This window comes from Erythrobacter sp. JB2-19, from assembly GCF_057365005.1.
On the sequence record NZ_CP200290.1, the window covers coordinates 2,213,208 to 2,265,900 of the forward strand.

The window sequence follows — 52,693 nt, forward strand, 5'->3', positions numbered from 1 at the left end:
CAGGAAAAACTTCGGCGAGCCTGAGGTAGCGGCTTTGCGCAGAGCCAGGCGATGCGCCTCGCGCTTTGCCACCGGCAGGCAATAATTGTGCGGCTGCATCCCGCCAACAAGCATCGCGTTGCGATTGATATGGAGGTGCTGCGGCGTGATGGTCGCGGCGACCTGATCGCCCTCGCCCAGCACGAAATCCACCGCATCGGACGTGGTGATATGCTCAAACACAACGCGTAGTTTGGGAAAGTCGCGCACGATGCTGCGCATGTGGCGTTCGATGAATTCCGCCTCGCGGTCGAACACGTCGATATGGCTTTCGGTCACCTCGCCATGGACACACAGGACAACATCCGATGCCTCCATCGCCTCCAGCACGGGATAGATCTTCGCCACATCGCTGACCCCGTGGGCGGAATTGGTCGTGGCATTGGCGGGATAGAGCTTCGCGGCGGTGAACACGCCCTCTGCCGCCCCGCGTGCTAGGTCTGCCGGATCAGTCCCATCGGTTAGATAACAGGTCATCAGCGGCGTGAAGTTGACGCCCTGTGGCACTGCCGCCAAAATCCGATCCCGGTATGCCGCACCGCTCGCCGTATCAGTAACTGGCGGCGAGAGATTAGGCATCACAATCGCGCGGCCAAACTGGCGCGCGGTATAAGGCACAACCTGCTCCATTATCTCGCCATCGCGAAAATGCAGGTGCCAGTCATCCGGGCGGCGAATTGTGATTGTCTGTTTGGTCATATTGGGTTTGTGACCTAGCGCCGCATTCAGGCTCTTTCCACCCCGCTTTCGCTCAACTAGGGGCACGGTATGACTGGTTCCGCACCCACAATTGCATTCCTTGCGTGCAAGACCACTATGTCAGGTAGGGGAGAGCGCCGGGGTGACGCCTACGAATCCGATCTGATGACCGATGCGATCTCACAGGCGCTTGCTGATCATGGGCTTGAAATGCGCATTGTGGATTGGGAAGCGGGCCTAGCTGAATTCGACGGCGTATCGCTCGCGCTACTCGGCTCCAGTTGGAATTATCAGGACAAGCCAAGGGAGTTCATTGCCAAGCTCGACGCGCTCGAAGCGCGCGGCGTCCAGCTGTGCAACTCGGCTGAGATCGTGCGCTGGAATGCGCGCAAGACCTATTTGCGCGAGCTCGCAGACAAGGGCGCGGCGACCATTCCCACCATCTGGCTGGACGATGTGAGCGGCGATGACGTCATGGCGGCAATGGAGGCCTTCGGCTGCGAGAGGCTCGTCGTGAAACGGCAGATCGGCGCCGGGGCAGAAGGCCAGGAGATGTTCGTCCGCGATCAAATGCCCGATGCGAGCTGGTGTTTCGGCCACAAAGCGATGTTGCAGCCATTCCTGCCCACAATTCAAAGCGAGGGCGAGTTTTCCTTCATCTTCATCCAGGGCGAATTGAGCCACGCTCTGTGCAAGAAAGCGGCCGAGGGCGAATACCGGATCCAGTCGCTCTATGGCGGGACGGAAAGCCACCACAGCCCAAGCGATGACGAGGCAGCTCAGGCGCAGAAGATCATCGCCGCCCTGCCCTTTTCACCCCCGCTCTATGCCCGCATTGATATGGTGCGCGGCGAACGCGGCCAACTCTTGCTTATGGAAGCGGAGATGATCGAACCCTATCTCTATCCTGTGCAAGGGCCTGAGCTGGGTCCGCGCATCGCTTCTGCTATTGCCAATCGGCTCGCCGAGAAAGTCCCTGCATCATGACCGCAACCCGCCTTAACTACCGCGCGATTGTTCGTCTCGCCGCAACCGAGGCTGGAGAGGACGTCGCCGAGTTTCTGCAAGGCTTGGTGACGAACGATGTAAGCGGCGATCTGCCCACCTATGCCGCTTTGCTGTCGGCGCAGGGCAAGACCATGTTCGACTTTTTCGTCTGGCCAGGTGAAGACGGCGCGCTGCTACTCGATTGCGAGGCGGATGCCGCCGATGAACTCACCAAACGCCTCAGCCTCTACCGCCTGCGTCGCAAGATCGACATTGCGCGCGATGAAAACCTGTCGGTGCACTGGAGCGCTACGGGCAATCAGGGCGTGCCTGACCCGCGCCTTCCGGAGCTTGGCCAGCGTTGGCTCGCGCCAGCAGGAGACAGCGACGAGCCCGCTGACGCCGCCTATCTCGCCCACCGCCTGTCCTGCGGCGTGCCGGAGGGCCATGCAGAAATGGGCGATATTCTGTGGCTAGAGGCGAACGCCGTCGAGCTAAACGGGGTGAGTTTTGAGAAGGGTTGCTACATCGGGCAGGAAAACACCGCCCGTATGAATTGGCGGCAAAAGGTTAACAGGCGGCTGGTTGTTGTGCCGCTTGATCAGTCACAGGAAAAGCGCCGCCGGACAGCGCATGCTGAGCTTGGTTTCGCCATCGATCACCTGCGCGTGGCGGATTTGGATGCAAATGCCCTGCCCGATTGGCAACGCGGCGCGCTCAGCGAATAACCCTACTGATATTCGGCCAGCGAGGCCTCAAGCATGTCCTGCGCCCGTGCCCGCGCGGCATCACGCGGCAGGCTGAGCGATTTCGCCAATGCCCCGCCGATCAGCGCATCGCCAAGCGCCAGCAAAACCAGGCTAAGCGTATCGCGGTGCACCCGCATATCATTGCTCTGATGATCGGCCTCTTCAGGCGCGATTTCATCAACAAGCTCATGAATTGTCTCAATAATGGGATGAAGCGCGTCCTCATTGCCTGTCAGCAGCATCCAGCTCGTGAGCGCGCCCGCGCCTTCGCGGTCAAACGCATCAAAGGCCAGATCCACCACCTCACGTGCGGAGCCGAGTCCAGCGCGACTCGCACGCACTGCCTCGATAATTGTCTCACAAACAGTGCGCGCAAGATGCTCTGCCAACGCCTTTTGTAGACCAGAAGCTGACCCAAAATGGTGCAGTAGATTTGCGTGGGTGCGGCCAATACGTGCAGCAACCGCCTTCAAAGTGACGGATTGCGGCCCTGTTTCAATAAGTAAGCCGCGTGCCGCTTCTAAGGCGGAACTTCGCGACTCTTCAGGCGTTAAGCGCTTGCGACTTGTCATTAAGGGAAAGCCCTAATAGTTTCTTAAATTATGACCGAACATTCAAAAATTGACCTAGAGCGCGCGGAGCCGATCGACAAGCCCGCTAAGGACGTTGGCATTGCCCGCGCCAGCGCCACGCCAGCAGAGCATGAGCTGATCATTCGCAATGAGCGGTTTGATCGCAAGGCAATGGTTCCGCGTCATTGGCATTCCGGCGATCCGGTTGCAACGGCTTGGTACAATTCGGTTTCGGCCAGTCTGCCGCGCGGTGAGGCCTTCTTTATCGACACCCTGCGCCTATTCCGTGACGAAATCCCAGAGAAGCTGGCGCGCGAGGTGAAGGCCTTTTCAACGCAGGAAATCAATCACACGCGTGAACACGTTGCCTTCAATCGGCTGGTTTCCGACCACGGCTATAACGTCGAAAGCATCGATCAGGGCATTCAGGCCATGCTCGAGCTGACCGCTGGACGACCAAAGGAGTTCAACCTCGCGATCACCATCGCGCTGGAGCATTTTGCCGCGATCATCAGCCGCCATTTGCTGCAACATCCAGAATACCTTGAAGGTGCCGATCCGGTCGCCGCAGAGGTTTGGCGCTGGCATGCGACCGAAGAGATTGAGCACAAGGGCCTCGTCTACGATGTCTGGGAACATGTAACGAAGGACTGGAGCGCCTGGAAACGGTATAAGACCCGCGCTCTGATCGCTGCTCTGATCACCAAAAAGTATTTCGGAAACCGAATTCGCGACGCGATCGGTCTGCTTGAACAAGACGGATACACCAGGCGGCAAGCGAAATGGAAACTCTATGCATTCCTGTGGTGGAAGCCCGGCATGATGCGGCGGATGTTCACCGAATGGGCGGCAATTTTGAAACCCAGCTTCCACCCGTGGGATCACGATGACCGCGAGCTGATCCAGAAATGGGAAAGCCCGTACGCTGATGCGGTTATGCCCGCCGAATAGGATTGCTCAGCGAATAGCTAGAGCTCTTCAGCGTCAAGCCTATCGGATACAAAAACCCCGACACCTGTAATGGGTGCCGGGGTTTTGTTTGCTCAGTACGGCCAACAGCGCTCGATTGCAGGGCCTCGAACGTGCGGCTTATGACCTAAGCCGCCTCGCTAATCATCGACGGCTCTTCGTCCAACTCCAGCGCATATTCCGCCACCTTTGCTGCTTCTCCGCGTCCGCACGAATGCCGGGTCGATACTTGGCCAGTGGGCTGAAAGCCTATCTTGCGCAAAACAGCGCCAGAGGCTGGATTGTCGAGAAAGTGTGAGGCAACCAGCGACTTATGCCCCAAAGAGGCTGCGACCTCGAGCATGGCGCGTCCTGCTTCGGTGGCGATGCCTTGCCCCCAAAACGGCCGTGCAATCCAATAGCCAAGCTCAACATGTTCACCTGACTTGCCAGCATCCATCACGTCAATCCCGATGCACCCGACAACCACTGCATCGCGAGCCCTAGTAATCAGGAAACGCGGATAAAGCGGACTGATCGGAAGCTTCGCAAATTCGCGCGCGTCCTTTTCCTCATAGGGCCAGGGAGCGCGCGCCAAATTGCGAACAACCCCCTCGTCGGCAATGCCGGCAAAGACACCTTGCCAATCCTCTGGCCAGATCGGTCTCAACAGCAATCTTTGGCTGCGATGGAACATGAGGTCTCTCCTCTCAATCCGTCCTGCCCTGCGCCGCCCCATTATGGACCGGACATGACAGTTTCGTGGCCGCGGAATTCATCTTCCGCGTGTTTGTGAGGGAGAAACGAGAAGAGGGAGATGGCTCCCCCAAACTGGGGTGGTCCTTCTCCCTCTACATCGCCGATTGTGTCATCGGCTGGGACCGCCCCGTGGGACGATCCTGTTTTTGAACCGTCCGGTTATTCAGCTGCTTCCGCTAGCATGTCGACAGACACGTATTTGCGGCCGAGTTTACCCTTGTGGAATCGCACCACACCATTTTCTGTCGCGAACAGGGTGTGATCCTTGCCCATGCCGACATTGGTGCCCGGATAGAACTTCGTACCGCGCTGACGCACAATAATGTTGCCGCCAACCACGTCCTGGCCGCCGTACTTTTTCACGCCAAGGCGGCGACCCGCTGAGTCGCGACCGTTACGGGATGAACCACCTGCTTTTTTATGTGCCATGGTGTGTGTTCCTTACTTCTTGTCAGCTTTAGGCGCGGCTTTCTTAGCCGGTGCCTTCTTCGCAGGAGCTTTTTTCGCGGCTGGCTTCTTAGCAGCTGCGGCCTTCTTTGGCGCGGCTGCTTTCTTGGCCGGAGCCTTCTTCTCAGCTGCTGGCTTCTTTGCAGGAGCCGCTTTCTTTTCAGCCGCTGGCTTAGCGTCTGCCTTTGCAGCAGCAGCCTTCTTAGCCGGTGCCTTCTTCGCAGCGCCCGCGCCCACATCCGTGATGCGCAGCAGCGTCATTTGCTGACGATGGCCAGCCTTGCGGCGATAGTTGTGACGGCGACGCTTTTTGAAAACGACGACCTTCTCACTCTTGGCTTGTGCGATGATCTCCGCTGAAACGGTGACCTTCGACGCGTCAGCGATTGTCTCGCCTTCACCCGCCAGCAGGACGTCGCCCAGCGTAACGGTGTCGCCGGCTTCACCAGCGAGCTTCTCAACGGCAATCTTGTCTCCGGCGGCAACCCGATATTGCTTGCCGCCCGTGCGCACTACTGCGAACATGGCTTGTTACTCTCGATCTAAAGCTGTGCCTTAACCCATGCGAATACACACACAGACAAGACGCAAAATACCGCGCCGCAATTTTGCAGCGCTGGAAAGAGGCACGCCGTTAAGGGATCGATGCCACCAAGTCAACGCAAGAACCGGCAATGAGAGAGTTGTTTTTTGCCAGACTGGCGCTGGCGCAAACCCAAATGCATGGTAAAACCCGCGCAATGCCGGGACATGACGTAAAATTGACGAGAGTTGCCAAGGTGAAAGAACGCGCTCAACTATTTGGGATCGCCGCAGTGTTTGCTGCGTCTTTGTCCGCTTGCGCAGGCGGCGGAGACAAATATCCATCGCTGGCGGTGCGCGATGCAGAGCGATTCGCTGGTAGTTTTCAACCGGCCCCCACTACAGACCCGGCGCCAGTTGCGGACCCCGCCATTATGGCTGGTTTGCCTGCAATCAAAGCACGCGCGGACGCAGCCTATGCAGCGTTTCAATCTGCGCTACCATCCGCTGAGACCTCCTTGAGGTCAGCAAGAGGCGCTTCGCAATCGAGCAACCAATGGTCGGCGGCTCAGGTCGCTTTGGCTGACCTAACCTCCAAACGCAGCGCGTCGGCCATTGCGCTGGCGGACATTGATTTGATCTATGCCCAGACCTCCAGCGAATTTACCGTGAACCAGGAAATCGCCGAGCTGCGTGGGCGCATAGCGGCGCAGGTGGATGCTCAGGACAGAATTCTGGGCGAGCTCAGCACGCTTATCCCGCAATGAAACTGGCCTGCGCATCCTGCCCGGTCAGGGATAGCGCAGCCTGCTCTGTCTTAAGCGAAGAGGAACGTGATGCTCTGGCCGCCGCGGGGCGCACACGGGTGCTCAAACGTGGAGAAATGCTGTTCGCTGCCGGCGATGAGGATGTTGCCTGCGCAACGCTCGTCTCTGGCGCACTCAAGGTGTCCGCCGTTGATATGGACGGCAATGAGCAAATCCTCGCGCTGGTCCATCCATCGGGCTTTGTCGGAGAACTGTTTTCCCCCTTTGCCCATCACGATGTGGTTGCCTTGACCGAGAGCAAGCTGTGCACCTTTGCAAAGCTCGATATCAATCGCGCAATTGATGAATATCCGGCTCTGACCAAAGCTTTGCTGCGCAGATCACAGGAAGACCTACATTCTACCCGCAGCCTGCTTGAGCTAACCGCTCATGCCAGCGCAGAGGCAAGACTTGCCTGTCTGCTGCATGATTTTGCGCAGGCGGCCAGCCAATCCCCTTGCCATCCGGCGGACCATTTCGATCTGCCGCTAACTCGCGGGGAAATCGCCAATATGCTAGGCCTGACCATTGAAACCGTCAGCCGCAAATTCAGCGAGTTGGAAAAGGCCGGAGCGATCCGGCGCACAGGCAAACGCGGGATCGAACTGGTCGACCCCGCGCACCTGCAGGCCCTCTCCGCAAGGAAGGTTGGTTAAAATACCAGCGCAGCTATGGTCACCGCCGCGAGGCCCCAAAGCACGATGAGAACCGGCAGAATTAGAACTTGAATGGCGGCGTCGCGCGGGGCGAGACGGCCTGTATTGGTCATGATCCCTTCGCGGGCAAACTTGCCCATATCCATTGGTTTGGAGGGGTTATCCGGCGAGAGCCGCGTCCAAATCGCAGGCACGCCGAACATACCGAAGATAAAGACGGTGAAGATGGCCATCGGGATGACCAGTCCCGGTGTGCTGAATGCAGCGAAAGTGATTGCGATAAAGGCCAAGTAACAGGCGACGGTCGCAATATGCAGACTGACGGGCAGCTCGAAGCTGCGATCAACCTCAACTTGGTGGCGGACTTGCGCCCGCTCCTGCTCGGGTCCCTCAACAATGGCCGCGTTGCCAGCCTCGATTTGTTCTTGAATATGTTTGCTCATGGGTATTCTCCTTCCTTGAGAAGGGAATTATCCCGATAGCCTCCTCGCGACTTTGATCTGGATCAAACCGCGAAATTTTTTACGAAGAAATCAGTCGGACCAGCGCGCGAGATCTGCGTAATCATCCGCGCGCGGCTCAATCCAATGCCATTCGCCGTTTCGCTTCTCGCGCTTCCAAAACCAGGCCGCGCTCTTCAGATGGTCCATCGCAAAATCGACCGCATCAATTGCCCCGCGCCGGTGCTTTGCCGCGGCGGAGACACATACGATCGGTTCACCCGGATGCATCTGGCCGACCCGGTGCACCATCAGCATGCCCATCAGATCGAAGCGCGCGATGGCCTGTTCGGCCAATTCTTCCATGCTTGGTAATGTCAGCGGCTCGTAATGCGACAGCTCCAGCAGTTCGACATCAGCCTCGCTGCGCACTTCACCGACAAAGGTACAAACACCGCCGAGACCTGGGTGGGCATTGGTGAATGGTCCGATCAGAACACCGGGAATGAACGGTGAGTTGAGGAGACGAATGTCTTTCACCGCGCCCTACCCGCCAGAAACAGGCGGCAGCAGCGCAACCTCATCGCCGTCTTGTGCATTCAACGCGGTTTTGTCGCCCAGCACCTTTCCCGCGCAGGCAACATTGACGCGCTGCTCATTCAATTGCTCGGCGACCTCTGGCCCGACCGCGTCAAGCAGACCCGCCCAACCGAGCGGCGCTGGCACTTCGCGGCTGTCTGCGCCTGCGAGATCGCGCAAAGGCCCCAGGAACACAATTCGCACCGTCATGCTCAACCTCCGGTCATCGACATGTGGCGGGCCAGATGCGGCTCTGCCCCGCGCCTATCAATCCGAAAGTGATGCTTTTCCGGTTTGATCGCCATCGCCTCGCCCAGCGCACGCTCCAGATTTGATGCCGGGTCATCTGACCGCAGCGCCGCGCGCAAATCGATCCGTTCGCCGCCACCAAGGCAGGGGTAAAGCTGGCCCGTGGCGGTCACACGCAAGCGGTTGCATCCAGCGCAGAAATTGTTGGTTAGCGGGGTGATCAGACCCAGCCTGCCGCCCGTTTCCGCTATATCGACATAGCGCGCCGGACCGCCTGTGGAATGGCTGTTATCGGCCAATGTCCAGCGCCGCTCCAGCTCCGCTCGGACCTCAGTTAGCGGCAGATAATGATCGATCCGGTCTTCTTCGACATCGCCAAGCGGCATCACCTCGATCAGCGTCACATCATGGCCCTCACCATGCGCCCAGGCGATGAGATCAGGCAGCTCGCCCTCATTGATGCCTTTCAGCGCCACCGCGTTCAGCTTAACCTTCAGCCCCGCTTCTTTGGCAGCAGCAATTCCCTCCAGCACCTCCGGCAAAGCATCGCGCCGGGTCAGCTCAGCAAACCGAGCTCGGTCCAATGTGTCGAGCGAGACATTGACCCTTTTGACCCCGGCTTTCGCCAGTCCTTCTGCATGACGCCCAAGCTGCGTCGCGTTGGTCGTCAGGGTCAGTTCTTCGAGCCCACTGCCGATCCGCTTTCCAAGCGCGCTGAACAGGTCAATGATATCGCGGCGCACCAATGGCTCACCGCCGGTAATCCTCAGCTTCGTCACGCCGCGTTCGATAAAGCCTGTGCTTAGCTGATAGAGCTCTTCTAACGTCAGCACTTCGCGGCGCGGCAGGAATTTCATCTGCTCTGGCATGCAATAGGAACAGCGCAAATCGCAGCGATCCGTCACAGACAGGCGTAGATAGGTGATCCGCCGTTGGAATGCATCGACCAGTGGCGCAGACGAACCCAGCGCCAATACATCGCGAGCCCGCGCGCGATTCGAAGCGGAAATCTCAGTCATGGGCCTGAAGATAGTGCCCCGTTACACCAGGTGCACCCTCTAAATAGACGAGCAAGGCCTGCGTCGCCGCCTCGTGGCCGCGCGCAACCACGTTCACTCGCTGTGGTGCAAATTCGCGGGCCAAGTCCCGCGCAAATGCCAACCGCCAGTCGGAATGCTCGGGGCCTGCACCGGGCAAGACAATTGCCAGCGCACTGATGCCATCTTCGCTCAGAACTGCGCGCACAGCATCCAACTGCTCATTCAGGACATAAGCGCTCGCATCCAAAGCGCTATCAGGCAGTTCTGCGATGTGCTGAACCGCCTGAATGCCCGCATCGCTCATGCCTTGCGGCTTTCCCAAGCGGCGCGTTCGCGGTGCAAGGTGATACCGATTTTCTCATTCGCCTCTGCAATGGCGAGCTTCACGATCTTCACCGTGACGGCCTGCACACGCACGTCCTGCACAAACAAGGTCTCGCAGATATGATCGGCAACCGCTTCAATCAGTTTGAAATGCACGCCAGCGGGCAGGCCTTCCCCTGCCGCATGCTTCAAATCCATATAGTTCTTGCTCGCCTCAAGCGGCGTGTCGGCATCGTAATGATCGGCGACATCATAGCGTGCATTGATAGTAATGCGCAGCGGCTGCGGCTTGCCGGTCTCTTCGGAATAGATTCCGGTGAGGACATCTGTCTCCAGATCGGCGACTTCCAGGATCAGCGAATCGTTCATATCACCGCGCGACTTAGCCATCATTCCGCCACCGGGCAAAAATCGCGGTGGGAAGAAGGCGCGGATTGTCGCCTTCTTCACGTACGGCCAGATCACCATATTCGATAGTGCCGGGCAGATCGCGTGTCGCCTCTTCGAGCAGGCCTGCAATCGCCAGACTGCTCATCCGTACAGCATAGACGGTCAGAAACAGAAAGCGGCTGTTGTTATCGAGCAACTTCGCGCAATCGCTGATCAGACCGGGGAGGTTCTCTTCCAGACGCCAGGTTTCACTTTTTGGGCCGCGTCCGAACTTGGGTGGGTCGAGAATGATCCCGTCATAGCGCTTCTCACGTCGAACCTCACGTGCGGCAAATTTCGCCGCATCATCAACCAGCCAGCGGATTGGACGCTCTTCCATGCCAGAAAGCGCAGCGTTCTCGCGCGCCTGAGCGACCGATTTCTTCGAGGCATCAACATGCGTCACCCGGCCGTGCTGGCTCAGAGCGAGGCTGCCCACGCCGGTGTAGCCAAACAGATTGAGCGTCTCCGCCTCTGTCTGTTCACCGAGCATTCCGCGCATCCATTCCCACACTGGGGCCATGTCGGGGAAGAACTGCAAATGGCGAAACGGGGTCGGGCGAGCGGTAAAGCGCGCTTCATTCCAACCAAGCTCCCAGCCATCCTCGGGCACTTCGCGGGCGAAACTCCAGCGGCCGCCGCCATCCTCGTCCGAGCCAGGCACAAATTCGCCGTCGGCATCCCATTCACTCATCCGCGGGCGCCACATGGCCTGCGGTTCTGGGCGAATGAACGAATGCGGGCCGAATGCCTCAAACTTGCGCCCATCCCCGCTGTCGAGCAGGCGGTAAGCGTCCCACCCGGCGCATTCCATCACCAGCGGATCACGGGCCAGCTGCGCCATCAGTCGGTCGCAGCAGTCTCTGAAACGAAATCGCGCACCGCCTCATAATCACCGGGCAGCTCTGTATAATGTTCCTCGCGGGAGAACAGGTCGCCGACGCGCGCGGGCAGCGCAGGACGCATTCCCGTGGCGCGCTCCACCGCATCGCTGAATTTCGCCGGATGGGCTGTCGCCAGGGTGACGATCGGAACCGACGGATCAAGATCGCTTATGCGCGCAGCATGCAGTCCAATCGCTGTATGCGGATCCAGCACTTGCCCAGCGCGCTCATGCGCCCAGCGCAGAGCCTGCGCCATCTCATCGCTATCGGCGCGTGCGCTCACGAACAGCCCGCTTGCGCCCTCTCGCTGAGCATTGGTTAGTTGCATCGAACGCGCGCCTTCAAACCCGCGCATTTGCTCCGCCAAGGCCTCGCCATCGCGTCCTCCGCAATCAAACAGCAGCCGTTCAAAGTTCGAACTGACCTGAATATCCATCGACGGGGTGGCGGTCGGCGTGACGGTGCCTGCTGAATAATCCCCGCTGGTCAGGGCCCGGTGAAGAATATCATTCACATTGGTCGCCACGATCAGCTGCTTGATCGGCAGACCCATCTTGTGCGCCACATAGCCTGCAAACACATCGCCGAAATTGCCGGTCGGCACACTGTAGGCGGCGGCCCGCCGCGGCGCGCCTAGCTGAAGTCCGGCGGCGAAATAGTACACCACCTGAGCCATCAGCCGCGCCCAGTTGATCGAATTGACCGCGCCGATCTGCATCCGGCTGGTCAGCGCCTCGTCCACGAACATGCGCTTCACCATCGCCTGAGCATCATCAAAGCTGCCCTCAATCGCGATATTGTGAACATTGGGAGCGCGCACTGTCGTCATCTGGCGGCGCTGCACTTCGCTGACCCGGCCCTTTGGGTGGAGCATGAAAATCTCCACGCCCTCGCGCCCAGCAACCGCATCAATCGCGGCCGATCCTGTATCGCCGCTGGTCGCGCCAACGATGGTCAAGCGTTTACCCGAGCGGCCCAGGAAGGTCTCAAACAGCAGGCCCAGCAATTGCAGCGCAACATCTTTGAATGCCAGCGTGGGTCCGTGGAACAATTCGAGCAGCCATTGCCTCTGATTCAGCTGGACCAGCGGCGTCACCGCGTCATGGGCAAACCTACCATAGGCCTGCTCGCACAAGCTGCGCAGCTCCTCTTCATTCAGGCTGTCACCGACGAACGGCATCATCACGCGAGTTGCGAGCTCTGGATAGGACAGCCCAGCCATTTCGGCAATTTCGGCTTCGCTGAAACGCGGCCATTCGGTGGGCAGATACAGTCCGCCGTCCTTGGCGAGCCCCGCCAAAGTGACACCTTCGAAATCGAGCGCGGGTGCGCTGCCTCTGGTCGATACATATTGCATGGTGCTGACGCGGTTAGCGGCGTCAGCTAGCAGAGGCAAGAAAGCTTCCCTTACTTCACGCCTCGACTTCCTTTGAATGCTCAAGCTCCGTTTTCATCGCCGATAACATCGAAGCAGCGCGAGCTGCGTGCGGACCGATCCATCGTTCGTGAATAGATTGGATTGGCATCGCATCGAGATAGTTGAAGCGTTCTCTCCCCTTGCGGACAGATACGAGCAGTCCCGCGCCTTCAAGAACCCGCAAATGCTGCATCACTGTGCAGCGATTGAGCGCAGGGAAGCACTCGCAAAGCTGCTTGGTAGTAAGTGGCCGCAACTTTAGCTCATCACAAATCTCTCTTCGGATTGGATTGGCGAGCGCTTTGAAGACTGGGTTCATATCTATTGACATGTTATACTTTTATAACATAATGTATGTTCATTCAAGGAGAGATTCGTGATGGAGATCAACTTTCGGGTCGCTGGCCGAATTGCCAAACCCATCGACGAGGTGTTCGAGGCAATAGTTGATCCAGCCAGCTTGACCGAATTCTTCACCACGGGCGGTGCAAAGGGTAGGCTGGAGGAAGGCGCGACAGTTCTTTGGAGTTTTGCCGAAGAGCCGGGCGAATTCCCAGTTAAAGTCGTAGAACTGATACCCAACGAAAAGATCGTCTTCGAATGGAACGGCTATGAGGGGAAGGACGGCAAGATCGGGACCGAAATGATCGTTGCCGACTATACGACCACCGTCACCATGCTGTTTAAGGCGACCGACGACGGCCGAACCTTGTTAGAAATCATAGAAGAGGGCTGGCCCGAAACGCACTGGCGGTCTGCGCGGCTCATACACCAATTGCGAAGGGTGGACGATCATGCTGCTATCGATGAAATCGTGGCTCGAACATCGTATCGACATCAGCAGCAATCTCTATCGCTAGTCGCGCCTTCTAACGCGGCTCTTAAGCGCAAACCAATAGATCACCAGAGCGGTCAAAGCGAAGAAGAACCACTGCCCCGCATAGGCGAGATGATTGTTGGGCAAGTCCTTTGGATCAGGCTTGGCGAGCGGCTCTAAGCCAGCAACCGGCTCATCCAATTGCAGCCTAGCGCCAAACTGGCCACCGGGCGCAATCCGCCCGGTGACTGCGCCGCCGCCCCATTCCGGCGTGTTGGGATTGCGCGAATATCCAAGCTTCACCTCCGTCGGGCCAAAACCTGTTTGGCATGTCGCGATATGAGCATAGCCACTTTGCCCGCGCTCGCTTTTACCCGAAATCGACGTGGCCTCGGTCACTTCCGCACAGTCGAAGGCCGCAACACGGAACAATGTGTCTGGATCATAGGCGCCGTCTTCCACGCCCTCAGGATTCCGGGAAACGCAACCGGATCACTCGTCGTAAGCGCAGCTTCGTAACGCGCGATCAGATCAGCCTTCTCGTCCATCCGGTCCAATTGCCAGAAGCCCAGCGCAACCATCGTCGCCGCGGCAGCAAGCACCAGCACCGTGGGAATGATGGGGAGGTCACGAAGTGTCATTCTGCCCCATCCCGTCGCTTACCGTCTGCGCTATAGCGCTCTTCATAGACTTCCAATGCGGGAAGCACCTTAAGCACTCGCAATGTGCCGATCACAACAATCACGGTGAGCGGCGCCCACACGGCGAACTGCAGCAGCAGCGGCGGGCGAAAGGCGCTTTCAATCCCAACCGCAATCATGATCAGGACCACCGCGATCACCATGGTAATGAACCCGGCTATACGTCCGCCGCGCTCTAGCTCAGCGAAAGGCAAATCGCATGATGTGCATCGCATCGCGAATTGCGCAGGCGTTTCGAACAGTGTCCGCTCGCCGCACCTTGGGCACAAACCGAAAAGGGCAGCCCGGCGCCAAGTAACTGGTGTGCCGTGCTGCCCCTTTTCATTCGGCAGTTTTTTGCCTGATTGCATCAGTGGACCGGTGCGCCCCAACCGCCCCAGATGTAAACGGCGATGAACAGGAACAGCCACACGACATCGACAAAATGCCAATACCAAGCCGCCGCTTCAAAACCGAAGTGCTGGCGCGAGGTGAAGTGGCCGATGTATGTCCGATAGAGGCATACCCCGAGGAAAATCGTACCAATCAGAACGTGGAACCCGTGAAAGCCGGTCGCCATGTAAAAGGCGGAGCTATACGTGTTCTGGCCGAAGTTGAACGGAGCGATGCTGTACTCATAAGCCTGAATTCCGCTGAACAGCACGCCGAGCGCGATGGTCGCCCAAAGGCCATGTTTCAGACCTTCGCGATCGCCGTGGATCAGCGAGTGATGCGCCCAGGTAACCGTGGTGCCTGAGCACAACAGGATCAGCGTATTCAGCAGCGGCAGCGAGAACGCATCGAGCACTTCCATGCCCTCTGGCACGAGCGCGCTACCTGTCGCTGTATTATCAGTGAGGAAGAGGTTTTCGGTAATTTGCTCCGCAGTGCCTGCCGCGGTGACAACGAGCGGCTCTGGGAACAGCGCAAAGTCAAAGAAGCTCCAGAACCAACCGACAAAGAACATCACCTCAGAGGCGATGAACAGGATCATTCCGTAGCGCATGTGCAGTTGAACCACGGGTGTGTGATCGCCGCGCTCGGCCTCGCCTACGACATTCTTGAACCACATGAAGAACGTGGCGAGCAGGCCAGCAAGACCGAGGCCCATAACGACCCAGCCTGAATTTCCGAACACATCAGGGTTGAGCCACAGGATCATTCCCGAGGTGAATGCGAGCGCCGACATAGAGCCAATCAGTGGCCAAATATCCGGTTCCAGAATGTGATAGTCGTGGTTGACGTTGCCAGCCATGGAAAAAATCCCGTCTTAAAATGCTAGGTTTGTACGTTTACGAGTCTTCGCTCGCTTGGTCTAGTGAACCGCTCGCTGCTGTTTTTACAGGCTCGCTTGCGCGGTGGAAAGTGTAGCTCAAGGTGATCTGCTCAACATCGGCCATAAACTCGTCTTCGAGCATCGCTGGATCGACGTAATAGAGCACAGGCATGTGCACTTCCTCACCCGGCTGCAAAGTTTGCTGGGTGAAGCAGAAGCACTGAATCTTATGAAAGTACTTGCCCGCCTGCGAAGGCTCCACGTTGAATGTCGCCATGCCCGTGATCGGCACGCGGCTGGTGTTCTTGGCCACATAGGTCGCCATGTCGCGCACGCCGATTTGAACCTCATCGGTCGCCTGTGACGGGCGGAATTCCCATGGGACGTCGCGCGCTGTCGAGCCATCAAAGCGGATCGACATGGTCCGAGTGCTGGCCAGCGCTGCGGCTTTGTCAGCCTCAGCGAAGGTGGCAACTTGCGTTGTGCCGCCAAAACCAGTGACCCGGCAAAACAGATCATACAGTGGGACCGCCGCATAGCCGAGACCGAGCATGGCCAGCGCGCCTGCGAAGGCAAAGATACCAACGCGAATATTCTCGCGTTCAACCGATGGGTTTGCGGCTGCACTCATCCAGCCTGTCCTCCAATACGAGCGATCGTAATCGCGTAAAACAGAACAACGAAAAACAGCAGAGTGCCGCCGACAACCCAATTGCGGGCCTTCTGGCGGCGTTTGGTTTCGGCTTCTTCATCAGGGGTCATGCGAACCACCCCAAACCGGCAAAGCCTTGCGCGGCCGCAACACGGTCGGCCACCAACGCGCCGAACAGCACGAAGAGATAGAGGATGCTGAACTTAAACAGGCGCTTTTCTGGCACCATGTCATCATTGTCGCTCTTGGTGCGCGTACCCACCTTCCAGGCATAGGCGAAGAAGATCGCGGAAAGCACAACCGAGGTAACACCGTAAATCGCGTCCGTCCCGCCGATCAGCCAAGGCGCAATCACGATTGGGGTCAGCACGATGGTGTAGATCAGGATCTGACGACGAGTAGCCTGCTCGCCAGCAACCACGGGCAACATCGGAATGCCAACCTTGGCATAGTCCGACTTCATGAACAGCGCGAGCGCCCAGAAGTGCGGCGGCGTCCAAAAGAAGATGATCGCGAACAGCAGCACCGGCATCATGGTGATCTCACCGGTTACCGCAACCCAGCCAATCATAGGTGGGAACGCGCCGGCACCGCCGCCAATAACGATATTTTGCGGAGTGCGCGGCTTCAGCCACATGGTGTAAATCACCGCGTAATAGACGACCGCCACGGTAAGGATTGCCGCCGCCAGCCAGCCAATGGCAACGCCCATTAAGCCAATCGCGACAAGTGACAGGAAAATGCCAAAATCGCGCGCATCATCACGCCGCATCCGCCCGCTGGGCAGAGGACGATTGGCCGTACGCTTCATCCCGGCATCAATGTCCGCTTCCCACCAGTGGTTGATCGCAGCAGAACCGCCAGCCCCCATCGCAATCGCGAGGATAGCAGTGAAGCCAAGAACAGGGTGGATCGTTCCCGGCGCGGCAAGAAGCCCGCAGATACCCGTGAAGATAACCAGAGTGAGCACGCGCGGTTTGGTAAGCGCAAAGAAGTCGCGCCAATCAGTCGGCATAGGGCGCGCAGCAGCGGGCATGACCGCAGCCTCGTCGACACCTGTACCCACAGAGCTGTTTGCGCTTGCACTCATATCAAAAACAGATCGCTGTTCGCGGCTCTCTTAATTTTGAAAGAAGCGCACCGTCATGGCGCGCCCCTTCCCGTTTCCCTTGTCTTTCCAGCGGCGCGCCCCGAAGAACTGCGCGCCGTCAAATAGCCAGCCTTAAGCTGTTGCTGGCTTGTCTTCGCGCGGCATGTGATCGTGATAATCGTGATGATCCTCAATCACTGGCAACGTTTCAAACTGGTGGAACGGCGGCGGGCTGGACAACGTCCATTCGAGCGTTGTCGCACCCTCGCCCCATGGGTTGTTGCCGACCTTCTTGCCTGCCGTGAAAGCATAGACGAGGTTCGCGAAGAACAGCAGCATCGACGCCGCCATGATGGCGTAACCCAAGGTCGAGACTTCGTTCCAGTAGGTGTAGGCTTCCACATAGTCAGGATAGCGGCGCGGCATGCCCTGCATCCCCAGGAAGTGCTGCGGGAAGAAGATCACGTTCACACCAATGAAGAAGCCCCAGAAGTGCAGGTGTGAAAGCAGCTCCGAATGCATCCGGCCGCTCATCTTCGGGAACCAATAGTAGAAGCCCGCGAATAGCGAGAACACTGCGCCCATCGACAGAACGTAGTGAAAGTGAGCAACCACATAGTAAGTGTCATGTAGGTTATCATCGATGCCGCCATTGGCCAGCACAACGCCCGTCACACCGCCAACGGTGAACAGGAAGATAAAGCCCATTGCCCAGACCATTGGTGATTTGAACTCCAGGCTGCCGCCCCACATTGTGGCAATCCAGCTGAAGATCTTCACGCCGGTCGGCACTGCGATCACCATGGTGGCCGCGGTAAAGTACATCTTCGTGTTTACGTCGAGGCCGACTGTGTACATGTGGTGCGCCCACACGATGAAGCCGACGACACCAATTGCGACCATGGCATAGGCCATGCCGAGGTAGCCGAACACAGGCTTGCGGCTGAAGGTTGCAACGATCTGAGAGATCATGCCGAAGCCCGGCAGGATCATGATGTAAACCTCTGGGTGACCGAAGAACCAGAACAGGTGCTGATAGAGAACAGGGTCCCCGCCGCCCGCTGGATCAAAGAATGTCGTGCCAAAGTTACGATCAGTCAGCAGCATGGTGATCGCCGCAGCCAGCACTGGAAGCGCGAGCAGCAACAGGAATGCCGTGACCAGCACAGACCATACGAACAGCGGCATTTTGTGCAGAGTCATACCCGGCGCGCGCATATTGAAAATGGTGGTGATGAAGTTTGTCGCACCAAGGATCGAGCCTGCGCCCGCCAAGTGCAAAGAGAAGATCGCGAAATCGACCGCTGGCCCTTGAGAGCCGGTCGTCGAGAGCGGCGCATAGACTGTCCAGCCGACGCCTGCGCCCTGCCCGGTTCCGCCCGGAACAAACAGCGAGAAGACGAGGCTCAGGAAACCAGCAACCGTCAGCCAGAACGAGATGTTATTCATCCGCGGAAACGCCATATCCGGCGCACCGATCATCAGCGGCACGAACCAGTTACCGAAACCACCGATCATCGCTGGCATGACCATGAAGAAGACCATGATCAGACCGTGGGCGGTTATGAACACATTCCACATATGAAGGTTCGCATTCTCGGACGGCTCACCGCCCATGAATGCCACGGCATCGCCAAGATACTGGATGCCTGGCGCAGCCAGCTCCATCCGCATAACGCCAGAAATGGCGCCGCCCACGATCCCTGCGATAATCGCAAAGATCAAATAGAGCGTGCCAATATCCTTGTGGTTGGTCGACATAAACCAACGCTTGAAAAAGCCTGGCTTATGATCCGCATCATGTGCGTGATCATCGGTGTGAATGTCGAAACCTTCAGCGGTGGTTGCCATGGTTCAAATTCTCTCGGACTGTTTAATTCGTTAACTTCGTATTCTTAGGACGCAGCGTCTTCAGCAGCGGCTTCTTCGGCCGGTGCCTCAGCAACAACATCACCAGGCACCTCGCCGCCTTTGCTGCGGACCCACGCCTCAAACTGCTCCATCGGCAGCGCCTCTACCGTGATCGGCATGTAAGCATGACGCGCACCGCACAGCTCTGAGCACTGGCCATAATACACGCCAGGCTCCTCAATCGTCAGCAATTTTTCATTGAGGCGACCAGGGACCGCATCCATTTTGAACCACAACGACGGCACGGCAAATGCGTGGATCACGTCAGCAGCGGTTGTTTGCACTCGCAACGGAACGCCGGCTGGCACAACCATGCGGTTATCAACGGCCAGTTGAAAGGGTTCGCCGCTTTCTTCAGCTTGCTCTTCGGTTAGCATGTTTGAGATGACCTCAAACTCGCCGTAATCAGGATAGTTATAACCCCAATACCACTGATATCCGGTCGCCTTGATCGTCACGGCATTTTCTGGCGGTGTTTCATATTGCCGCGCCAGCAGCGAAATCGATGGCACCGCGATCACCACCAAAATGATGACCGGCACAATCGTCCAGATCACTTCGATGGCGGTGTTATGAGTCGTTTTTGAGGGGACCGGGTTGGCTGCCTTGCGGTAGCGGATCACAACCCAAAGAAGCAGCGCAAGCACAAACAGGCTGATGATGGTGATGACAGGCATCAAAATCACATCATGCATCCACAGTGCATATTTGCCGTCGGCAGAATACTGATCCTGGAAGGTCAGGCTCTTCCACGCGTCGTCTTCATACGACGTCGGCATACCCTTGCCTTCGGTTGGCGCCATCGGCGTGTAAGCTGAATTGACATCCACTGCCGGGACGCCTGCCTCAGCAACTTCGCCGGCATCGGCTTCTTGTGCAACCGTCGTTTGAGGCATTAGTGCAATCGAAAGGGCTGCAAACAAAGCAACCATCGCAAGCGACGCACGGTCGAAAATATGACCCAGTTTCATGTGTCTAATCTATCCGCTACTATTCCCATGCTGCCTTGACACGCAGCGCCCTTTAACAGGCACTGCCGACAGCTTGTGCGCTGACACTCCTGCCAACGTTGGGTGCCTCTTAGCTGCGCTTGCTCACTGCCTCAAGCGCTTCTAGGGAGAAAATTATGCAAGCCACCATGTTTGGGGCGCAAGTTTGTAAAAAAGGTAGTGTTTTTACGCATGACTGAAGAAGAAGTTCTGGCCGAGTTTCGTGGTTCTGGCGCTTTGTTGGAGGGGCATTTCAAGCTATCCTCGGGCCGTCACAGCGCGCATTATCTGCAATGCGCCCGAGTCCTTATGAATCCAGAGCGCGCCGGACGCTTGGCCCGCGCGGTGTGCACCAACATCCCTAGAGAGGTCCGCGCGGCTGTGGATACTGTCGTTTCACCAGCCATGGGCGGCATTATTATCGGCCATGAAGTTGGGCGGTACATGGAAAAAGACGCGCTTTTTCTTGAGCGTCCCGATGGCGAGTTTCATTTCCGCCGGGGATTCGCACTAGAACCGGGCGCCAAAGTGCTGATGGTTGAAGATGTGGTGACCACCGGTCTTTCCAGCCGCGAAGCGATTGCTGCGGTTACGCGTGAGGGTGGTGAGGTTATCGCAGAATGCTCTCTGGTTGATCGCTCTGGCGGAGAGGTCGATCTGGGTGTGCCCTTCTACCCATTGATTGCAATCAATTTCCCCACATATTCGGATGATGAAGTTCCCGCAGAACTTGCCGCTATCGCGGTGACAAAGCCGGGCAGCCGCAAGGAATAGGCACCCACTTATGACCGCGAAGCTCAGACTGGGCGTTAATATCGATCACGTCGCCACCATCCGCAATGCGCGCGGCGGCGACCACCCTGATCCCGTGCGCGCGGCCGAAATTGTCGCCAGAGTCGGCGGCGATGGGATCACCGCTCATTTGCGCGAAGACCGCCGTCATATCCGCGATGAAGACTTGGCCCGGATCCAAACCGCGACTGAGCTACCGCTCAATCTTGAAATGGCTGCGACCCCGGAAATGCTTGAAATTGCGCTGCGCCATAAACCGCATGCGGCCTGCATCGTCCCGGAAAAGCGCGAGGAACGCACAACAGAGGGCGGCCTGGACGCTGCCGGATTGCACAATACTCTGGCACCGATTGTTGAGGAATTGAGAGCGGCGGGGATTCGCGTGTCGCTGTTCATTGAAGCAACGGATCGCCAGCTCGATGCGTCTTTGCGCCTCGGCGTGCCTGTCGTTGAGTTTCACACTGGCGAATATGCACATGCCTTCCTAGACGGCGACAACGCAAAGGTCGAAGCCGAGCTGAAACGCATTTCAGACATGGCCGCATTGGCCGCGAAGAACGGGATTGAGCCGCATGCGGGCCACGGGCTGACCTTTGAAAATGTCCAACCAATCGCCGCCATTCCTCAGATCGCAGAGCTCAACATTGGGCATTATCTAATTGGCGAAGCAGTCTTCACAGGCCTAGAGCCAGCGATCCGCAGGATGCGCGAACTGATGGACGAGGCACGTTAATGTGGCCGATACCGACCGCCCGGAGCTCCCCGACCTAACCGCTGAGCAAAAACGCTGGGCCTTTGGCGCAGCAGGCCTGTTCATCCTCAGCATCGGCTTTCTGGGATATGCTCTGTCGAATGGCGTGCTGATCGCTTTTGCGATTGGCTGGGTAGCCTTACAAATTTTTGGCTATGTTGGGTCGCTAAAACGTGGGGATGGCGACTTTGCCCACCCCTTGTTCAAGACTCAGGTGATGCTGCACGCGGCAGCTTTGGGCCTGTTGGTGATGGTTATGACTCGGGCTTTGGGCGGATGAGAACGAAATATGGACGATAGCACTGAGCAGAAAAAGCCGGGTTGGATGCTTGCCATCATGGTCTGCTGGTATGCGCTGTGCTTGCTTGGAACGGGCTTAATCGCGCTGGTCGGTATGGCCTTCGGTTCAGAGACTCACCGCGGCGATCCAATCCCATTGCTCGATATGTTAGTGGTACTTGGCCCGTTCCTGATCACTCTTGCGTTTCTCGTTGCGACCGTTGTGCTGTGGACCAAGAACAAGGTCCGTGAGGCGACTCTGCTTTGGGGCGCGAGTTTCCTAGTCGCGCTGTTGGCAATGGCGTTCTTCAGCGGAGTTGCAATATGATCATCGGCACAGGATCGGACCTCTGTAACATTGAGCGGATACAGAATTCGCTCGACCGTTTCGGCGAACGTTTTGAAAACCGCGTCTTCACTGAAAAAGAGCGGGCCAAAGCTCAGCGCCGTCCCTTCACCATCGCAGGCACCTATGCAAAACGATTCGCCGCGAAAGAAGCCTTCAGCAAGGCGGTCGGCACCGGATTTCGGCGCGGCGTTTTTATGAAAGACATCGGCGTAGTCAACGCCCCCTCTGGCGCGCCGACACTGGCACTAACCGGCGGCGCGGCGAAGCGTCTTGCGGAAATGGTCCCGGAAGGCCATGAGGCGCATGTTCATTTAACCCTAACCGACGATCATCCATGGGCGCAGGCCTTCGTTATTATCGAAGCGCTGCCCCTTCCCCAGACCTAAACGAGCATTATGACCGAAGCCACGACAGTGACAGACACCAGCATCAAAACTGACGAAACGGCCGAAGAAAAGGTCAATTGGTTCGCGGAGCTGCGCGGACTTCTGCTGATGCTGCTCGCAGTGCTGGCGTTTCATAGTCTGGTCGCAAAGCCGTTCTATATTCCATCGACCTCTATGATGCCGACGCTACATGTTGGCGACCGGTTGGTGGTGAGCAAATATCCCTATGGCTGGTCATGGGCGTCGGCGAGTTTTCACCTGCTACCGCGCGGCGAATGGCGCGTCTTCGGCGGCACGCCAGAATATGGCGATATCGTCATCCCAGTGCATCCGGTGCGCGACGAGGACTACATCAAGCGCGTGGTTGCCCTGCCTGGTGATACAATTGAAGTGCGCGAGGGGGTGATCATTCTCAATGGCGAGGCAATCAAACGTGAAGTTGTACCAGCGGTGCGCATCCCGTTTGAGGAAGAGCTGATCTGCGATGATCGCCCTTGCCTAACCGCCTTCGAGCCTTACCGGGCTCGCGAAGCCAGCGGCGTTCAGTTCTACGAACCGCCGACCTACCGCGAGACGCTGCCCAATGGCGCGACGTACCTTACGATTGACCACATAGAAGGCCAGCCGCACGATAATTTCGGGCCTCTGATGATCCCAGAAGGTGCGGTGTTCGTGATGGGCGATAACCGCGATCACTCCGCAGACAGCCGCGCCACAATCCCGCAACGCGGCCTTGGCGGCGCGATCCCGCTTGAAAACATCGGCGGGCGCGCAGAATTCATCACCTTCTCGCTGGACGGCTCAACCACTTGGAACCCGGGTAGCTGGTGGAGCTCGCTGCGCGGTGACCGCGCCTGGACCACATTGCGCCCTGCCATTGCCGAACGCAGCGCAGCAGACAGCGACTAGGCGAGCCAGCACATGGCTAAGAAATTCCTCTATTTCATCGCGTTTTGCATTGTTGCAGCTTTGGTGGGCCGCATCGGCTGGGAAATGTTCAAGGGCGAATTGGCAGCCTTTGCCCTGGTGCCCGACACGGAATTCATCGAACAAGAGGCCTTGGCTGACAATGCCTATGAAGACCCGTCGCTGTGGTATTCGCGCCCGGGTATCGGCGTTAGCGATCCTGCACGCTGGCAACCGGCCTATGCGCCAGCATCAAGCGAGGGTGAAACCACCGCAGAGCGCGCGCCCGCGCAGCGCCCCAGTGACGTCACGACGTCAGATCTGCCTGATTTCGCGGTCTTCTTCATCCACCCAACCAGCTATCTCGAGCGTGCAAACTGGAACGCACCGATTGGCTCTGAAGAGGCTGAGCGCATTGCAAGCCTCTATGTGCGCGGTATGGCCAGCCCCTTTAGCGCAGCGTCAGAGATCTGGGCGCCGCGTTATCGCCAAGCGACCATGGGTGCATTCCTGACCGATGCACCCGAAGGGCAACAGGCCATCGATGCCGCCTATGCCGACGTGCTAGAGGCCTATCGCTATTTCCTCAGCTCACTCGATGACGATACGCCCATCGCCCTTGTCGGACACAGCCAAGGCTCGTTGCATTTGCTGCGTCTGCTGCGCGAGGAAGTGAGCGGATCAGAGATCGCGCCGCGCATCATCGCTGTTTACGCAGTCGGCTGGCCGATCTCGATCAAGCATGATTTGCTCTCCCTTGGTATGCCCGCGTGTACCAAGGCTGATCAGGCCGGCTGCGTTTTATCATGGTCTAGCTTTGCCGAACCGGCCGACCCGTCGGACGTGATGGAAACCTATGCCAAATCAACCGGCTTCGACGGGACCCTGCGCGGGGATAGTAAAATTCTGTGCACCAACCCACTGACCGGGACGATTGGCGCAGAGGCAGCGATGGAGGCCAACCTCGGCACTCTGGTGCCCAACAATGATATCAGCGACGGTGAGCTGGTGCCCGGCGCAGTTCCTGCGCGCTGTGATGAGCGCGGTCTACTGCTGATCGGTGATCCGCCAGAAATGGGGTCGTACGTGCTGCCCGGCAACAATTACCACGTCTATGATATCCCCTTGTTCTGGGCCAACACGCAGGCAGACATCGCCCGCCGAGTTCTGGCATGGCAAACAGCACGCTGATCACCGAAGACGCTGGCGAATTTCGCAGCGCACTACCTGACGGCGGAGCATTACTGGGCCTTGACCTTGGCACCAAAACCATCGGTACCGCAACCTGCGATGGCGGATGGCGGTTTGCGACCAATCACACTACCTTGCCGCGCGGCAAATTTGGCCGTGACCGCGAGGAACTGCGCAAAGTCATCAAGGATCGCAGCAGCGCCGGGATCGTTATTGGCTTGCCGCGCAATATGGATGGCAGCGAGGGACCGCGTGCGCAAAGCAGCCGTGCCTATGCCCGCAACCTTGCCGAGAGTTTTGAGTTGCCGATCCTGCTGTGGGACGAGCGCTGGTCCACACAAAGCGCAGAGGCGGCGATGATCGGCCAGGATATGAGCCGCGCAAAACGCGCCGAGGCAATTGATAGCCACGCCGCCGCCGTGATCTTGCAAGGCGCGATCGACCGGCTCGCAGGCGGGGTGCTCTAGCACGCGCGCGCGGCCAACTCCTCCCGTTTGCCGCGTGCGATTGCTGTCAGCATCCGGCTACCCGCCCCTTCCGCTTCTCGCCACAAAGCATCGCGATCGTGCTGTTGGGGCAACCGCACACAACGTGCCTCAAAACTGGCCTGGCGCAGGCGTTCGCTCGGGTGATGGCGTCCCACCCACTCGGCATAATCCTGCGCCTTGTCGCTGCCAGTAGCCACCGCGATCCGCAAGAACGCCTCGGTCGAATTCGGGCTGAGCACGCGCTCGATCCGTTCTTCTTCAAGGTCAAAGCCATATTGATCATACCAATGCTGAGCCGGGTCGACATGCATAACATTGAGCGAGACCGAGAGGCTTTCCGGCGGTAGCTGGCTATGGATGTCGTGATGCGCCCGGTGCAGCATCAGCTTCTTTTCAGACAAAGCGCTGCGCTCAACAAATGTCAGCTTCGCGCGCTCACCGGGATAGCCCGCGTGATCTGCATAATCATATTCGTAATAGTCGCTGCGATAGCCCGGCCCTAGGTAGCCGCTTGTGAGAAACGAGAAATTGTGATCGTGCGGAATGCCATAGACGAAGCTCTTGGCCCCGCTCGCCTTGAAACACAGATCATCCTCTGCCGGCCAGATATTAGCGCGCAGCAGGGCATTGCCCGTCAGCGGGCTCAGCACAATCGACTGCGGTCCATAACCGCTCTCTTGGCCGACTTCGCGGTGACGGTGCTTGATCTGATCAAGCAGCATATCGCCCAGAAATGTACGATTGTTGGTCAGCGCGCGCAGGCACTTGGCCGCCTGCTGCGTCCGTTCATCGCAGGTGGGGTCAAAGTCAATTCCGGCAAGCGTTTCGATTGTCTCCTCAAGGGTAGCGGAGGTGTCCGTGGAGACTTCTATGATACGGGGCATGGTTCGGCCTCTTTCACCAGATCGGCAAGCCGCGCATTCGCGGCGATCAAGGTTTGCATTAGCGAAGCGGCAGGCTGAGCAATCGGATCATCCAGCCGAGCTGAGAGCGTGCCAAGCAAGGCCATTCCCTGCGCCGCATCCAGCGCCAAGGTCTGGCGTACCGCTTCCCAGCGCAAGTCCGCATCATCGCCGAGGGACAAGGCCAGTTCGCGCATCACTGGCACCGCATCACCGCGCTCCATAGCGCCCAATACATCGACCGCCATGAAGTGCTGGCTGGCGCGTTTGTTCGCACTAACTTGATGGATCAACGTACCATCAGACAGCAGATACTCGCGCGAAGGTTCAGGCTTTGCTGGGACACGGGTCAGCTGCAGCAACAGCATCGACCCTTCAACCTTGAGGAATTCCCGCGTTTGCACACCTGCTGACTGCGACACGCAATTGCCCGCCTCATAGGTTCTAGAGCTAGAAACGATACGCGAGCGGCCCGAATGGAACTCGGTAAGCTGATGCTGAACCCCGTGCGCCCTGCCCGCCAAGACGATCTCATGGGCCTCACGGTCAGCAAAAACCGCACTTTGCGGCTCGGCGGCAGAGCCAAGCTCGCTGTAGACAAACAGAGAGAGCGCCGTGCCACCTGTATGCATCAATTGCAGCGTCGCTAGGCCTGGCGCGACATTATGTCGCAGCGGCACTTGGCCAAGGGGCTGAGCCATCATTGGGGTCAGCAATGCATCGCACCAATCGGCGATGAAGCGCGACGCAACTTCGTGACTGCCGATCAGTCCGGACAAAGTGTGGCACGAGCAGAGGTGATCTCCTGCGTCATAAGCCGCGAGCTCCTGTGCTAGAGTGATTACATCACTCCTCGACTGCCATTCTGCCACCGCCTGCGTCATTGGCGTTTGTGCATGGCGCTGCAGAGTGGGGTCACTCCGCAGCGCCGCGATATCAGGATGAATCTGCATCGCTTACACTACCTGCTTAGACGATCGCAGCAGGTGGGATGGTGTCATAGAGATAGACCATGATGACAACGATCCGGTCGTCATATGTCGCGCCTGATTGCATCGCCGAACCGAACAAGCCGTTCGCGGTTTCCAGTCCTGGCAGTGAAGCGAGATCAATTTTAGCAAGGTCCATTTTTGCCCTCCAAGGTTGCACCGAAACGGAATTGCCGCGGTGCAAGATCAAGAATGACCGGGCAGGAGGATTCGCTGAAATTAAAACATTGTAATGTTGCAGCAGCCGCGACACAGGTCTGTCTATGAGCTCGTCCAAAGCCCGATTTGACCCTGCGCAGGCATCCAAATTTTTCACCAAGCACGGCCATTCAGGCTGGCTGGGGCTACGTTATCGCGCCCACGGTGAGAATTGGGTGGAGCTGGAATTGCCCTGGCGAGAGGACTTGTTGGGCGAAGAGGATCGCGCCGTTCTGGCCTCCGGCCCGATCGTCAGCCTGATGGACATGGCCAGCGGGATGAGCATCTGGACGACGAAGGGTGACTTCACCCCGATTGCGACGCTTGATCTGAGGGTCGATTATCAGCGCCCAGCGAAGGAATGCGCTGCCGTCATCGGCCGGGTTGAATGCTATCGCACGACCAAATCGGCAGCATTCGTGCGGGGGATTGCACATGATGGTGATCCAGATGATCCGGTCGCACATGTCGCCGGTGTGTTCATGACCATTGACCGCGATCCTCGCCAAGGCAAAGTTCCAATGGGCAAAGATGCAGCCAGCTCTGCGGGGACCGGCGATGAGTGACACACAATCCGATCCGGCGGTTGATCTGACACTGCCACCCTATGCCCGTGCTTTGGGTATTTCGCTCCATGGGTTGGAAGGCGATATGCCGGTTCTAACGGTTGGGTTTAGCTCCGTTATCGAGGGCCGACCGGGTGCCTTTCATGGCGGCGCAACCGCCGGATTGCTCGAGAATGCTGGCTATGCGGCTTTGCGCACGGTGCTGGTGCGCGAGGGCCGCAACCCTCAGCTCAAACCGGTTAATATCACCGTGCAATATCTCGCGGCTGGCAAGCAAAAGCAGACCTACGCCATGGGGCGGATCACTCGGCTTGGGCGGCGCAATGCCAATATTGCGGTTGAGGCCTGGCAAGATGATCGGGAGCGTCCGATTGCCACCGCAATCCTCAATATTCTGATGGCGGAGCGGGACTAAATTACCCTGCTGCGCCTGCTAACGGCTGGGCGGCGCAGGCTCCAGATTGAGTCCGTCCTCGTCAATCCTCAGCTCCAACGGAACGCCTTCCACTTCGGTTGAGAAGGTAATCCCTTCCTCGTCAAAGCTGATTTCTGAGCCGTTTTCATCGATCACGATTGTCTCGCCTTCGCCGATATCAAGCGGCTGCACAGGCCCCTCTGGATCAGGCGCGCTGGTGGGTTTCGGCGGAGCAAGCGACAAGGCGCCGCGCATAAAATCGCGCCAGATACGCGCTGGTGTTCCCCCGCCCGTCACGCCGCCAAGCGAGGAATTGTCATCATTGCCGACCCACACGCCGACCACAAGATCGCCAGCATAGCCGACGAACAAAGCGTCGCGATAATTCTGGGTCGTGCCGGTTTTGCCGTAATTCGCAATGGGCAAAGTGGCCGCTCGGCCCGTCCCGCTATTGATCGCGGCGCGCAGCATTTGTTCAATGTTTTCGTGCGTGCGCTCCGACAGGCTGTCCTCGCCAGAGGTCAACCAATCGAGCCAGCCTTCCTCCTCTTCCTCAAATGCATGGGGTTCAATCGGGAAGGTATTGCCGGCGAGGCCTGCATAGGCGGAGGTGAGTTCAAGCAAGGTCATGGATGACGTGCCGAGCGCGAGGCTGGGATCGCCCACGGGTAGGCTGGATTCGACCCCCAGTGAGCGCGCGGTTGCGATCACTTGCTCGCTGCCAATCGCCTGGAAAAGGCGAACTGTAGCGACATTGCTGGAGCTTGCGAATGCCTGCTCCAGGGTCAGTTCGTCAGAATATTTCTCGCCGGAGTTTTTGGGGCGATAGCTGCCTTGTTCGATGGCCGTGTTCGGAATGGTGTCGTCCGGCTGCCACCCAGCCTCAAGTGCGGCAAGATAGACGAACAATTTAAAGGTCGAGCCTGGTTGCCTGCGCGCCTGCGTCGCCCGGTTAAATGGAGACTTCGCATAATCCTTGCCGCCAACCATCGCCACAACCTCGCCCGAGGGGCGCATCGCCACCAAGGCAACCTGCGCCTCACCAAGCCTCGCCCGGCCAACCACCCGGCTCGCGAGCGCTTGAAGGCGCGCATCCAGGGTCGTCGTGAGCGCCTGCTTGGCATAGCTCGCCTCTGCATTCTTGCGTGCAATCGGCAGCGCCCAATCGGCAAAATATGTGCCCGTTGGCAGGTTATTGCGGGCTCGCACATCCAGCTTTGGTGAAGGAAGGCTCGCGGCATCCTCCGCCGTCAAATAGCCCTCTTCCACCATGGAGGAGATCACCAAGCCCATGCGCTCTTTCGCAAGGTCATAGTTCTTTGTCGGTGCGAGCCTGCTCGGGGCCTTCAACAACCCCGCGAGCATGGCCGCCTGCTCAGGCTTCAGGTTTTCGGGATGGCGATAGAAGTAATGTAGGCTGGCCGCGCGAAGCCCGTACTGATTGTCACCGAAATAGGCGTTGGACAAATACCGCTCCAGGATTTCGTCCTTGGTCAGCCACGTCTCCAGCCACAGAGCGATCAACGCCTCGCGGGCCTTGCGCGTCATGCTCTGCTCTGGCGTGAGGAAGGTGAATTTCGCTAGCTGCTGAGTGATAGTGCTGCCGCCCTGCCGGGGGCCGCCGGACAGGTTTGACCACGCCGCCCGCGCAATGCCGCGCGGATCGATCCCCCAATGCGAATAAAACCGCCGATCCTCGATCGATAGGAACGCACCGACCACATGTTCGGGCAGCTTCTCAACCTCCACCGGCGCATCCACCACTGCTCCGCTGCGGGCTATCGGCGTGCCATCGCTAGCAAGCAGAGTGATCTGAGGCGGCGCAATTGGCTCAAGCGATTTTGACAGTGGCGCGGTGAACGCAAGCCAGCCAACGATCAGAATGAAACCGAGCAGGCAAAGTGCAATGCCACGCACAAACCATTTACGGCGTTTCTGCCACTTGGTCGCTGGTATAGCCGGCGCGGGATAATTGCCGGGTTCAATATCGGGCGCAACACCACCGCCGCCATCGCGCTTTGACCTGCGTCTCCAGCTTGGCAGGCTGGGCCATTTCAGCCATCTGCGCTTCGGTTTTTGTCCGTGCTGTCCCCAGTCAAACTTATTGTCGAATTCATCGAGCGCGCTGCCATAGGGATCTTGCAGCGAGTAATAGCCCGCCTCTCGGCGGTTTCCCGGCCTATGGCTTATGCCATCGTCATCGTCTGGTCGTTGCCGCCGAAACATACCCGCTGTGTTACACTATTAATACAGCGCTTGCGAGCATTTTTTGTGAACCAGGCAAGGCCTAAGCTATCGAGCCAACCAGCTACAAATGTCTCTAACCGGTCTTCGCGATGCCCTCTGGCAGATCTTCGTTGAACACCCGCTGGTAATATTCGCTCACCAGCACCCGCTCTGCCTCGTCACATTTGTTGAGGAATGAGAGGCGGAACGCAAAGCCGAGATTCTTAAAAATCTCGGCATTTTGCGCCCAAGTGATGACCGTGCGCGGGCTCATGACGGTTGAGATATCGCCGTTCATAAAACCTTGGCGGGTCAGATCTGCAACCTTCACCATATCCGCGATCACCGCGTCATCGGTTTCTGGCGTTTTCGATTTGACGATCTTCTGCTCAGTTTCAGCAGGCAGGTAATTGAGCGCGACCACGATGTTCCACCGGTCCATCTGCGCTTGGTTGATCGCCTGCGTCCCATGATACAGCCCGCTGGTATCACCGAGGCCAACCGTGTTGGTTGTCGCGAATAGACGGAAATAGGGGTTCGGCGTGATCACCCGGTTCTGATCAAGCAGGGTCAGGCGGCCATCAAATTCCAGAATACGCTGGATTACGAACATTACGTCCGGGCGGCCCGCATCATATTCATCAAATGTCAGCGCAACCGGGTGTTGCAGCGCCCAAGGCAGGATGCCTTCTTTGAATTCTGTGACTTGCAAGCCGTCTTTAAGCACGATGGCATCGCGCCCAATCAAATCGATCCGGCTGATATGCGCGTCCAAGTTCACACGGATGCTGGGCCAATTGAGCCGCGCGGCCACTTGCTCAATGTGCGTCGACTTGCCAGTGCCGTGATAGCCCTGAACCATCACGCGGCGGTTGTGCTCAAATCCGGCAAGAATCGCTAGCGTTGTGTCAGGATCGAAAACATAGCTTTCGTCGATCTCTGGCACATGCGCCTCTGCCACGCTGAAGGCGGGAACTTGCCAATCGACATCAATACCGAATGCGTCGCGCACGTCGACCGTCGTGTCGGGCTGAGGGGGAAGCGCACTGCCGGCGCTGTCGAAGCTGGTGTCTGCAGGAGAATTCATCGCGCCAAACGGTTAGAGCGCGATTGGCGCGGCTGCAAGAAGCTGCACACTGCTAATTTCACTAGGTCACAGGAATTTGCGCAGATTATTGGCTCGGAATGGTAATTTTGCTCAAATGTCCGCACTTCATCCAGAACCGTGCGCCCTCTGCGCCTGCTGTGAATTCGGCGGTTTTACCCGCTGGCAGCCTGATCCAATCATGACGCTGATAGCTTTCGCCCGCGTGGATCAGTTTACCTTCCAAGATTAGGATCTCCGCGCCCCCGGCATCGGACAATTCAGCCGCAATGCCCGGCTCCCAAGCCTCTAGGAACACCGCCTCTTGCGGTCGATCGACGATCTGCGCGCGGCTGACGCCTTGAATATTGTCATCCGATGACAGCTCCAAGACATTCAAATTCAGCGAGAATTGATCCGCATCGTCCTTTGCGAATTGCCACAGCTTCACAAAGATAGTGCAGCCCGGATCGGAGCGCGGGATGTGGTGCGTGCCGATTGGATTGCGCACATAGGTGCCCGCAGGATAATCGCCATGCTCATCTTGAAACACGCCGTCCAAGACGATGAATTCCTCACCGCCGGAATGGGTGTGCTCAGAGAAATGACTGCCCGCAGCATAGCGTACAATGCTGGTTGCGCGCGCAACCTCATCGCCAATCCGGTCCAGCATTATGCGATCGACCCCGGCCATGGGCGACGGCACCCATTCCATGTCGCCGGTATGGACCATCACGGCTTCATCAAATTCTGCGTTAATTCTCATGGCGCTAAAATGGGCATTGGCGGCGATATTTGAAGTGCAACTTGAACTCGCAATCGGGCAACACACTGACTACATTGCCCATAATGGCTGATCCAATCGAAAAACTGCGACTGAAACTGGTTCAGCAGGTTCGCGATGTCTTTAACGATGCCAGCGCCGGACAAAAGCCAGAGCCGCCATCAGACGAGGCCTTGTTTGAGCGTGATACCCCAATCCGCATGGTCCATGCCGATCTGGTTGGGATGATGACCGGCGGTATTCGCAGCCTTCTGCTGCAAATGCTCCATCCGCACGCGCTCCAAGGCGTGCTCGATCATTCGAACTTTCGCGAGGATATGCATGGCCGCCTGCGCCGCACGGCTAAGTTCATCGCGGTCACGACTTTTGGCCACCGCGACCGCGCAATGGCGGCGATTGAGCGAGTCAATGGCATCCATGCGCAGGTGATCGGAACTCTGCCGGATGGCTCATCTTACATCGCGAATGATCCGCGCACGCTCGCTTGGGTGCATGTGGCCGAGGCGCAAAGCTTCCTGGCGGGATATATGCGCCATGTGCAGCCGAATATGCCGCGCAGCGAGCAGGATGAGTATTACCGCCAGTTTGCTGTCATTGCCCGCGCTCTGGGCGCAGATCCAGTCCCGGAAACCCGGGCAGAGGCCGATGCGATTTTTCGCGAACTTCGCGTTGATTTGCGGCCTTCGCCAGAGGCTCGCGAGATCGCAAACCTGGTGCTCAACCAGAAGCCTGAAGGCACGCCGCCGGGCGTCCAAGCCATGCTGGGCGGAGATGCGGTGGCCATGTTGCCGCCATGGGGCAGAAGCATGCTGGGGCTTAATGCGCCCGGCCTCAGCGCGATCCCTGCGCGGGCCGCAACCTGGGGCATGGGCCGGACCTTGCGTTGGGCATTTCGGCAGACCTGACCCGAAATCGCCAAATTGCTGTCATATGAGATCCGACAGATTTGAGGGAGGATTGAAATGTACGTAGCAGTAGCAGCGCTCTCAGTGCCTGAGGAAAACCGTGAAAAGTACCTCGAAGCTGCCGAGTTCATGGCCAATTGGTCGATGGAACACGGCGCATTGGAAGTCATGGAAGCCTGGGAACTTGATGTTCCCGACGGCAAAACCACCGACTTTCGCAAGGCTGTGAAGGCACCTAACGGAGAAAAAATCGTCACCGGTTGGGTAATCTGGCCGGACAAGGCCACCTTCGAGAAAGCCAACCAAGCAATGATGGCAGGCGAAGGTTTTGAAGGCCACTCCGGCGAGATGCCATTTGATGGTTCGAGGATCATTTATGGCGGATTCGAGCCGATCCTAACCAGGGGTCGCTAACACAGCTCAGGCGCACGCTCTTTCGCAGCAATTGGTAGGTCTCCACCACCTTGCCGAGAGGCGCAAAGCCATCACAACATGCTATTTATCAATCTCGCTTCCGAGCCGAGGATGATAGTATGCGAACAGCAATGGCCACACCAAATTGATAGACCCAAAGAAGCGCTGGAAGAGGCCCGAATACCCTTCAGGCTCAAAGCCTGTGAGCAACAACCAAAGGTATGTCACTCCGGCCAAGCTGACGAACACAGTTACGGCGTATAGTTTCGATCGCAATTCGGCCGATCGCAAATCAAGCAAAGACAGCGCAGGCGCCAAGATGTTGAAAATTCCGATCACGTAAAAGCCGTGCATTGGGGTACCCATGGGCCAAATGCCATTGCTGATCATTGCGACCCCAAAAATCATCCAGCACGCGGCACCGGCGGAGAAGACCCTACCCGAAATCGCCCACACGGCCGCTCCAAAGACGAGCAAACTAAGCCCAACAGCCAAGGCGGCGATATTCGCCAAGGTGTGCGACAAATTGTCTTCCAAGGTCATCACACTGACGTGCGAAGCAATTGGATCGTAGCCAACTGCAAGAAAGCCAGCCAATGTTGACAGTCCCAACCAGGCTGGCAGAGGGATAAAACCCGCTTTTGCCAGCAAAGCACTCGTCTTCTCACTCATCATTTCGAACAGCCCCCGGTTTGATCCCGCAAGATTGCACTCGAAATGCTATGGTTGGCAACGGCTAAGTAAGGGCGCGCGCTTTCCGTAGCAATTGATAGGCCTCCACCACCTTGCCGAGGCGTGCTTCGTATTTGCGGTCCCCGCCATTGCGGTCTGGATGATAACGACGCACCAGCTCCGAATACCGCTGGCGCAGGCGCGGTCGGTCGGTATCTCGTCCCAGGCCCATGGTCTCAAGCGCGCCGATCTCTTCCGCAGAGAAACGTGATCCGCCAAAGCCGGTGGGAACAGCCTCTGCATCCCGCCTGGCGCGCCCTTTTATCCCCGCGGCCCGCGCGGAGATCGCGTCCAAGGGATCATCGAAATCAGCCCAGCGCGGCATGCCATCGATGCCGGCGGTTGGCTTAAAACTCGGGCTTTCGGTCTTCCAACCGGCCGCTGGCGATTGAGCTGCAAGAATTTCCTCTGCATTCATGCCTTCGAACCAATCGTAGCCCGAATTGAACTGACGCACATGTTCCAGACACATCCAGCGCCATTCCCCCGGCCCGTCAAAGCCATTGGGGCGACCGCCAGGCGCGCGAAACTCGCCAGCCTCCTCGCAGCCCGGAGCTTCGCAATCGCGTGCAGCGTCTTCGTGACGTCCATGAAACTTGGCAGAGCGCATGAAAATAGAGCATGGGGTCTGCGAACCCTAAATCCAAGAGAGAGAACGCGATGAACGGCTCAATTGCCCAAGAAATGTCACAGCTGTTGACCAAGGCTTTTTCGCCAAGCAAGCTCGATATCATCAATGACAGCGCACAGCACTCTGAGCACGCTGGCGATGATGGCAGCGGCGAATCGCACTTCACCATTGTGATTGAGGCAGCACAGTTTGCCGATATGAACCGGCTAGCTCGGCAGCGCGCTGTTATCGCTGCATTGGGTGACATTGTCGGAGAACGGGTGCATGCTGTTGCAATAAAGGCAAGCGCGCCGGAGAGTTAGAGCGAGCCAATCGCCGCGATTGCACAGGGAAGCTGGGGAGCAAAGACGATGCGAGCTTATGGTCAGGCCAACTGATGTTGCTGTCTCGCACCTATCACCCTTCGGCCGCAGTCGCGCCCTACATCAGGCGATTTTACGTGTTTCAAGCACAACTGCCCGATGCCATGGTGATCGAGGATTTTCTGCTGGCAGAAACTGCATTTGTTCGCTGTCTAGTCGAAGGCGATTGGTCTGGCGAGGTTGCACCCGGCGAATGGTCGCGGCCAAGCGACACATTGCTGTTCGGGGCCAATTCAGGACCGTTTAAGGTCCGGGTAAAGGGCAGTTTCAACGTTGTTGGCTTTGCCATTCGGCCCAGCGCATGGCGCGCTTTATTCGCCAAGCCCCACCCTGAATATTTTGATCGGCTGCTGCCTTTGGCTGAGGAGTGGGGTGATTTGGCCAATCAATTACAGCGCGGCATCAGTGCTGCGAGCGATGATCAGGCGAAGGTTGCCGCGATGGAGGCCATTGTCTTGCAGCGGGTCAAGGAGCACGGGCACCCAGAAGTCGACACGCAGCTCGCCAAGTTTGAGGTGTTTGCCCGCAGAGACAGCACGATCAGGATTGATCTGGCCGCTGAAGAAATTGGCATATCCATCCGCCAGCTTGAGCGCCGCTGCAAGGATGCATTTGGGCTGACGCCGAAGGGCGTTTTGAGGCGCAGTAAGTTCCTGGACATGGCGGCCGCAATGCGCGGATTTGGCAATGCCAGCGAGAAAGACCTGGCGGAATTGCGCTATTTCGATCAGTCGCATCTCAACCGCGAATTTCGTAAATTCACACGGATGACACCGGGGCAATTCAAAAATGCCGTCACGCCTTTGCAGACCGCTGGTCTGAAACTGCGCGAAGAAAGCCGGAACGAGGACTAGGTCACATGCGTAATCCAGGCCAAAAGCGCATCCGGCGCGCGGCGAGGGTTATTGTTCTCAACCCGCAGGGTCGCGCCCTGATGTTTCGGTTCAACGTCGCAAAGCGGCCGCCATTCTGGGTGACCGCAGGCGGCGAATGCGACGCTGGCGAGAGCTTTGAAGAGGCGGCAAAGCGCGAATTGCTGGAAGAGACCGGAATAGTCGCCAACCCAGGCCCGCAAATCGCCCAGATCGAGCCGGAATTCATCACCGTTGAGAGCGAACCCGTTCGGGCGGATGAGCGCTATTTCCTAGTGCACAGCGAAAGCGAACTAATCGACACATCCCGCCATACGGATCTTGAGCGCAAAGTGATGACGCAGCACCGCTGGTTCACATTGAGTGAGCTTAAGGGCTGGCACGAAGCGATCTACCCAGAGAATATTGCCGAGGTAATCCAGATCGGGCTCGGCAACTTCGACTAAAGCAGCTCGAACTCAACCAAGTGTAAAAAACATCGTGTAGATCAACCGGCCATTCTCGATCGAGGTGCCAAAGCCTTTGCCGGAAGTGTGGAATAACCAAGGACGCAGTAACAATAACCGATTGTAACGCATCGGTATTTTCATAGTCTTTTCCCAGGCATCATGGTTCAACGCATCGGCATCAATCGTTTGCTTTATCGCATCTGCCTGCGAGGCAAAGCCTGCAGCATGCGCCGCCGCATCATTGAATGGTGTGCTCTCAAGTCCCGTTTTCTTATGCCGGAAAAACTCAGTTCCTCCTTGGCAGTGTTCTGCCTTGGTTAAGTACAATATGCCCGACCATTGCGAGAGATCATTATGAATCGCTGGCACATCATCGTGCTCTGCCAGAGTGACGCGAAACTTGCCGTGGGATTGGGGCGGATCGACTGGCTTAAGCCTCTCACCGACGAGCTGCGAGACATACTGATCCAAACCCGGCAAGTCTGCGCGCTCTTTAGAGTTACGACCTACGTACGGCCCCTCCAACTCAGGATACTCGAGCCCTAGCGCTTGCTTACGCATTCCATCCGGGTTCTCCAGGAAATCATCAACCACAAGAAACGAAATGGCCATTAAACAACTTTCCGTAAAAGCGGCGCAAACCGCCACGCCTAAAAATTGCAGGTCGCTGTAAGCTGTAGGAAAAAATTTTCAATTCCGCACTTGGCGCGCGCAATTCAGCATTCGCATGGCAATCATCTGTGAGGGCTTGCCAGCCTGCTGATACTCAATCATCTTTCCCGTGAGGGAGCATTGAATGGACTACACCGGCAAAACCGTTTGGATCACTGGCGCATCATCGGGGATTGGCGCCGCACTGTCGCGCGAGTTGGCGCGGCGCGGTGCAAACTTGATCCTATCGGGCCGCGATGAAACGCGGTTGGCTGAGGTCGCGAGGGATTGCGGCGAGACATTACTTCTGCCCTTTGACGTGCGCGATGACGCCGCGCTTGCTGATGCCACAACCAAAGCAATTGCTTGGAAAGGCCGGGTCGACCTGGCATTTGCCAATGCTGGCGTGTCTCAGCGCAGCCGGGCGCTCAACACCGATATGCAGGTCTACCGCGATATCATAGATATAGACCTCACCGCGCAGATCGCATTCTCACAAGGGCTGATCGGCCACATGGTCGAGCGAGGCTCCGGCGGCATCGCCTTTATCTCATCCATCGCGGGCAAAGTCGGTGTGCCGATGCGCACAGCCTACAGCGCGGTGAAATTTGGCCTCGCCGGCTATGGCGATGCATTGCGCGGCGAACTGTCGCAGTCCGGCGTCAACGTGCACATGATCTATCCCGGCTCCGTCGCCACCAATGTCGCGCGCAACGCCCTGACGGCTGATGGCGCGAAACGCGGCCGCTCCGATGATGTGATCGACAATGGCATTTCAGCTGAAGATGCAGCGAACACAATGCTCGACGGAATTGCCGCCGGCGAGCGCGAGATCATCGTTGCGCAAGGGGCAGAGCTGGCGATGGGTGAGATGCGCCGCACGCCCGATGCTCTATTCGACCAGATCGCTGGTATGGTCGCCAGCGGCTATATGGAAAAAATGGAAGCAGAGGATTGAGCGCGATCGAACAAAAACGTGTGCACCTCGCCAATGGCATTCATCTGGATGTGGTCGATGAAGGACCTGTCGGTGCCCCAGTCCTGATTTTCCTGCATGGATTTCCAGAAAGCCACCGAACCTGGCGCAATCAGATCGCGCATTTCAAAGATCGCTTCCGCTGCATTGCGCCCGATCAGCGCGGCTATCGCGGCTCATCTAAACCACAAGAGGTCGATGCCTACACGCCGGATAAGCTGATCGGCGACATCTTCTTACTCGCTGATGCGCTGAGCATTCCGAAATTCACGATCGTTGGCCATGATTGGGGCGGCGCGATTGCCTGGGGCGTCGCATTGGGCGGCCAACATATGCGGGTAGAGCGCGCGGTGATTGCCAATGCCCCGCACCCCTCGATCTTCCAGAAATTGCTCTACACCCATCCAGGTCAGCGCGAGGCAAGCCAGTACATTCGCGGGTTTAAGGACAGCGCGAATGACGCGCTGATCAAGGATCAAGGCCTGACCGGCCTGATGCTACAAGAGGTGAAATGGGACCGCCCAGCCGCGATGGAGCCAGAAGAACGCGAGGCTTTGCTGCGCGATTGGCAAAACCGCGATGCCGCCTTTGGGATGATCAATTATTACCGCGCCAGCCCGATTACTGTACCGACCATGGACGAACCCTTCGCAGTACCATCGGACTACACCGGACCGGTCCTACCGCAATTGACGATCCCGACACTGGTGATTTGGGCAATGGACGACTTGGCTTTGCCTGCGGAAAATCTCGAAGGGCTCGACGAGCTCATTGACGATCTAACCATCGAGCAAGTGCGTAATTGCGGGCATTTCGTACCTTGGGAGGCGCCCAGTGCCGTCAATGCGGCAATGGAGAGATTCTCGGCCAGTTAGTCCGCTCTAGCCGGCGCTCCCCTCCACCCAAGCGCCATGGGGGTGCGCGTGGGCGAGACACACTTCGTTCTCGCCGTCCGGCCAATATCGAACCCTCAGTTCGTGGCGAAATGTCGCGGGATCTGTTTCGAGCGCGATCCATGCCAGCGGCTTTTCGGTGGTGGCGCGCGCGCCAGCCTGCTCCATCGCTTTCGTGATCACCGATTGCGTTTCAGCCGGCATATATTGCCACATGATTGAGTGAAACATCACGCGGGTCGTTTCATCCGCTTGCGGCTTAGCCAATTGCTCACGCACGAATTTGCCCGCGTCCATCTGCGTTAGATCGGGCGCGCGTTCCCCGGCGAGCTGGATAGCAGCATCAATCCGCTGCATCCGTTCCTGCGCGTCTGGCCAGACATAGCTTTTGAGCCGAAGCGCCGCGTCCGCATCGCTGAGATCAATCGGCCCGATGTCGCAGCCGCAAATCGAGGCAATCTCGATGTCTGCGACAGGCGGCGAGGCCCCGCGCCATTCAGGTATGATCTGCATTGGAGAACTTGGCGGCCCACTTTCCGTCGCGCCTAAACGGTAAAAGTAGCGATCCATCATAGTGTTGACCCCGGCACTTGCGCCGAGTTCAAACATATCGAACCTCGCCGGTACGCGCTGAGCCAGCCACAACAGGCCAGCGATGAAGCTAGCGGAGCGCCCGGCCTCATTGGTTTGCGGCGGCCCATCAAACCACGGGATCAGAGCGACATCGTGCGCCTCCACCACCGCGCAAACCAGCGCATCGACCTCCGCCTGATCTGTGACCTCGCCATGATAAACAGGGGCCAGACGATCATCCGCCCCGCTTAGTAGTAAGTAATGCAAGCCACCTGCAATTCGGAGTGGCATCGCATCCTTCAGCGTAAGCCCCGGCCAGTTCGTCATCCGCTGGGCAGTGACGGTGTCACCCGTTGCGGCGGCGGTCAAAGCGCGAACAATCCGCGCGGTGCAAGGCGCTCCATTCTGCTCAGCATGGGTCGCCTGCCAGTCCAAGGCCGCGTCAAAATCTGAGGTGTCCATAATTGCGCCGTCACCCATGTAACGTGTCTCCTCGCTATGTTGGTCACGCGATCAAAGGCAGGTTTACCTGATCGTCCGTGTTGCCCTTTGGCAGTGCAATGCCTAAGTGCGGCTCCGCAATGACTACGGACAATTCAGGCCAGCTCACCTTTGCCATTCCCAAGGGGCGGATCCTCGATGAGGCTCTGCCTGTAATGGTGCGCGCCGGTGTTGAGCCAGAGGCCGCGTTTCACGACAAGAGCAACCGCGCGCTCAGCTTTGGCACAAATCGCGCCGATATGCGACTCATCCGGGTCCGCGCATTTGATGTGGCAACCTTCGTGGCGCATGGTGCCGCTCAAGTTGGGATTGTTGGTTCTGACGTGATTGAAGAGTTTGATTACGCTGATCTTTACGCACCAGTGGACCTCGATATTGGCCATTGCCGCCTGTCGGTTGCGCAGCGTGTTGATGACACGGCAGAGCAATCCAGCGCGAGCCACCTGCGGGTCGCGACCAAATATCCCAGCCTGACCCGACGCCATTTCGAAGCGCAAGGCATTCAGGCCGAATGCGTGAAGCTCAATGGCGCGATGGAACTCGCCCCCTCACTTGGTCTCGCGCGCCAGATTGTTGACCTCGTGTCGACTGGACGGACGCTGAAGGACAATGGCTTGGTAGAGACATCGAAGATCATCGATATCTCTGCCCGGCTGATCGTGAACCGCGCAGCGCTGAAAACCGATCCGCGCGTGGCAGAGCTTGTCGCCGCATTCCGCGCAGATATGGAGGCGCAAGCCGCCGAAAAGCAGGTTGCATAATGCAAAAGCTGTCGATCAAAGATGCCGATTTTGAGCAGCGCTTTGCCAAGATCGTCAATTCCCGGCGCGAAAGCGGCGAGAACGTCTCTGGCAAAGTCAGCGACATTCTGGCGCGCGTTAAAGCAAAGGGCGATGCAGCGCTGGTCGAATACAGCCAGCGCTTTGATGGGCACAGCCTGAGCACTGAAGAAGACTGGTCGATCTCGCCCGAAAGCTGCGAGGCAGCGTATAACGCTCTTGAGCCGGAATTGCGCGACGCCCTAAACCTCGCCGCTGCCCGTATTGAGGCCTATCACCGCGATCAAATCCCTGCGAACCGCGACTTCACCGATGAAGCCGGCGTGCGCCAAGGTGCCGTATGGCGCAGCGTCGATGCCGCCGGGCTCTATGTGCCGGGCGGGCGGGCGGCCTATCCCTCTTCGTTGTTGATGAATGCGATCCCGGCAAAGGTTGCGGGTGTGGAGCGGATTGTTGTGGTCACGCCGACGCCCAAGGGCAATTCCAACCCGCTGGTTCTTGCCGCCGCACATGTCGCGGGCGTTAGTGAGATTTGGCGCGTTGGCGGAGCGCAAGCAGTCGGCGCGCTGGCCTATGGCACCGAGCGGATCAGGCCGGTCGATGTGATCACCGGCCCCGGCAATGCCTATGTCGCGGAGGCCAAACGCCAGCTTTACGGTGTGGTCGGCATCGATATGGTCGCGGGGCCAAGCGAAATTCTGGTCATCGCCGATTGCGACAATGATCCGGATTGGATCGCCGCTGACTTGCTGAGCCAGGCAGAGCATGACCCAACCTCGCAATCGATTCTGATCACCAATGACGCGACCTGCGCCGCTCAGGTTGAAGACCGCGTGACCGTCCAACTGTCGCAGCTCACCACCGGCAAAACCGCCAAGCAAAGCTGGGACGATCACGGTGTGATCATTCTGGTCGAAGATTTGGACGAAGCGCCTGCGCTCGCAGACCGACTGGCCGCTGAACACGTCGAACTCGCTGTGGCTAATCCAGAGGCACTGTTTTCAAAGATCAATCACGCGGGCAGCGTGTTCCTGGGCCGCATGACGCCAGAGGCCGTGGGCGATTACGTCGCCGGGCCCAATCACGTATTGCCAACCGGCCGGCGCGCACGCTTTTCTAGCGGGCTGTCCGTGCTCGACTTCATGAAACGCACCAGCTTTATCGCGCTGGATGACGACGCCTTTGCCGCGATCGGCCCGGCGGCGGCCACCCTCGCCCATGCAGAGGGATTGCCCGCGCATGCCAAATCAGTGGAACTTCGCCTCAAATGAACACGCCCGCTCGCTCTCAAGCCCGCTCAACCGCGCGGCTCGCCGCTGTCCAGGCGCTCTATCAACTGCAGATGGAGGGCACTGCGCTCGCCAAACTGCTTGATGAGTTTCATCAGCATCGCTTGGGCAAAACGATCGATGAAGACGAATTCGCCGATGCCGAAGTTGAGTTCTTCGATGATGTCGTGCGCGGGGTTGAGGCGCGCGGTGAAGAGATCGATGCTTTGCTGACCTCGAAACTGGCCGATGGCTGGACGCTGAAACGCCTCGACAAGACCATGCTGCAAATCCTGCGCGCTGGTACCTATGAGCTGATTGCACGCAATGATGTGCCAGCGGCAGCCGCGATCAACGAATATGTCGATGTGGCGAAGGCATTCTTCGATGACCGCGAAGCCAAGTTTGTGAACGGCATTCTTGATGCCGCATCAAAGGACGCGCGTTCGTAAGAGCTAGCTTATGCTGAGCATTTCGATGCGAGAGTGCTGCCAGATCCGTTGCCCTTCGACAGGCTCAGGACGAACGGATAAGGTTGCTCAATGAACGAAGCCGATTTCATCGCTGCATTGCGCACGCTGCCGCTCCACTCTGGTGCGCGAGGGTTGAGCGATGACTGTGCCGTTTTGGAAATCGGCGACGAAACTCTGATCCTGACCCATGATATGATGGCTGAGGGTACGCATTTCCGCCCCGATGCCGAGATGGCCGATGTCGCTTGGAAACTAGTCGCCTCCAACCTGTCTGACCTAGCCGCAAAGGGCGCTGAGCCAATTGGAGTGCTGCTTGGCCATTCGCTAGGGCAAGATGACGAGCATTTTCTTGCAGGCCTCAGCGAAGCGCTCAGCCGCTACAATGTGCCAATTCTAGGTGGGGACACCGTTTCCGCCGCAGGTCCGCGTACCTTTGGACTAACCGCCATTGGTCGTGCCTCGCACACGCCAGTACCTTCGCGCAGCGGTGCTTCACTCGGCGATGCATTGTATGTCACGGGCATGCTCGGTGCCGCCATGCTCGGTTTTGAAGGTGCGCCTGAGCATCTTGAGGCATTCAACCGCCCTCGCCCGCTGTTGCAGCAAGGCCAATCGCTAGCGCCGCGTGTAAGCGCGATGATGGATGTTTCAGATGGTCTGTTGCTCGACGCCTTTCGATTGGCGGAGGCGAGCGAAGTCACCCTAGCACTCGAGACCAACAACGTTCCAGTCGCTGATACCGAGCGCCGCGAGGACTGCATCCGCTGGGGCGATGATTACGAGCTACTGTTCACCGCGCCAGAAGGGCTGACCCTGCCCGTTTCAGCAACGCAGATTGGCACAGTTCAACCGCTTGGCTTCGCCCCGCTTACGCTCGACGGCGACCCAATCGTCAATGCACAAGGCCTCGGCCATCAGCACGGCTGATCGTACACCGATCAAGAACAAACCGATAATTGGCACGTCAGCCCACCGACAATCGGTGGAGAGCGGGCTTGTCACTTCCCCACAATCGCGATAGCCAATGCGCCAAGCGCTCCCACCATAAACGAGGAGCGCATTTCCACACGTTCAAGAGGGGATTTTTTGGTGGATCTGATTCTGATTTCAATCGGGCTGGGACTGCTCGCCGTGATTTACGGCTTTGTCACCAGTCGGCAAGTTCTCGGCGCGAGTGCCGGGAACGCCAAAATGCAAGAAATTGCTGGCGCCGTTCAAGAGGGCGCACAAGCCTATCTCAAACGGCAATACACCGCGATCGGCATAGTCGGTGTGGTTGTTGCCATTCTCGTTTTCATCTTTCTTGGAGAGGTTTCTGCGATCGGATTCGTGATCGGTGCGCTGCTTTCCGGTGTTGCTGGCTTTATCGGGATGAATATCTCCGTACGTGCCAATGTGCGCACAGCGGCGGCGGCTGAAACGGGCCTACAAGAAGGCCTGACCGTGGCGTTCCGCGCTGGTGCCGTCACAGGCATGTTGGTCGCAGGCCTCGCGCTACTGGCCATTGCCGGGTTCTTCTATGTGCTGGTCGGCACAATGGGCATGGACCTCACCGTTCTCGCTGAGAAGCGCGAAGTCATCGACGCGCTCGTGGGCCTCGCCTTTGGCGCTTCGCTGATTTCGATCTTTGCGCGTTTGGGCGGCGGTATCTTTACCAAAGCTGCTGACGTTGGTGCCGATTTGGTCGGTAAGGTCGAAGCTGGCATTCCAGAGGATGACCCCCGCAACCCGGCGACCATCGCCGATAACGTGGGCGACAATGTTGGCGATTGTGCTGGCATGGCCGCGGATTTGTTCGAGACCTATGTTGTCACCGTTGGCGCGACCATGGTTCTCACCGCCCTGCTGTTCACCGGCCTTGCCGCTGCTGATCTGCTCGCTCTGATGAGCCTGCCGCTGATCATTGGCGGTGTGTGCATCGTAACCTCGATCATCGGAACGTACTTTGTTCGTCTCGGTTCATCGAACAACATCATGGGTGCGCTGTATAAGGGCTTTATCGTCACCACGGTTCTGTCCGCTGTCGCGATCTATTTCGCGACTGATTATGCGGTGGGCATGGGCACGGAATACACGCTGGGCGACAACACGTTTACCGGCATGTCACTGTTCCTGGCGATGATGGTCGGTTTGGTCATCACCGGCCTGATCATCTGGATCACCGAATATTACACGGGCACAGAATACCGCCCGGTCCGCTCGATTGCGAAATCGTCGGAGACTGGGCACGGCACCAATGTCATTCAAGGCCTGGCAATCAGCCTTGAATCGACCGCACTGCCTACCATTGTGATCGTGATCGGTATCATCGTGACATACCAACTCGCAGGCCTGATGGGCATCGCCTTTGCGGCGACTTCGATGCTGGCTCTGGCCGGTATGGTTGTTGCTCTGGATGCGTATGGTCCCGTCACCGATAACGCTGGCGGCATCGCTGAGATGGCCGAGATGGAAGAAAGCGTTCGGGAGAAAACCGATGCGCTGGACGCCGTTGGCAACACCACGAAAGCTGTGACCAAGGGTTATGCAATCGGTTCCGCCGGTCTTGCTGCTTTGGTGCTGTTCTCGGCCTACACCGCTGACCTCAAGGAGTTCTTCCCAGACCTCAATGTTAGCTTCAGCCTTGAAAACCCGTATGTCATCGTTGGCTTGCTGCTCGGCGCGCTGCTCCCGTACCTGTTTGGTGCGATGGGTATGACCGCCGTTGGCCGCGCGGCTGGCGATGTAGTGGTTGATGTGCGCGCGCAGTTTGCCGCTGATCCAGGCATTATGGATGGCACCAGCCGTCCAAACTATGCCCGTACGGTGGACCTGGTGACGAAGGCTGCGATCAAGGAAATGATCGTTCCATCCATGTTGCCAGTGCTCGCTCCTATCGTCGTGTACTTCGCGGTGACTGCGGCGACAGGCAGCCAGGCAGAGGGCTTTGCGGCTCTCGGTGCTTTGCTGCTCGGCGTGATCATCTCCGGCATCTTTGTGGCGCTTTCCATGACCGCTGGCGGCGGCGCATGGGACAATGCCAAGAAGTACATCGAAGATGGCAATCATGGCGGCAAAGGCTCAGAGGCTCACAAGGCCGCTGTGACCGGCGATACAGTTGGCGATCCTTACAAGGATACCGCTGGTCCAGCCGTGAACCCGATGATCAAAATCACCAATATTGTCGCGCTGCTTCTGCTCGCGGCGTTGGCTGGTGGACATTGATCCAAGGCTAATCTGCGACTGAGCAATCGGCCGCACAGATTTTGAAACCTCGCCAGGCCCAGGTCTGGCGGGGTTTTTTGTGATCTGGACACACCCAAGCACGCGCACTCAAAACGCGCTGCACAAACGCTTCCTTAACGTCATTCAGGCTAAACCAAGCTCCGCGCGCGATTCTGCGCGCATTGAAAAGGTTAACGGATGGACATGGCAAGCGCGCCTGTACTGCCCAGCGCACCTCCTCATTCTGGCCCACTCGCGGGCTGGAGCGATGGGATGCACGCCCTGACGCCTGCTCAAATCAGCCGCTCCGCCTTCCTCGCTGCATGGGATGAGCTGACCAATCGCGCCGCTGAACCAAATCCTTTTTTGAAGAATGGTTTCTCTCAGCCTCGCTCGCCAATTTGCCCGAAAGCGCGAAGGTCGAAGTATTCGCCTATATCGTAGGCGGCGAATTGCTCGGCCTCATCCCGCTCGAGCAATCTCGGCAATATTACGGTTATCCCGTGCCGCATTGCGGCGCGGCATTACACACGAACAGCTTTTGCGGAGCACCCTTGATCGCCAAAGGGCATGAGATCGATTTCTGGCGGACCTTGTTCACTGCACTCGATCACAAACCTCGTCAGGCGTTGTTCTTTCATCTGCCGCAATTGCCCGCCGATGGCCCGGTGGCAGAGGGGCTGCGCGAAGCATTGAGCGAGCATAAGCGAGCAAGCGCCATCGTCCACCGGGAAGAGCGCGCCATGCTGGATGCCGAGATTTCTCCTGAGGAATATCTCGAAGCATCCCTGACCAAGAAAAGGCGTAAAGAGCTGCGCCGTCTGCGCAAACGCCTCGCTGAAGAAGGCGCTTTGAGCGTGGAACGGATCGAAGGCGAAGACGGCATTGCCGAATGGACCCGCGAATTTCTTTCCGTTGAACGCGCGGGTTGGAAAGGAGCAGAAGGCTCTGCCCTCGCCAGCGCGGCGCATACCGAACAATTCTTCATCGACGCCATGACCGGCGCAGCGCGCTCAGGCCGGCTCGAACGGCTCGCATTGAGGGTCGACGGGCGAGCCATCGCCATGCTCGCAAACTTCATCACACCGCCCGGCGCCTACAGCTTCAAGACCGCGTTTGATGAACGCTATGCCAAATACTCACCCGGCCTCTTGCTCCAGCTCGACAATCTGGAGCTGCTGGGCAACGAATTTATTGAATGGGTCGACAGCTGTGCAGCCGAAGGACACTCGATGATCGAGCGCTTGTGGCGCGAGAAGCGCAGCATGCAAAGCATCAACGTTGCGATCGGAGGGAAACTGCGCCGCACGCTATTTGAGCGATTGATGCGCCGCGAGCTGCGCAAAGGGAACCTGCAATGAATGCGCCCATCACAGATGCGACCGACTGGCAAAGCGCACGCGCTTCTGCGCCGTCGATCTTTGATACGAATGCGCGAGATCAGTTCGCAGTTCACTATCCTGAAACACCGCACACATTGCGCCATGCCCTCGATCAGCATCCACTGCTGGAGATTGAAGCACTGGCCAGCATGGCGGAGCGCCTTCCAGAAAGCTCGGTCGAATACAATCGCGGCGACTTGCCGATTGGCGTCGATGGCAAACCGGATAGCAATGGCCTGACCCTCGCGGAGACAATCCGCAAAGTGCACGAAGCGAACAGTTGGGCCGTGCTCAAGAATGTTGAGCAAGTGCCATCCTATCAGGCTTTGTTGCATGATCTGCTGGGCGAATTGCAGGCGGAGATAGAGGCCAAGACCGGCGAGATGTTGACCCCGCAAGGGTTCATCTTCATCTCCAGTCCGAATGCCGTCACCCCGTATCATTTCGACCCGGAGCACAATATTCTACTGCAAGTGACGGGCAGTAAAGTGATGACCCAATTCCCCGCTGGCGATACGCGCTTTGCCAAAGATAGCGAGCATGAGGCCTATCATGCAGGCGGCGCGCGCGAGCTTAAATGGAACGATGAATTTGCCAGACAGGGCCGGGAGTTTCCGCTTGGACCGGGTGATGCCGTTTACGTGCCAGTGATGGCCCCGCATTTTGTCTGCAACGGACGGCACAGCTCGATTTCGCTATCGATCACTTGGCGCTCCAACTGGAGCTATGATGAGAGCGATGCACGCTGCGCCAATGTGCTCATGCGCCGGATTGGCCTAAGGCCGAATGCACCAAGGCGCTGGCCCACCAGCAATCGCGCAAAGGCGCTGAGCTTTCGCGTGTGGCGCCGCCTATTTGGTCGTGCCGGATTGCCGCCACTGTCATGAATGCCCCCTTCCCTATCGACACGCAGCCCCAATCGGAGCTGGACCAGCTTGCCGAGGCCGACGATCCTCGCCGTTCCTTCCTAAGGGCGCAGTGGTTTGCATCGGGCCGCAATCCGGCAACGGCAGAGCTTGTGGCGCGGGGCAGCGATGGCAAAGCGATTGCGGCCTTCCCTATGTGCGAAAAAAGCTCGGCCCCATTGCGATCAAGCAGGTTGCGGGCGCCTACTGGCCGTTTCGTGGTGCACCATTGGACAGCGAATCCACGGCGGCAGAGCTCGCAGCTGCTCTCAAAGACAAAAAACTCGCAAAGCAGCTCGGCAATGTCTGGCGCATGGGTCCGGTGGTCGACGACGACCAATCGCTCGATGTACTCAAAGCCGCCGCTCTCGACGCAGGCTGGCGCGTGCTTTCGCGCCCGATTGGCCAACTGTTCGTGCTCGATCTTGTCGCGCTAACGGCTTCGGGCAATTGGCCATCGACCAAAGGCCAGCAGAAAGACCGCTGGCGGGTTCGCCAACTAGAGAAAACTGGCCCAGTCACCATTTCGCACTTCACCGGCGAGGATTGGACCGATGAAACCCGCGACGCCATCGCCGCGATTGAGAGCAATTCCTGGGTCGGCCAGTTGGAACAGGGCGGCGACACTAAGTTCCACGATCCGGCGCTGCGCTCATTCTGGGAAGGCATAGGTCAAGATCCTGCAATCGCTGCGATCATCCGGGGCAGCCTGCTGCATGTTGGCGACATCCCAGCCGCCTTCACCTTTGGCCTCGATTGCGGCGATACGCGCTACGCAATCGCCAATAATTTCGACCAACAATTCCAGAAGTTCTCGCCAGGTCGAGTGCTGCTGTATGACGATTTCACCAGCGCCGCAAAGCGCGGCCTTGCTCGCATTGACTGGGGCCTTGGCGACGGCGGATACAAGCGGCAAATGGGTGCGGAAGAGGCCTCCGGCGTCTCTGACCTGCTGTTTGTGCGCGGCGCATTGCCAGCCGCTCTGCTGCGCCGGGTGTGGGAACGCTAAGCCCGCTTGACCTTACCGCCATCGCGCCGCATTGCGAGCGGCGAAATGAGCGACACTCCAGACAATATTCCGACCAATGAGCAGCTCGTCGATGGGCTGATCAAACTGCTTACAGTCGAGCAGAATTCAGAAGAGAACTTCACGGGCCGTCCGCAAAAAGGCGGCATGGGCCGGGTGTTTGGCGGCCAGGTGCTGGCGCAGGCTATTCAGGCCGCACAAGCAACCGTGGATCATCTCAAGCAGGCGCACTCACTGCACGCCTATTTTCTGCGCGGCGGCAAAGAAGGACCGCCGATTGACTACCGGATCGCGCGCGATTTCGATGGTCGCAGCTTCTCCAACCGCCGGGTCGTCGCCAGCCAGACCAACGAAGCAGGCGAAAGCAAACCGATCCTCAATCTCACCGCGAGCTTCCAAACGCCCGAAACCGGACTGGAGCACAGCGATGCTGAGATGCCCGATGTCGAAGGACCGGATAAACTGCGCAGCGATATGGATGTGCGCCGCGAGATGGCATCAAAGCTGGGCGACAAGCTGAGCGAAGATCAGCGCCGCATCATGCTACGCCCGCGCGCCATTGAAATGCGCACCATCGACCGGCTGCATTGGATGAATTCAGAGCCGCGCGAACCGAAAGCGCACACCTGGTTTCGCACCGGCGCGCCGCTGCCCGCGATTGAGGACAACCCAGGCCTGCACCGCGCCGTGATCACCTATGCCAGCGACTTCACATTGCTTGGTACCAGCGCGCTGCCCCACGGGCTCAGCTGGATGCGCGGCGAACTGGTCGGTGCAAGCCTGGACCACACGATCTGGTTCCACCGTGAAGCGCGCGCGGATGAATGGCTGCTCTATGCTACCGATAGCCCGTGGTCCGGCCATGGGCGCGGGTTCAACCGAGGCCGTGTGTTCAACCAATCAGGCGAATTGGTCGCCAGCATCGCGCAAGAAGGCATGATCCGGCGCCGCAAAGCGAAGTAGAGCAGCTTCCTTTCATTGGCGAGCCACCTGCACCCTCCAACTCAATGCGCTAGCAAGATTGGTAGATCCGGATTGGTAAGCGCACGGCGCGTGACCCCGCCCAGTAGCATCTCCGACAAGCGTGAATGGCCGTAGGCCCCCATCACGATCAGACCACATTCCCGCAATTGCGCAGCCGATGAGAGCAAGTCCGCGATTTTCCTACCATCAGCCGGGATCTCAACAATTTCGCATTCAATCCCATGGCGGCTGAGATATTGCGCGCCCTTGAATGCAGGGACATCAAAGCGGTCCTTATCCAGCTTCTCCTCCACGCTGGCGAGAAAGACATTGCTGGCTTTGGCGAGCAAAGGCACGGCGCTGCGCAAGGCGACACTGGCCTCAGAAGAACCATTCCACGCCACCAAGATCGGCGCAGAACTGTCAAAACTCGTGGCCGTCTCTGGCACGATCATAACCGGGCATGGAGCCTTCAATGCAAGCTCCCCTGCCATGCGCGAAGGCCCTTTGCGTTCGCCAACGTCATGCGGGCCAACGATGATGAGATCATGCAGGGCCGATTGCTCCAGCAGCCGCGTTTCCGGCATTCCGTGCAGGAACAGCCAATCCCAAACGACATCCTCATTGGCCAGATCCACCTCCAGTTTCGCGCGCTGTTCTTCCGCTGCCTCTTTGATTTTAGGCAGTGCGGCGGCCATGGCAGAGCCATAGAAGTCGCCGGGCGCAAAGACCTCAAAGCTCACCGCCTGAAGGCATGTGATGTGGGCACCGTGTGCGCGGGCCAGATCAAGCGCGATCTGCAGGCGCGCCTCCATTCCCGGATCGGTGCTGATGTGCAGTAATATCGATTTCATCGGTATTCTCCTTCCTGAATGCGGGATGGAGGGCACCGTCGGCAGCGTCATTGATCAGGATCAAATTGACCGCAATTTGCGGGGCAATGCGCTTGATATCACTGCCCTCGCCGCTACGCTAAGCGATCAGGAGATCACCACAATGCAAATCACTCGCCAACCACCGGTCAAAACGACGCTTGAACCCAGCAACCACCCGTATCTCTCCGGGCCATGGACGCCGGTTCATGAAGAAGTGGATGTGGATGAGCTGGAAGTGATTGAGGGCGAAATTCCAGCCGACATCGATGGCATTTACCTGCGCAACACAGAGAACCCAGCGCACCAGCCGCTGGGCCGGCACCACCCGTTTGATGGCGATGCGATGGTGCATCAGGTGAACATTTCCGGCGGCAAGGCCAGCTATCGCAACCGCTTTGTGCGCACCCAGTGCTTTGAGGCAGAACAGATCGCCGGCCGGGCACTGTGGGGCGGGTTGATGGACCCTCCCGGTACTTCGCTGCGCCCAGGCTTTGGCGCGCATGGCGGGCTTAAGGACACCGCCTCGACCGACATTCTGGTCCACGCCGGGACTGCGCTAGCGACGCTCTACCAATGCGGTGAAGCATGGCAGATGGACCCGGTGACTTTGGAGAACCTGGGCAAAGCGCCTTGGGGGCCGATTGATGGGGTCTCTGCGCATCCCAAAGTGGATGAGAGCACCGGCGAGCTGATGTTCTTCAACTATTCCGTCCACGCGCCTTACATGCATTACGGCGTGGTCGATCGCGCGGGTAAGCTTGTCCATTACACGCCGGTCCCGCTCGATGGCCCGCGCCTACCGCATGATATGGCGATCACGCCGAACTGGTCGATCCTCAACGACATGCCTCTGTTCTGGGATGCAAAGCTGCTGGAGAGAGGCATTCACGCCGCTCGCCTGCATGAAGGCGTGCCGACCCGCTTTGCTCTCATCCCGCGCCACGGCAGTGCGCAGGACATCCGCTGGTTTGAGGCCTCGCCAACCTATGTGCTGCACTGGACGAATGCTTGGGAGGAAAGTGGCCCAGACGGCGATGAGGTCGTGATGGAAGGCTATTATCAGGACGAACCCATGCCCGAACCGCTGGAGGAGCAAGGCGAGCACGGGCGGATGATGGCCTATGTTGACGAACACAGCTTCAAGAGCCGCCTGCACCGCTGGCGCTTCAACCTTGCCACCGGCGAGTGCCGTGAAGAGCGCCTGTCGGACCGGATCGTCGAGTTTGGTATGATCAACCCGGCCTTTGCGATGCGCAAATCGCGCTACATCTGGTCGACCACGACCCGGCCCGGTTGGTTCCTGTTCAACGGCTATGTCCGGCAAGACACCGAGACCGGCGAAGAGCAGATCTTCACCCTGCCAGACGGCGTCTATGCCAGCGAAAGCCCGATGATCCCGCGCAAAGCCGCGGACGGCGGGACACTGGCGGAGGACGACGGCTATCTCATCACCTTCCTGATCGACGAGAACAGCGGCACATCTGAGCTCGCCATTCTGGACGCCAGCGACGTGGCGAAAGGTCCGATTTGCCGCCTCGCCTTGCCGCACAAGATCAGCAGCGGGGTGCACTCTACCTGGGTCGAGCACTCG

The 52,693-nt window shown here is 58.2% G+C and carries 66 protein-coding genes and 1 pseudogene (2 of these 67 only partly in view); 33 read left to right on the forward strand and 34 right to left on the reverse strand.

Annotation, left to right across the window (positions count from 1 at the left end; all coding sequences use genetic code 11):
• Positions 1-738: the 5' portion of a dihydroorotase gene (gene pyrC, locus AC0V6O_RS10610; protein WP_486143857.1), read on the reverse strand. It extends 303 nt beyond the left edge of the window; the window shows 738 of its 1,041 coding nt (coding positions 1-738); the start codon lies at positions 736-738; the stop codon falls past the left edge of the window.
• A 69-nt stretch (positions 739-807) separates the two neighbouring features.
• Between pyrC and AC0V6O_RS10615 the strand changes: the two genes are divergently transcribed.
• Together AC0V6O_RS10615 and ygfZ are read left to right on the forward strand one after the other, a co-directional pair.
• A complete protein-coding gene (locus AC0V6O_RS10615) occupies positions 808-1,725 on the forward strand; it encodes an ATP-grasp domain-containing protein (RefSeq protein ID WP_486143859.1) in 918 nt (305 codons plus the stop codon).
• Complete coding sequence (gene ygfZ, locus AC0V6O_RS10620) at positions 1,722-2,453, forward strand: CAF17-like 4Fe-4S cluster assembly/insertion protein YgfZ (RefSeq protein ID WP_486143862.1); 732 nt, start codon at positions 1,722-1,724, stop codon at positions 2,451-2,453. Before AC0V6O_RS10615 ends, ygfZ begins: the two co-directional genes overlap by 4 nt.
• A gap of 2 nt (positions 2,454-2,455) precedes the next feature.
• Here ygfZ and AC0V6O_RS10625 read toward each other — a convergent pair whose 3' ends face one another.
• A complete protein-coding gene (locus AC0V6O_RS10625) occupies positions 2,456-3,046 on the reverse strand; it encodes a TetR/AcrR family transcriptional regulator (RefSeq protein WP_472639248.1) in 591 nt (196 codons plus the stop codon).
• A gap of 30 nt (positions 3,047-3,076) precedes the next feature.
• On the opposite strand from AC0V6O_RS10625, the gene AC0V6O_RS10630 reads away from it, so the two are divergent.
• Entirely contained in the window at positions 3,077-3,997 is a 921-nt protein-coding gene (locus AC0V6O_RS10630) for a metal-dependent hydrolase (RefSeq protein ID WP_486143864.1), read from the forward strand.
• A 145-nt stretch (positions 3,998-4,142) separates the two neighbouring features.
• On the opposite strand, the gene AC0V6O_RS10635 is transcribed toward AC0V6O_RS10630, so the two are convergent.
• The 3 genes from AC0V6O_RS10635 to rplU all read right to left on the reverse strand — a co-directional run bounded on the left by AC0V6O_RS10635 (position 4,143) and on the right by rplU (position 5,725).
• Positions 4,143-4,691: a GNAT family N-acetyltransferase gene (locus tag AC0V6O_RS10635; protein ID WP_486143866.1), complete on the reverse strand. Its 549-nt coding sequence runs from the start codon at positions 4,689-4,691 to the stop codon at positions 4,143-4,145.
• Positions 4,692-4,912: 221 nt separating this feature from the next.
• Positions 4,913-5,182 (reverse strand): 50S ribosomal protein L27, encoded by a 270-nt coding sequence (rpmA, locus tag AC0V6O_RS10640; protein WP_472639251.1) that lies wholly within the window; start codon positions 5,180-5,182, stop codon positions 4,913-4,915.
• 12 nt (positions 5,183-5,194) lie between these two features.
• A complete protein-coding gene (rplU, locus tag AC0V6O_RS10645) occupies positions 5,195-5,725 on the reverse strand; it encodes a 50S ribosomal protein L21 (RefSeq protein WP_486143868.1) in 531 nt (176 codons plus the stop codon).
• 149 nt (positions 5,726-5,874) lie between these two features.
• On the opposite strand from rplU, the gene AC0V6O_RS10650 reads away from it, so the two are divergent.
• Both AC0V6O_RS10650 and AC0V6O_RS10655 read left to right on the forward strand, forming a co-directional pair.
• Positions 5,875-6,489 carry a hypothetical protein gene (locus AC0V6O_RS10650; RefSeq protein ID WP_486143870.1) on the forward strand — a complete coding sequence of 205 codons (615 nt, stop codon included), beginning with the start codon at positions 5,875-5,877 and terminating at the stop codon, positions 6,487-6,489.
• Entirely contained in the window at positions 6,486-7,184 is a 699-nt protein-coding gene (locus tag AC0V6O_RS10655; protein WP_486143872.1) for a Crp/Fnr family transcriptional regulator, read from the forward strand. Before AC0V6O_RS10650 ends, AC0V6O_RS10655 begins: the two co-directional genes overlap by 4 nt.
• Here AC0V6O_RS10655 and AC0V6O_RS10660 read toward each other — a convergent pair.
• The 9 genes from AC0V6O_RS10660 to AC0V6O_RS10700 all read right to left on the reverse strand — a co-directional run bounded on the left by AC0V6O_RS10660 (position 7,181) and on the right by AC0V6O_RS10700 (position 12,877).
• On the reverse strand, positions 7,181-7,627 hold the full coding sequence (locus tag AC0V6O_RS10660) for a hypothetical protein (RefSeq protein WP_486143874.1): 447 nt from the start codon (positions 7,625-7,627) through the stop codon (positions 7,181-7,183). The genes AC0V6O_RS10655 and AC0V6O_RS10660 overlap by 4 nt on opposite strands.
• 90 nt (positions 7,628-7,717) lie before the next feature.
• The gene (locus tag AC0V6O_RS10665; protein WP_486143876.1) at positions 7,718-8,164 is read right to left on the reverse strand and encodes a molybdenum cofactor biosynthesis protein MoaE; all 447 of its coding nucleotides are present in this window, start codon (positions 8,162-8,164) and stop codon (positions 7,718-7,720) included.
• 6 nt (positions 8,165-8,170) lie between these two features.
• On the reverse strand, positions 8,171-8,413 hold the full coding sequence (locus AC0V6O_RS10670; RefSeq protein WP_486143878.1) for a MoaD/ThiS family protein: 243 nt from the start codon (positions 8,411-8,413) through the stop codon (positions 8,171-8,173).
• 2 nt (positions 8,414-8,415) lie between these two features.
• Positions 8,416-9,471, reverse strand: a complete 1,056-nt coding sequence (moaA, locus tag AC0V6O_RS10675) for a GTP 3',8-cyclase MoaA (protein WP_486143880.1) — start codon at positions 9,469-9,471, stop codon at positions 8,416-8,418.
• Positions 9,464-9,796, reverse strand: coding sequence for a Rossmann fold domain-containing protein (locus tag AC0V6O_RS10680; RefSeq protein ID WP_486143882.1), 333 nt, complete (start codon positions 9,794-9,796; stop codon positions 9,464-9,466). The genes moaA and AC0V6O_RS10680 overlap by 8 nt, the downstream gene beginning before the upstream one ends.
• Positions 9,793-10,185 (reverse strand): dihydroneopterin aldolase, encoded by a 393-nt coding sequence (locus AC0V6O_RS10685; protein ID WP_486145589.1) that lies wholly within the window; start codon positions 10,183-10,185, stop codon positions 9,793-9,795. The genes AC0V6O_RS10680 and AC0V6O_RS10685 overlap by 4 nt, the downstream gene beginning before the upstream one ends.
• A 13-nt stretch (positions 10,186-10,198) precedes the next feature.
• Complete coding sequence (locus AC0V6O_RS10690) at positions 10,199-11,089, reverse strand: RsmD family RNA methyltransferase (RefSeq protein WP_486143884.1); 891 nt, start codon at positions 11,087-11,089, stop codon at positions 10,199-10,201.
• Positions 11,089-12,486 (reverse strand): threonine synthase, encoded by a 1,398-nt coding sequence (gene thrC / locus AC0V6O_RS10695; RefSeq protein ID WP_486145591.1) that lies wholly within the window; start codon positions 12,484-12,486, stop codon positions 11,089-11,091. Before thrC ends, AC0V6O_RS10690 begins: the two co-directional genes overlap by 1 nt.
• Before the next feature lie 55 nt (positions 12,487-12,541).
• Complete coding sequence (locus AC0V6O_RS10700) at positions 12,542-12,877, reverse strand: ArsR/SmtB family transcription factor (RefSeq protein WP_486143886.1); 336 nt, start codon at positions 12,875-12,877, stop codon at positions 12,542-12,544.
• Between the two features lie 48 nt (positions 12,878-12,925).
• Between AC0V6O_RS10700 and AC0V6O_RS10705 the strand changes: the two genes are divergently transcribed.
• Positions 12,926-13,543, forward strand: a complete 618-nt coding sequence (locus AC0V6O_RS10705; RefSeq protein WP_486145593.1) for an SRPBCC domain-containing protein — start codon at positions 12,926-12,928, stop codon at positions 13,541-13,543.
• Here AC0V6O_RS10705 and AC0V6O_RS10710 read toward each other — a convergent pair.
• The 9 genes and pseudogenes from AC0V6O_RS10710 to coxB form a co-directional block, all read right to left on the reverse strand.
• Positions 13,496-13,825 (reverse strand): annotated as a pseudogene (locus AC0V6O_RS10710) (SURF1 family protein); the annotation flags it as partial. The gene AC0V6O_RS10705 and the pseudogene AC0V6O_RS10710 overlap by 48 nt on opposite strands.
• Positions 13,759-14,004 carry an SURF1 family cytochrome oxidase biogenesis protein gene (locus AC0V6O_RS10715; protein WP_486143888.1) on the reverse strand — a complete coding sequence of 82 codons (246 nt, stop codon included), beginning with the start codon at positions 14,002-14,004 and terminating at the stop codon, positions 13,759-13,761. The gene AC0V6O_RS10715 and the pseudogene AC0V6O_RS10710, both read right to left, overlap by 67 nt.
• The gene (locus AC0V6O_RS10720) at positions 14,001-14,414 is read right to left on the reverse strand and encodes a DUF983 domain-containing protein (protein WP_486143890.1); all 414 of its coding nucleotides are present in this window, start codon (positions 14,412-14,414) and stop codon (positions 14,001-14,003) included. The genes AC0V6O_RS10715 and AC0V6O_RS10720 overlap by 4 nt, the downstream gene beginning before the upstream one ends.
• Positions 14,414-15,298: a cytochrome c oxidase subunit 3 gene (locus tag AC0V6O_RS10725; protein ID WP_486143892.1), complete on the reverse strand. Its 885-nt coding sequence runs from the start codon at positions 15,296-15,298 to the stop codon at positions 14,414-14,416. The genes AC0V6O_RS10720 and AC0V6O_RS10725 overlap by 1 nt, the downstream gene beginning before the upstream one ends.
• Positions 15,299-15,335: 37 nt before the next feature.
• The gene (locus AC0V6O_RS10730; RefSeq protein ID WP_486143894.1) at positions 15,336-15,950 is read right to left on the reverse strand and encodes a cytochrome c oxidase assembly protein; all 615 of its coding nucleotides are present in this window, start codon (positions 15,948-15,950) and stop codon (positions 15,336-15,338) included.
• Positions 15,947-16,081 (reverse strand): hypothetical protein, encoded by a 135-nt coding sequence (locus AC0V6O_RS10735; protein ID WP_472639265.1) that lies wholly within the window; start codon positions 16,079-16,081, stop codon positions 15,947-15,949. The genes AC0V6O_RS10730 and AC0V6O_RS10735 overlap by 4 nt, the downstream gene beginning before the upstream one ends.
• The gene (locus AC0V6O_RS10740) at positions 16,078-17,007 is read right to left on the reverse strand and encodes a heme o synthase (RefSeq protein ID WP_486145595.1); all 930 of its coding nucleotides are present in this window, start codon (positions 17,005-17,007) and stop codon (positions 16,078-16,080) included. The genes AC0V6O_RS10735 and AC0V6O_RS10740 overlap by 4 nt, the downstream gene beginning before the upstream one ends.
• A gap of 186 nt (positions 17,008-17,193) precedes the next feature.
• Positions 17,194-18,912 (reverse strand): cytochrome c oxidase subunit I, encoded by a 1,719-nt coding sequence (ctaD, locus tag AC0V6O_RS10745; protein ID WP_472639266.1) that lies wholly within the window; start codon positions 18,910-18,912, stop codon positions 17,194-17,196.
• A gap of 44 nt (positions 18,913-18,956) precedes the next feature.
• Entirely contained in the window at positions 18,957-19,943 is a 987-nt protein-coding gene (coxB, locus tag AC0V6O_RS10750) for a cytochrome c oxidase subunit II (RefSeq protein WP_486143896.1), read from the reverse strand.
• Positions 19,944-20,153: 210 nt separating this feature from the next.
• Between coxB and pyrE the strand changes: the two genes are divergently transcribed.
• From pyrE to ruvX, 8 genes are read left to right on the forward strand one after another with little or no spacing between them, the layout of a single operon-like run.
• Complete coding sequence (gene pyrE, locus AC0V6O_RS10755) at positions 20,154-20,735, forward strand: orotate phosphoribosyltransferase (protein WP_486143898.1); 582 nt, start codon at positions 20,154-20,156, stop codon at positions 20,733-20,735.
• 10 nt (positions 20,736-20,745) lie between these two features.
• A complete protein-coding gene (locus tag AC0V6O_RS10760) occupies positions 20,746-21,486 on the forward strand; it encodes a pyridoxine 5'-phosphate synthase (protein WP_472639269.1) in 741 nt (246 codons plus the stop codon).
• A 1-nt stretch (position 21,487) separates the two neighbouring features.
• Positions 21,488-21,784 (forward strand): pyridoxal phosphate biosynthetic protein, encoded by a 297-nt coding sequence (locus AC0V6O_RS10765; protein ID WP_486143900.1) that lies wholly within the window; start codon positions 21,488-21,490, stop codon positions 21,782-21,784.
• Between the two features lie 9 nt (positions 21,785-21,793).
• Positions 21,794-22,111, forward strand: a complete 318-nt coding sequence (locus AC0V6O_RS10770) for a hypothetical protein (protein WP_486143902.1) — start codon at positions 21,794-21,796, stop codon at positions 22,109-22,111.
• A complete protein-coding gene (acpS, locus tag AC0V6O_RS10775) occupies positions 22,108-22,518 on the forward strand; it encodes a holo-ACP synthase (RefSeq protein WP_486143904.1) in 411 nt (136 codons plus the stop codon). Before AC0V6O_RS10770 ends, acpS begins: the two co-directional genes overlap by 4 nt.
• Before the next feature lie 9 nt (positions 22,519-22,527).
• Positions 22,528-23,427 carry a signal peptidase I gene (lepB, locus tag AC0V6O_RS10780; RefSeq protein WP_486143906.1) on the forward strand — a complete coding sequence of 300 codons (900 nt, stop codon included), beginning with the start codon at positions 22,528-22,530 and terminating at the stop codon, positions 23,425-23,427.
• 12 nt (positions 23,428-23,439) lie between these two features.
• Positions 23,440-24,615: a DUF3089 domain-containing protein gene (locus tag AC0V6O_RS10785; protein ID WP_486143908.1), complete on the forward strand. Its 1,176-nt coding sequence runs from the start codon at positions 23,440-23,442 to the stop codon at positions 24,613-24,615.
• Positions 24,597-25,082, forward strand: coding sequence for a Holliday junction resolvase RuvX (ruvX, locus tag AC0V6O_RS10790; protein WP_486143910.1), 486 nt, complete (start codon positions 24,597-24,599; stop codon positions 25,080-25,082). The genes AC0V6O_RS10785 and ruvX overlap by 19 nt, the downstream gene beginning before the upstream one ends.
• Here ruvX and AC0V6O_RS10795 read toward each other — a convergent pair.
• Genes AC0V6O_RS10795 through AC0V6O_RS10805 form a run of 3 tightly spaced genes read right to left on the reverse strand, consistent with a single transcriptional unit; the run spans position 25,079 to position 27,133 of the window.
• Positions 25,079-25,987, reverse strand: coding sequence for a transposase (locus AC0V6O_RS10795; RefSeq protein ID WP_486143912.1), 909 nt, complete (start codon positions 25,985-25,987; stop codon positions 25,079-25,081). The genes ruvX and AC0V6O_RS10795 overlap by 4 nt on opposite strands.
• The gene (locus AC0V6O_RS10800) at positions 25,972-26,958 is read right to left on the reverse strand and encodes a hypothetical protein (RefSeq protein WP_486143914.1); all 987 of its coding nucleotides are present in this window, start codon (positions 26,956-26,958) and stop codon (positions 25,972-25,974) included. Before AC0V6O_RS10800 ends, AC0V6O_RS10795 begins: the two co-directional genes overlap by 16 nt.
• Positions 26,959-26,974: 16 nt before the next feature.
• Positions 26,975-27,133: a hypothetical protein gene (locus AC0V6O_RS10805; RefSeq protein WP_472639280.1), complete on the reverse strand. Its 159-nt coding sequence runs from the start codon at positions 27,131-27,133 to the stop codon at positions 26,975-26,977.
• Positions 27,134-27,257: 124 nt separating this feature from the next.
• Here AC0V6O_RS10805 and AC0V6O_RS10810 point away from each other — a divergent pair, with 124 nt between their 5' ends.
• The gene (locus tag AC0V6O_RS10810) at positions 27,258-27,758 is read left to right on the forward strand and encodes a PaaI family thioesterase (protein WP_486143917.1); all 501 of its coding nucleotides are present in this window, start codon (positions 27,258-27,260) and stop codon (positions 27,756-27,758) included.
• The gene (locus AC0V6O_RS10815) at positions 27,751-28,173 is read left to right on the forward strand and encodes a PaaI family thioesterase (RefSeq protein WP_486143919.1); all 423 of its coding nucleotides are present in this window, start codon (positions 27,751-27,753) and stop codon (positions 28,171-28,173) included. The genes AC0V6O_RS10810 and AC0V6O_RS10815 overlap by 8 nt, the downstream gene beginning before the upstream one ends.
• 18 nt (positions 28,174-28,191) lie before the next feature.
• Here AC0V6O_RS10815 and AC0V6O_RS10820 read toward each other — a convergent pair whose 3' ends face one another.
• The 3 genes from AC0V6O_RS10820 to AC0V6O_RS10830 form a co-directional block, all read right to left on the reverse strand.
• The gene (locus tag AC0V6O_RS10820; RefSeq protein WP_486143921.1) at positions 28,192-30,399 is read right to left on the reverse strand and encodes a transglycosylase domain-containing protein; all 2,208 of its coding nucleotides are present in this window, start codon (positions 30,397-30,399) and stop codon (positions 28,192-28,194) included.
• 94 nt (positions 30,400-30,493) lie between these two features.
• Positions 30,494-31,486 (reverse strand): cobaltochelatase subunit CobS, encoded by a 993-nt coding sequence (cobS, locus tag AC0V6O_RS10825; protein ID WP_486143923.1) that lies wholly within the window; start codon positions 31,484-31,486, stop codon positions 30,494-30,496.
• An 85-nt stretch (positions 31,487-31,571) separates the two neighbouring features.
• The gene (locus AC0V6O_RS10830; protein WP_486143925.1) at positions 31,572-32,249 is read right to left on the reverse strand and encodes a cupin domain-containing protein; all 678 of its coding nucleotides are present in this window, start codon (positions 32,247-32,249) and stop codon (positions 31,572-31,574) included.
• Positions 32,250-32,332: 83 nt separating this feature from the next.
• On the opposite strand from AC0V6O_RS10830, the gene AC0V6O_RS10835 reads away from it, so the two are divergent.
• Together AC0V6O_RS10835 and AC0V6O_RS10840 are read left to right on the forward strand one after the other, a co-directional pair.
• A complete protein-coding gene (locus AC0V6O_RS10835; protein WP_486143927.1) occupies positions 32,333-33,172 on the forward strand; it encodes an oxygenase MpaB family protein in 840 nt (279 codons plus the stop codon).
• A gap of 57 nt (positions 33,173-33,229) precedes the next feature.
• Complete coding sequence (locus AC0V6O_RS10840) at positions 33,230-33,586, forward strand: DUF1428 domain-containing protein (protein WP_472639287.1); 357 nt, start codon at positions 33,230-33,232, stop codon at positions 33,584-33,586.
• Positions 33,587-33,667: 81 nt separating this feature from the next.
• On the opposite strand, the gene AC0V6O_RS10845 is transcribed toward AC0V6O_RS10840, so the two are convergent.
• Both AC0V6O_RS10845 and AC0V6O_RS10850 read right to left on the reverse strand, forming a co-directional pair.
• Positions 33,668-34,261: a DUF998 domain-containing protein gene (locus AC0V6O_RS10845; RefSeq protein WP_472639288.1), complete on the reverse strand. Its 594-nt coding sequence runs from the start codon at positions 34,259-34,261 to the stop codon at positions 33,668-33,670.
• A gap of 61 nt (positions 34,262-34,322) precedes the next feature.
• On the reverse strand, positions 34,323-34,928 hold the full coding sequence (locus AC0V6O_RS10850) for a J domain-containing protein (RefSeq protein ID WP_486143930.1): 606 nt from the start codon (positions 34,926-34,928) through the stop codon (positions 34,323-34,325).
• A 50-nt stretch (positions 34,929-34,978) separates the two neighbouring features.
• On the opposite strand from AC0V6O_RS10850, the gene AC0V6O_RS10855 reads away from it, so the two are divergent.
• From AC0V6O_RS10855 to AC0V6O_RS10865, 3 genes are all read left to right on the forward strand, one after another.
• Entirely contained in the window at positions 34,979-35,251 is a 273-nt protein-coding gene (locus tag AC0V6O_RS10855) for a BolA family protein (protein ID WP_486143932.1), read from the forward strand.
• 74 nt (positions 35,252-35,325) lie between these two features.
• Entirely contained in the window at positions 35,326-36,165 is an 840-nt protein-coding gene (locus AC0V6O_RS10860; RefSeq protein WP_486143934.1) for a helix-turn-helix domain-containing protein, read from the forward strand.
• Positions 36,166-36,170: 5 nt separating this feature from the next.
• The gene (locus AC0V6O_RS10865) at positions 36,171-36,629 is read left to right on the forward strand and encodes an NUDIX hydrolase (RefSeq protein ID WP_486143936.1); all 459 of its coding nucleotides are present in this window, start codon (positions 36,171-36,173) and stop codon (positions 36,627-36,629) included.
• A 12-nt stretch (positions 36,630-36,641) separates the two neighbouring features.
• Here the strand turns inward: AC0V6O_RS10865 and AC0V6O_RS10870 are convergent, their stop codons facing one another.
• A complete protein-coding gene (locus AC0V6O_RS10870; protein ID WP_486143938.1) occupies positions 36,642-37,244 on the reverse strand; it encodes a DUF6445 family protein in 603 nt (200 codons plus the stop codon).
• A gap of 184 nt (positions 37,245-37,428) precedes the next feature.
• On the opposite strand from AC0V6O_RS10870, the gene AC0V6O_RS10875 reads away from it, so the two are divergent.
• A complete protein-coding gene (locus AC0V6O_RS10875; RefSeq protein WP_486143940.1) occupies positions 37,429-38,241 on the forward strand; it encodes an SDR family NAD(P)-dependent oxidoreductase in 813 nt (270 codons plus the stop codon).
• 5 nt (positions 38,242-38,246) lie between these two features.
• Complete coding sequence (locus AC0V6O_RS10880; RefSeq protein WP_486145597.1) at positions 38,247-39,134, forward strand: alpha/beta fold hydrolase; 888 nt, start codon at positions 38,247-38,249, stop codon at positions 39,132-39,134.
• Positions 39,135-39,140: 6 nt separating this feature from the next.
• Here the strand turns inward: AC0V6O_RS10880 and AC0V6O_RS10885 are convergent, their stop codons facing one another.
• Positions 39,141-40,205, reverse strand: coding sequence for a DUF2332 domain-containing protein (locus AC0V6O_RS10885; protein WP_486143942.1), 1,065 nt, complete (start codon positions 40,203-40,205; stop codon positions 39,141-39,143).
• A 101-nt stretch (positions 40,206-40,306) separates the two neighbouring features.
• Between AC0V6O_RS10885 and hisG the strand changes: the two genes are divergently transcribed.
• The 9 genes from hisG to AC0V6O_RS10930 all read left to right on the forward strand — a co-directional run bounded on the left by hisG (position 40,307) and on the right by AC0V6O_RS10930 (position 50,227).
• Positions 40,307-40,987 carry an ATP phosphoribosyltransferase gene (hisG, locus tag AC0V6O_RS10890; RefSeq protein ID WP_486143943.1) on the forward strand — a complete coding sequence of 227 codons (681 nt, stop codon included), beginning with the start codon at positions 40,307-40,309 and terminating at the stop codon, positions 40,985-40,987.
• Entirely contained in the window at positions 40,987-42,276 is a 1,290-nt protein-coding gene (hisD, locus tag AC0V6O_RS10895; protein WP_486143944.1) for a histidinol dehydrogenase, read from the forward strand. Before hisG ends, hisD begins: the two co-directional genes overlap by 1 nt.
• Positions 42,273-42,725 (forward strand): transcription antitermination factor NusB, encoded by a 453-nt coding sequence (gene nusB / locus AC0V6O_RS10900; protein ID WP_486143945.1) that lies wholly within the window; start codon positions 42,273-42,275, stop codon positions 42,723-42,725. Before hisD ends, nusB begins: the two co-directional genes overlap by 4 nt.
• A gap of 90 nt (positions 42,726-42,815) precedes the next feature.
• Positions 42,816-43,673, forward strand: a complete 858-nt coding sequence (thiL, locus tag AC0V6O_RS10905; protein WP_486143946.1) for a thiamine-phosphate kinase — start codon at positions 42,816-42,818, stop codon at positions 43,671-43,673.
• Positions 43,674-43,835: 162 nt separating this feature from the next.
• Positions 43,836-45,950, forward strand: coding sequence for a sodium-translocating pyrophosphatase (locus AC0V6O_RS10910; protein ID WP_486143947.1), 2,115 nt, complete (start codon positions 43,836-43,838; stop codon positions 45,948-45,950).
• A 401-nt stretch (positions 45,951-46,351) separates the two neighbouring features.
• Positions 46,352-47,311 carry a GNAT family N-acetyltransferase gene (locus AC0V6O_RS10915; protein ID WP_486143948.1) on the forward strand — a complete coding sequence of 320 codons (960 nt, stop codon included), beginning with the start codon at positions 46,352-46,354 and terminating at the stop codon, positions 47,309-47,311.
• Positions 47,308-48,219 carry a cupin-like domain-containing protein gene (locus AC0V6O_RS10920; protein ID WP_486143949.1) on the forward strand — a complete coding sequence of 304 codons (912 nt, stop codon included), beginning with the start codon at positions 47,308-47,310 and terminating at the stop codon, positions 48,217-48,219. Before AC0V6O_RS10915 ends, AC0V6O_RS10920 begins: the two co-directional genes overlap by 4 nt.
• A 175-nt stretch (positions 48,220-48,394) precedes the next feature.
• Positions 48,395-49,246, forward strand: a complete 852-nt coding sequence (locus tag AC0V6O_RS10925; RefSeq protein ID WP_486143950.1) for a GNAT family N-acetyltransferase — start codon at positions 48,395-48,397, stop codon at positions 49,244-49,246.
• Between the two features lie 45 nt (positions 49,247-49,291).
• Positions 49,292-50,227: an acyl-CoA thioesterase gene (locus tag AC0V6O_RS10930; protein WP_486143951.1), complete on the forward strand. Its 936-nt coding sequence runs from the start codon at positions 49,292-49,294 to the stop codon at positions 50,225-50,227.
• 41 nt (positions 50,228-50,268) lie between these two features.
• On the opposite strand, the gene AC0V6O_RS10935 is transcribed toward AC0V6O_RS10930, so the two are convergent.
• Positions 50,269-51,081, reverse strand: a complete 813-nt coding sequence (locus AC0V6O_RS10935; RefSeq protein ID WP_486143953.1) for a universal stress protein — start codon at positions 51,079-51,081, stop codon at positions 50,269-50,271.
• On the opposite strand from AC0V6O_RS10935, the gene AC0V6O_RS10940 reads away from it, so the two are divergent.
• Positions 51,059-52,693, forward strand: the 5' portion of a protein-coding gene (locus AC0V6O_RS10940) for a carotenoid oxygenase family protein (RefSeq protein WP_486143955.1). 57 nt of this gene lie beyond the right edge of the window; the window shows 1,635 of its 1,692 coding nt (coding positions 1-1,635); the start codon lies at positions 51,059-51,061; the stop codon falls past the right edge of the window. The two genes, AC0V6O_RS10935 and AC0V6O_RS10940, sit on opposite strands and share 23 nt — an antisense overlap.

Coding starts and splice junctions, on each gene's coding strand:
- AC0V6O_RS10800 (WP_486143914.1), bottom strand. CDS start 26,958: ATGCAGATTCATCCTGATATCGCGGCGCTGCGGAGTGACCCCACTCTG.
- AC0V6O_RS10935 (WP_486143953.1), bottom strand. CDS start 51,081: ATGAAATCGATATTACTGCACATCAGCACCGATCCGGGAATGGAGGCG.
- AC0V6O_RS10870 (WP_486143938.1), bottom strand. CDS start 37,244: ATGGCCATTTCGTTTCTTGTGGTTGATGATTTCCTGGAGAACCCGGAT.
- AC0V6O_RS10930 (WP_486143951.1), top strand. CDS start 49,292: ATGAGCGACACTCCAGACAATATTCCGACCAATGAGCAGCTCGTCGAT.
- AC0V6O_RS10850 (WP_486143930.1), bottom strand. CDS start 34,928: ATGCGCTCTGCCAAGTTTCATGGACGTCACGAAGACGCTGCACGCGAT.
- AC0V6O_RS10655 (WP_486143872.1), top strand. CDS start 6,486: ATGAAACTGGCCTGCGCATCCTGCCCGGTCAGGGATAGCGCAGCCTGC.
- AC0V6O_RS10770 (WP_486143902.1), top strand. CDS start 21,794: ATGGACGATAGCACTGAGCAGAAAAAGCCGGGTTGGATGCTTGCCATC.
- AC0V6O_RS10815 (WP_486143919.1), top strand. CDS start 27,751: ATGAGTGACACACAATCCGATCCGGCGGTTGATCTGACACTGCCACCC.
- AC0V6O_RS10680 (WP_486143882.1), bottom strand. CDS start 9,796: ATGAGCGATGCGGGCATTCAGGCGGTTCAGCACATCGCAGAACTGCCT.
- AC0V6O_RS10700 (WP_486143886.1), bottom strand. CDS start 12,877: ATGTCAATAGATATGAACCCAGTCTTCAAAGCGCTCGCCAATCCAATC.
- AC0V6O_RS10625 (WP_472639248.1), bottom strand. CDS start 3,046: ATGACAAGTCGCAAGCGCTTAACGCCTGAAGAGTCGCGAAGTTCCGCC.
- AC0V6O_RS10865 (WP_486143936.1), top strand. CDS start 36,171: ATGCGTAATCCAGGCCAAAAGCGCATCCGGCGCGCGGCGAGGGTTATT.
- AC0V6O_RS10690 (WP_486143884.1), bottom strand. CDS start 11,089: ATGGCGCAGCTGGCCCGTGATCCGCTGGTGATGGAATGCGCCGGGTGG.
- acpS (WP_486143904.1), top strand. CDS start 22,108: ATGATCATCGGCACAGGATCGGACCTCTGTAACATTGAGCGGATACAG.
- AC0V6O_RS10735 (WP_472639265.1), bottom strand. CDS start 16,081: ATGACCCCTGATGAAGAAGCCGAAACCAAACGCCGCCAGAAGGCCCGC.
- ctaD (WP_472639266.1), bottom strand. CDS start 18,912: ATGGCAACCACCGCTGAAGGTTTCGACATTCACACCGATGATCACGCA.
- AC0V6O_RS10635 (WP_486143866.1), bottom strand. CDS start 4,691: ATGTTCCATCGCAGCCAAAGATTGCTGTTGAGACCGATCTGGCCAGAG.
- AC0V6O_RS10820 (WP_486143921.1), bottom strand. CDS start 30,399: ATGTTTCGGCGGCAACGACCAGACGATGACGATGGCATAAGCCATAGG.
- AC0V6O_RS10805 (WP_472639280.1), bottom strand. CDS start 27,133: ATGGACCTTGCTAAAATTGATCTCGCTTCACTGCCAGGACTGGAAACC.
- AC0V6O_RS10685 (WP_486145589.1), bottom strand. CDS start 10,185: ATGAACGATTCGCTGATCCTGGAAGTCGCCGATCTGGAGACAGATGTC.
- moaA (WP_486143880.1), bottom strand. CDS start 9,471: ATGACTGAGATTTCCGCTTCGAATCGCGCGCGGGCTCGCGATGTATTG.
- pyrE (WP_486143898.1), top strand. CDS start 20,154: ATGACTGAAGAAGAAGTTCTGGCCGAGTTTCGTGGTTCTGGCGCTTTG.
- AC0V6O_RS10715 (WP_486143888.1), bottom strand. CDS start 14,004: ATGACACTTCGTGACCTCCCCATCATTCCCACGGTGCTGGTGCTTGCT.
- hisD (WP_486143944.1), top strand. CDS start 40,987: ATGCAAAAGCTGTCGATCAAAGATGCCGATTTTGAGCAGCGCTTTGCC.
- AC0V6O_RS10705 (WP_486145593.1), top strand. CDS start 12,926: ATGGAGATCAACTTTCGGGTCGCTGGCCGAATTGCCAAACCCATCGAC.
- AC0V6O_RS10885 (WP_486143942.1), bottom strand. CDS start 40,205: ATGGGTGACGGCGCAATTATGGACACCTCAGATTTTGACGCGGCCTTG.
- AC0V6O_RS10810 (WP_486143917.1), top strand. CDS start 27,258: ATGAGCTCGTCCAAAGCCCGATTTGACCCTGCGCAGGCATCCAAATTT.
- AC0V6O_RS10630 (WP_486143864.1), top strand. CDS start 3,077: ATGACCGAACATTCAAAAATTGACCTAGAGCGCGCGGAGCCGATCGAC.
- rplU (WP_486143868.1), bottom strand. CDS start 5,725: ATGTTCGCAGTAGTGCGCACGGGCGGCAAGCAATATCGGGTTGCCGCC.
- rpmA (WP_472639251.1), bottom strand. CDS start 5,182: ATGGCACATAAAAAAGCAGGTGGTTCATCCCGTAACGGTCGCGACTCA.
- AC0V6O_RS10730 (WP_486143894.1), bottom strand. CDS start 15,950: ATGAGTGCAGCCGCAAACCCATCGGTTGAACGCGAGAATATTCGCGTT.
- lepB (WP_486143906.1), top strand. CDS start 22,528: ATGACCGAAGCCACGACAGTGACAGACACCAGCATCAAAACTGACGAA.
- AC0V6O_RS10920 (WP_486143949.1), top strand. CDS start 47,308: ATGAATGCGCCCATCACAGATGCGACCGACTGGCAAAGCGCACGCGCT.
- AC0V6O_RS10855 (WP_486143932.1), top strand. CDS start 34,979: ATGAACGGCTCAATTGCCCAAGAAATGTCACAGCTGTTGACCAAGGCT.
- AC0V6O_RS10835 (WP_486143927.1), top strand. CDS start 32,333: ATGGCTGATCCAATCGAAAAACTGCGACTGAAACTGGTTCAGCAGGTT.
- AC0V6O_RS10795 (WP_486143912.1), bottom strand. CDS start 25,987: ATGCCCCGTATCATAGAAGTCTCCACGGACACCTCCGCTACCCTTGAG.
- AC0V6O_RS10860 (WP_486143934.1), top strand. CDS start 35,326: ATGTTGCTGTCTCGCACCTATCACCCTTCGGCCGCAGTCGCGCCCTAC.
- AC0V6O_RS10615 (WP_486143859.1), top strand. CDS start 808: ATGACTGGTTCCGCACCCACAATTGCATTCCTTGCGTGCAAGACCACT.
- AC0V6O_RS10670 (WP_486143878.1), bottom strand. CDS start 8,413: ATGACGGTGCGAATTGTGTTCCTGGGGCCTTTGCGCGATCTCGCAGGC.
- thrC (WP_486145591.1), bottom strand. CDS start 12,486: ATGCAATATGTATCGACCAGAGGCAGCGCACCCGCGCTCGATTTCGAA.
- AC0V6O_RS10740 (WP_486145595.1), bottom strand. CDS start 17,007: ATGCCCGCTGCTGCGCGCCCTATGCCGACTGATTGGCGCGACTTCTTT.
- AC0V6O_RS10840 (WP_472639287.1), top strand. CDS start 33,230: ATGTACGTAGCAGTAGCAGCGCTCTCAGTGCCTGAGGAAAACCGTGAA.
- cobS (WP_486143923.1), bottom strand. CDS start 31,486: ATGAATTCTCCTGCAGACACCAGCTTCGACAGCGCCGGCAGTGCGCTT.
- AC0V6O_RS10660 (WP_486143874.1), bottom strand. CDS start 7,627: ATGAGCAAACATATTCAAGAACAAATCGAGGCTGGCAACGCGGCCATT.
- AC0V6O_RS10760 (WP_472639269.1), top strand. CDS start 20,746: ATGACCGCGAAGCTCAGACTGGGCGTTAATATCGATCACGTCGCCACC.
- hisG (WP_486143943.1), top strand. CDS start 40,307: ATGACTACGGACAATTCAGGCCAGCTCACCTTTGCCATTCCCAAGGGG.
- ruvX (WP_486143910.1), top strand. CDS start 24,597: ATGGCAAACAGCACGCTGATCACCGAAGACGCTGGCGAATTTCGCAGC.
- AC0V6O_RS10845 (WP_472639288.1), bottom strand. CDS start 34,261: ATGATGAGTGAGAAGACGAGTGCTTTGCTGGCAAAAGCGGGTTTTATC.
- AC0V6O_RS10650 (WP_486143870.1), top strand. CDS start 5,875: ATGAGAGAGTTGTTTTTTGCCAGACTGGCGCTGGCGCAAACCCAAATG.
- AC0V6O_RS10785 (WP_486143908.1), top strand. CDS start 23,440: ATGGCTAAGAAATTCCTCTATTTCATCGCGTTTTGCATTGTTGCAGCT.
- AC0V6O_RS10720 (WP_486143890.1), bottom strand. CDS start 14,414: ATGCAATCAGGCAAAAAACTGCCGAATGAAAAGGGGCAGCACGGCACA.
- thiL (WP_486143946.1), top strand. CDS start 42,816: ATGAACGAAGCCGATTTCATCGCTGCATTGCGCACGCTGCCGCTCCAC.
- nusB (WP_486143945.1), top strand. CDS start 42,273: ATGAACACGCCCGCTCGCTCTCAAGCCCGCTCAACCGCGCGGCTCGCC.
- AC0V6O_RS10725 (WP_486143892.1), bottom strand. CDS start 15,298: ATGGCTGGCAACGTCAACCACGACTATCACATTCTGGAACCGGATATT.
- AC0V6O_RS10875 (WP_486143940.1), top strand. CDS start 37,429: ATGGACTACACCGGCAAAACCGTTTGGATCACTGGCGCATCATCGGGG.
- AC0V6O_RS10830 (WP_486143925.1), bottom strand. CDS start 32,249: ATGAGAATTAACGCAGAATTTGATGAAGCCGTGATGGTCCATACCGGC.
- ygfZ (WP_486143862.1), top strand. CDS start 1,722: ATGACCGCAACCCGCCTTAACTACCGCGCGATTGTTCGTCTCGCCGCA.
- coxB (WP_486143896.1), bottom strand. CDS start 19,943: ATGAAACTGGGTCATATTTTCGACCGTGCGTCGCTTGCGATGGTTGCT.